This window comes from Thiococcus pfennigii (genome assembly GCF_016583835.1).
Taxonomy (GTDB): Bacteria; Pseudomonadota; Gammaproteobacteria; order Chromatiales; family Chromatiaceae; genus Thiococcus; species Thiococcus pfennigii.
On sequence record NZ_NRRW01000028.1, the window covers coordinates 1 to 50,452 of the forward strand.

Annotated in this window: 52 protein-coding genes and 1 tRNA gene; 35 read left to right on the top strand and 18 right to left on the bottom strand. The window is 67.9% G+C overall.

From position 1 onward, the window contains the following. From dnaG to rpsU, 3 genes are all read right to left on the bottom strand, one after another. The coding region (gene dnaG, locus CKO41_RS10545; protein WP_200382180.1) for a DNA primase at positions 1-1,284 on the bottom strand (1,284 nt) is incomplete at its 3' end. A 39-nt stretch (positions 1,285-1,323) separates the two neighbouring features. Continuing rightward, positions 1,324-1,767, bottom strand: coding sequence for a GatB/YqeY domain-containing protein (locus CKO41_RS10550; protein ID WP_200254016.1), 444 nt, complete (start codon positions 1,765-1,767; stop codon positions 1,324-1,326). A gap of 35 nt (positions 1,768-1,802) precedes the next feature. Further along, a complete protein-coding gene (gene rpsU / locus CKO41_RS10555; protein WP_200254014.1) occupies positions 1,803-2,018 on the bottom strand; it encodes a 30S ribosomal protein S21 in 216 nt (71 codons plus the stop codon). A 378-nt stretch (positions 2,019-2,396) separates the two neighbouring features. Between rpsU and tsaD the strand changes: the two genes are divergently transcribed. Continuing rightward, on the top strand, positions 2,397-3,422 hold the full coding sequence (gene tsaD, locus CKO41_RS10560) for a tRNA (adenosine(37)-N6)-threonylcarbamoyltransferase complex transferase subunit TsaD (RefSeq protein ID WP_200382181.1): 1,026 nt from the start codon (positions 2,397-2,399) through the stop codon (positions 3,420-3,422). 35 nt (positions 3,423-3,457) lie between these two features. On the opposite strand, the gene plsY is transcribed toward tsaD, so the two are convergent. Next, the gene (gene plsY, locus CKO41_RS10565; RefSeq protein ID WP_200254010.1) at positions 3,458-4,063 is read right to left on the bottom strand and encodes a glycerol-3-phosphate 1-O-acyltransferase PlsY; all 606 of its coding nucleotides are present in this window, start codon (positions 4,061-4,063) and stop codon (positions 3,458-3,460) included. Between the two features lie 128 nt (positions 4,064-4,191). On the opposite strand from plsY, the gene folB reads away from it, so the two are divergent. Both folB and folK read left to right on the top strand, forming a co-directional pair. After that, on the top strand, positions 4,192-4,548 hold the full coding sequence (gene folB / locus CKO41_RS10570) for a dihydroneopterin aldolase (protein ID WP_200382182.1): 357 nt from the start codon (positions 4,192-4,194) through the stop codon (positions 4,546-4,548). A gap of 15 nt (positions 4,549-4,563) precedes the next feature. Beyond that, a complete protein-coding gene (gene folK, locus CKO41_RS10575; RefSeq protein WP_200382183.1) occupies positions 4,564-5,055 on the top strand; it encodes a 2-amino-4-hydroxy-6-hydroxymethyldihydropteridine diphosphokinase in 492 nt (163 codons plus the stop codon). An 11-nt stretch (positions 5,056-5,066) separates the two neighbouring features. Here folK and CKO41_RS10580 read toward each other — a convergent pair whose 3' ends face one another. After that, complete coding sequence (locus tag CKO41_RS10580; RefSeq protein WP_200254004.1) at positions 5,067-5,567, bottom strand: DUF2452 domain-containing protein; 501 nt, start codon at positions 5,565-5,567, stop codon at positions 5,067-5,069. A 39-nt stretch (positions 5,568-5,606) separates the two neighbouring features. Beyond that, positions 5,607-6,362, bottom strand: a complete 756-nt coding sequence (locus CKO41_RS10585) for a pteridine reductase (RefSeq protein ID WP_200382184.1) — start codon at positions 6,360-6,362, stop codon at positions 5,607-5,609. Between the two features lie 141 nt (positions 6,363-6,503). On the opposite strand from CKO41_RS10585, the gene CKO41_RS10590 reads away from it, so the two are divergent. Then, positions 6,504-7,670, top strand: coding sequence for a class I SAM-dependent methyltransferase (locus tag CKO41_RS10590; protein WP_200382185.1), 1,167 nt, complete (start codon positions 6,504-6,506; stop codon positions 7,668-7,670). Between the two features lie 45 nt (positions 7,671-7,715). On the opposite strand, the gene CKO41_RS10595 is transcribed toward CKO41_RS10590, so the two are convergent. Then, the gene (locus CKO41_RS10595) at positions 7,716-8,633 is read right to left on the bottom strand and encodes a complex I NDUFA9 subunit family protein (RefSeq protein WP_200382186.1); all 918 of its coding nucleotides are present in this window, start codon (positions 8,631-8,633) and stop codon (positions 7,716-7,718) included. Between the two features lie 142 nt (positions 8,634-8,775). Here CKO41_RS10595 and CKO41_RS10600 point away from each other — a divergent pair, with 142 nt between their 5' ends. After that, a complete protein-coding gene (locus tag CKO41_RS10600) occupies positions 8,776-9,594 on the top strand; it encodes a sulfite exporter TauE/SafE family protein (RefSeq protein ID WP_338115565.1) in 819 nt (272 codons plus the stop codon). 180 nt (positions 9,595-9,774) lie between these two features. Here the strand turns inward: CKO41_RS10600 and CKO41_RS18925 are convergent, their stop codons facing one another. The 3 genes from CKO41_RS18925 to CKO41_RS10610 all read right to left on the bottom strand — a co-directional run bounded on the left by CKO41_RS18925 (position 9,775) and on the right by CKO41_RS10610 (position 12,058). After that, entirely contained in the window at positions 9,775-9,900 is a 126-nt protein-coding gene (locus CKO41_RS18925; RefSeq protein WP_276568936.1) for a hypothetical protein, read from the bottom strand. A 492-nt stretch (positions 9,901-10,392) separates the two neighbouring features. Beyond that, complete coding sequence (locus tag CKO41_RS10605) at positions 10,393-10,548, bottom strand: hypothetical protein (protein WP_200255153.1); 156 nt, start codon at positions 10,546-10,548, stop codon at positions 10,393-10,395. Between the two features lie 52 nt (positions 10,549-10,600). Then, positions 10,601-12,058, bottom strand: coding sequence for an NAD(P)/FAD-dependent oxidoreductase (locus tag CKO41_RS10610; protein WP_200382189.1), 1,458 nt, complete (start codon positions 12,056-12,058; stop codon positions 10,601-10,603). Positions 12,059-12,516: 458 nt separating this feature from the next. Between CKO41_RS10610 and ybgC the strand changes: the two genes are divergently transcribed. The 8 genes from ybgC to queE are packed head-to-tail and all read left to right on the top strand — an operon-like array spanning position 12,517 to position 18,352. After that, complete coding sequence (ybgC, locus tag CKO41_RS10615; protein WP_200382190.1) at positions 12,517-12,927, top strand: tol-pal system-associated acyl-CoA thioesterase; 411 nt, start codon at positions 12,517-12,519, stop codon at positions 12,925-12,927. Next, positions 12,924-13,613 (top strand): protein TolQ, encoded by a 690-nt coding sequence (gene tolQ / locus CKO41_RS10620; protein ID WP_200382191.1) that lies wholly within the window; start codon positions 12,924-12,926, stop codon positions 13,611-13,613. The genes ybgC and tolQ overlap by 4 nt, the downstream gene beginning before the upstream one ends. A 41-nt stretch (positions 13,614-13,654) precedes the next feature. Next, complete coding sequence (gene tolR, locus CKO41_RS10625) at positions 13,655-14,095, top strand: protein TolR (protein ID WP_200255162.1); 441 nt, start codon at positions 13,655-13,657, stop codon at positions 14,093-14,095. A 4-nt stretch (positions 14,096-14,099) separates the two neighbouring features. Continuing rightward, entirely contained in the window at positions 14,100-15,041 is a 942-nt protein-coding gene (gene tolA / locus CKO41_RS10630; RefSeq protein WP_200382192.1) for a cell envelope integrity protein TolA, read from the top strand. A gap of 8 nt (positions 15,042-15,049) precedes the next feature. Next, entirely contained in the window at positions 15,050-16,342 is a 1,293-nt protein-coding gene (tolB, locus tag CKO41_RS10635) for a Tol-Pal system beta propeller repeat protein TolB (protein ID WP_200382193.1), read from the top strand. A gap of 10 nt (positions 16,343-16,352) precedes the next feature. Then, positions 16,353-16,874, top strand: coding sequence for a peptidoglycan-associated lipoprotein Pal (pal, locus tag CKO41_RS10640; protein WP_200382194.1), 522 nt, complete (start codon positions 16,353-16,355; stop codon positions 16,872-16,874). A 1-nt stretch (position 16,875) separates the two neighbouring features. Beyond that, positions 16,876-17,679 carry a tol-pal system protein YbgF gene (gene ybgF / locus CKO41_RS10645; RefSeq protein WP_200382196.1) on the top strand — a complete coding sequence of 268 codons (804 nt, stop codon included), beginning with the start codon at positions 16,876-16,878 and terminating at the stop codon, positions 17,677-17,679. Between the two features lie 19 nt (positions 17,680-17,698). Beyond that, positions 17,699-18,352, top strand: coding sequence for a 7-carboxy-7-deazaguanine synthase QueE (gene queE, locus CKO41_RS10650; RefSeq protein WP_338115566.1), 654 nt, complete (start codon positions 17,699-17,701; stop codon positions 18,350-18,352). Between the two features lie 10 nt (positions 18,353-18,362). On the opposite strand, the gene CKO41_RS10655 is transcribed toward queE, so the two are convergent. The 3 genes from CKO41_RS10655 to CKO41_RS10665 all read right to left on the bottom strand — a co-directional run bounded on the left by CKO41_RS10655 (position 18,363) and on the right by CKO41_RS10665 (position 20,912). After that, positions 18,363-18,917, bottom strand: a complete 555-nt coding sequence (locus CKO41_RS10655; protein WP_200382200.1) for a DUF427 domain-containing protein — start codon at positions 18,915-18,917, stop codon at positions 18,363-18,365. Positions 18,918-19,324: 407 nt separating this feature from the next. After that, complete coding sequence (locus tag CKO41_RS10660; RefSeq protein WP_200382201.1) at positions 19,325-19,951, bottom strand: DUF938 domain-containing protein; 627 nt, start codon at positions 19,949-19,951, stop codon at positions 19,325-19,327. A gap of 19 nt (positions 19,952-19,970) precedes the next feature. Continuing rightward, a complete protein-coding gene (locus CKO41_RS10665) occupies positions 19,971-20,912 on the bottom strand; it encodes a fatty acid desaturase (protein WP_200382202.1) in 942 nt (313 codons plus the stop codon). A gap of 189 nt (positions 20,913-21,101) precedes the next feature. Here CKO41_RS10665 and CKO41_RS10670 point away from each other — a divergent pair, with 189 nt between their 5' ends. Beyond that, positions 21,102-22,766, top strand: a complete 1,665-nt coding sequence (locus CKO41_RS10670; RefSeq protein ID WP_200382203.1) for a KAP family P-loop NTPase fold protein — start codon at positions 21,102-21,104, stop codon at positions 22,764-22,766. Continuing rightward, a complete protein-coding gene (locus CKO41_RS10675; RefSeq protein WP_200382204.1) occupies positions 22,763-26,296 on the top strand; it encodes an NACHT domain-containing protein in 3,534 nt (1,177 codons plus the stop codon). Before CKO41_RS10670 ends, CKO41_RS10675 begins: the two co-directional genes overlap by 4 nt. Positions 26,297-26,344: 48 nt before the next feature. Here CKO41_RS10675 and smpB read toward each other — a convergent pair whose 3' ends face one another. Next, positions 26,345-26,821: an SsrA-binding protein SmpB gene (gene smpB, locus CKO41_RS10680; RefSeq protein ID WP_200254292.1), complete on the bottom strand. Its 477-nt coding sequence runs from the start codon at positions 26,819-26,821 to the stop codon at positions 26,345-26,347. A 289-nt stretch (positions 26,822-27,110) separates the two neighbouring features. Between smpB and tpiA the strand changes: the two genes are divergently transcribed. The 20 genes from tpiA to CKO41_RS10780 all read left to right on the top strand — a co-directional run bounded on the left by tpiA (position 27,111) and on the right by CKO41_RS10780 (position 46,273). Continuing rightward, entirely contained in the window at positions 27,111-27,872 is a 762-nt protein-coding gene (gene tpiA / locus CKO41_RS10685; protein ID WP_200382205.1) for a triose-phosphate isomerase, read from the top strand. Between the two features lie 4 nt (positions 27,873-27,876). Then, on the top strand, positions 27,877-28,305 hold the full coding sequence (gene secG / locus CKO41_RS10690) for a preprotein translocase subunit SecG (protein ID WP_200382206.1): 429 nt from the start codon (positions 27,877-27,879) through the stop codon (positions 28,303-28,305). Between the two features lie 33 nt (positions 28,306-28,338). Then, positions 28,339-28,423 (top strand) — tRNA-Leu (locus CKO41_RS10695). Between the two features lie 178 nt (positions 28,424-28,601). Beyond that, on the top strand, positions 28,602-28,958 hold the full coding sequence (locus CKO41_RS10700) for an NADH-quinone oxidoreductase subunit A (RefSeq protein WP_200254209.1): 357 nt from the start codon (positions 28,602-28,604) through the stop codon (positions 28,956-28,958). Continuing rightward, a complete protein-coding gene (locus CKO41_RS10705; protein WP_200254211.1) occupies positions 28,949-29,425 on the top strand; it encodes a NuoB/complex I 20 kDa subunit family protein in 477 nt (158 codons plus the stop codon). The genes CKO41_RS10700 and CKO41_RS10705 overlap by 10 nt, the downstream gene beginning before the upstream one ends. Positions 29,426-29,436: 11 nt before the next feature. After that, entirely contained in the window at positions 29,437-30,186 is a 750-nt protein-coding gene (locus CKO41_RS10710; protein ID WP_200382208.1) for an NADH-quinone oxidoreductase subunit C, read from the top strand. After that, a complete protein-coding gene (locus CKO41_RS10715) occupies positions 30,179-31,435 on the top strand; it encodes an NADH-quinone oxidoreductase subunit D (RefSeq protein WP_200382210.1) in 1,257 nt (418 codons plus the stop codon). Before CKO41_RS10710 ends, CKO41_RS10715 begins: the two co-directional genes overlap by 8 nt. Beyond that, positions 31,435-31,977, top strand: coding sequence for an NADH-quinone oxidoreductase subunit NuoE (gene nuoE, locus CKO41_RS10720; protein ID WP_200382212.1), 543 nt, complete (start codon positions 31,435-31,437; stop codon positions 31,975-31,977). Before CKO41_RS10715 ends, nuoE begins: the two co-directional genes overlap by 1 nt. Positions 31,978-31,981: 4 nt before the next feature. Then, the gene (gene nuoF, locus CKO41_RS10725) at positions 31,982-33,259 is read left to right on the top strand and encodes an NADH-quinone oxidoreductase subunit NuoF (RefSeq protein ID WP_200382214.1); all 1,278 of its coding nucleotides are present in this window, start codon (positions 31,982-31,984) and stop codon (positions 33,257-33,259) included. A 151-nt stretch (positions 33,260-33,410) separates the two neighbouring features. Continuing rightward, positions 33,411-35,819 carry an NADH-quinone oxidoreductase subunit NuoG gene (gene nuoG / locus CKO41_RS10730; protein WP_200382216.1) on the top strand — a complete coding sequence of 803 codons (2,409 nt, stop codon included), beginning with the start codon at positions 33,411-33,413 and terminating at the stop codon, positions 35,817-35,819. A 4-nt stretch (positions 35,820-35,823) separates the two neighbouring features. After that, a complete protein-coding gene (gene nuoH, locus CKO41_RS10735; protein ID WP_200382218.1) occupies positions 35,824-36,858 on the top strand; it encodes an NADH-quinone oxidoreductase subunit NuoH in 1,035 nt (344 codons plus the stop codon). Between the two features lie 14 nt (positions 36,859-36,872). Continuing rightward, positions 36,873-37,364, top strand: a complete 492-nt coding sequence (gene nuoI / locus CKO41_RS10740; RefSeq protein ID WP_420826471.1) for an NADH-quinone oxidoreductase subunit NuoI — start codon at positions 36,873-36,875, stop codon at positions 37,362-37,364. A 69-nt stretch (positions 37,365-37,433) separates the two neighbouring features. After that, entirely contained in the window at positions 37,434-38,051 is a 618-nt protein-coding gene (locus CKO41_RS10745) for an NADH-quinone oxidoreductase subunit J (RefSeq protein ID WP_200382220.1), read from the top strand. Continuing rightward, positions 38,048-38,353, top strand: a complete 306-nt coding sequence (gene nuoK, locus CKO41_RS10750; protein ID WP_200250895.1) for an NADH-quinone oxidoreductase subunit NuoK — start codon at positions 38,048-38,050, stop codon at positions 38,351-38,353. Before CKO41_RS10745 ends, nuoK begins: the two co-directional genes overlap by 4 nt. A 115-nt stretch (positions 38,354-38,468) precedes the next feature. After that, entirely contained in the window at positions 38,469-40,463 is a 1,995-nt protein-coding gene (gene nuoL, locus CKO41_RS10755; protein ID WP_200382221.1) for an NADH-quinone oxidoreductase subunit L, read from the top strand. Between the two features lie 22 nt (positions 40,464-40,485). After that, complete coding sequence (locus CKO41_RS10760; protein WP_200382222.1) at positions 40,486-42,000, top strand: NADH-quinone oxidoreductase subunit M; 1,515 nt, start codon at positions 40,486-40,488, stop codon at positions 41,998-42,000. Positions 42,001-42,030: 30 nt separating this feature from the next. Further along, positions 42,031-43,467: an NADH-quinone oxidoreductase subunit NuoN gene (gene nuoN / locus CKO41_RS10765; RefSeq protein ID WP_200382223.1), complete on the top strand. Its 1,437-nt coding sequence runs from the start codon at positions 42,031-42,033 to the stop codon at positions 43,465-43,467. A gap of 188 nt (positions 43,468-43,655) precedes the next feature. Beyond that, positions 43,656-44,648 carry a hypothetical protein gene (locus CKO41_RS10770; protein ID WP_200382224.1) on the top strand — a complete coding sequence of 331 codons (993 nt, stop codon included), beginning with the start codon at positions 43,656-43,658 and terminating at the stop codon, positions 44,646-44,648. A gap of 1,090 nt (positions 44,649-45,738) precedes the next feature. Then, positions 45,739-45,990, top strand: a complete 252-nt coding sequence (locus tag CKO41_RS10775; protein ID WP_200252409.1) for a type II toxin-antitoxin system ParD family antitoxin — start codon at positions 45,739-45,741, stop codon at positions 45,988-45,990. Next, the gene (locus CKO41_RS10780) at positions 45,983-46,273 is read left to right on the top strand and encodes a type II toxin-antitoxin system RelE/ParE family toxin (RefSeq protein WP_200382225.1); all 291 of its coding nucleotides are present in this window, start codon (positions 45,983-45,985) and stop codon (positions 46,271-46,273) included. Before CKO41_RS10775 ends, CKO41_RS10780 begins: the two co-directional genes overlap by 8 nt. Before the next feature lie 248 nt (positions 46,274-46,521). Here CKO41_RS10780 and CKO41_RS10785 read toward each other — a convergent pair whose 3' ends face one another. The 4 genes from CKO41_RS10785 to CKO41_RS10800 form a co-directional block, all read right to left on the bottom strand. Next, the gene (locus CKO41_RS10785; RefSeq protein ID WP_200382226.1) at positions 46,522-46,893 is read right to left on the bottom strand and encodes an HVO_A0114 family putative DNA-binding protein; all 372 of its coding nucleotides are present in this window, start codon (positions 46,891-46,893) and stop codon (positions 46,522-46,524) included. Beyond that, positions 46,886-47,119: a toxin-antitoxin system TumE family protein gene (locus tag CKO41_RS10790; RefSeq protein ID WP_200382231.1), complete on the bottom strand. Its 234-nt coding sequence runs from the start codon at positions 47,117-47,119 to the stop codon at positions 46,886-46,888. The genes CKO41_RS10785 and CKO41_RS10790 overlap by 8 nt, the downstream gene beginning before the upstream one ends. Positions 47,120-47,436: 317 nt before the next feature. Continuing rightward, positions 47,437-48,537: a cell division protein ZapE gene (gene zapE, locus CKO41_RS10795; RefSeq protein ID WP_200382228.1), complete on the bottom strand. Its 1,101-nt coding sequence runs from the start codon at positions 48,535-48,537 to the stop codon at positions 47,437-47,439. 641 nt (positions 48,538-49,178) lie between these two features. Beyond that, positions 49,179-50,318: an OmpP1/FadL family transporter gene (locus CKO41_RS10800; RefSeq protein ID WP_420826472.1), complete on the bottom strand. Its 1,140-nt coding sequence runs from the start codon at positions 50,316-50,318 to the stop codon at positions 49,179-49,181. Positions 50,319-50,452: the final 134 nt, after the last annotated feature.

Consider the following 50,452-nt stretch of genomic DNA (forward strand, 5'->3'; position numbering starts at 1 on the left):
GGGCTGGGCCGCGGGGAGGTAGCGGCTCGGCAGGCGCGCGAGTTCGGCGAGCCGGTCCAGCAGCAGTTGCTTGTAGAGGCTCGGTGGCAGGTCCTTCAGCAGCGGTTCGGCGAGCGCGGCGAGCCGGGCGCGGCCCTCGGCGCTCGCGAGGTCGACCTGGCGCGTCAGGTGTTCGAAGAGGACGTCGGACAAGGGTGTGGCGGCCGCGAGGCGCTGCTCGAGCCCGTCGCGGCCCTCGCGGCGCACGAGGGTGTCCGGATCTTCCCCCTCGGGCAGGAAGAGGAAGCGGATCTGTTGCTGGCCGGTCGCCTGGGGCAGGGCGGTCTGCAGGGCCTTCCAGGCCGCCTCGCGCCCGGCGCGGTCGCCGTCGAAGCAGAAGATCAGCTCCGGGGCGCTCCTCAGCAGGCGGCGCAGGTGCTCGGGGGTCGTCGCCGTGCCGAGGGTCGCGACGGCATAGGGGATCCCGAACTGGGCCAGCGCGATGACGTCCATGTAGCCTTCGACGATCAACAGGCGATCGAGGGCGCGACGCTGCTGGTGGGTCTCGTAGAGGCCGTAGAGCGCCTGACCCTTGTGGAAGAGGGCCGTCTCCGGGGAATTGAGGTACTTGGGCCTTTGATCGCCGAGCACGCGGCCGCCGAAGCCGATCACCCGCCCGCGCTGGTCGCGGATCGGGAACATGATGCGATCGCGAAAGCGGTCGTAGCGTCGTCCCTGTTCGTGCTCGGCCAAGAGGCCGGCCTGGGCGAGGCGCTCTTGGGCGTCGCGGTCATGACCGAGGCGCTCGCGGAGAAAGTCCCAGCCCTCGGGGGCATAGCCGAGGCCGAAGCGCTCGATGATCTCGTCGCTGAGGCCCCGCCGGCTCAGATAGTCGCGGGCCGCCCGGCTGCTGGGGTGCTCGCGCAGCTGGCGGCGATAGAGGTCCGCGGCACGTTGCAGCGTCTCGTAAAGGGGCGTCAGGTCGGGGCCGCGCGGGGCCTGGTCGTCGAGCGGCAGCTCGACGCCGGCCTGGTGGGCGAGTTCCTCGACGGCCTCGCGGAAGCCCAGCCGCTCGTACTCCATCAAGAAGCCGATCGCCGAGCCGTGGGCGCCGCAGCCGAAGCAGTGATAGAACTGCTTCTCGCGGCTGACCGTGAAGGAGGGGGTCTTCTCGTCGTGAAACGGGCAGCGGGCCTGGAATTCCTTGCCGGCCTTGCGCAGCTGGAGGCGACGGGAGATCACATCGACGATGTCGACCCGCGCGAGGAGGTCGTCGATGAACTCGTGGGGGATTCTGCCGGCCATACGAAGAAAGCTAGCAGAAAGGGCGGGGCGGCGCCGTCGTCAGCTCCCGAGCCGTTGCTTCACCATCGCGCTGACGGCGCCCATGTCGGCGCGTCCCTGGACCTGGGGGCGCAGCTCGGCCATCACCTTGCCCATGTCCTTCATCGATTCGGCGCCGGTGGCGGTGATCGCCGCGGCGACGAGATCGGCCAATGCCTGCTCGTCGAGCGCCTCGGGGAGATATTGCTGGCAGACCTCGATCTCGTAGCGCTCGACCTCGGCGAGATCCTCGCGCCCCGCCTGCTCGTACTGGGTGACCGAGTCGCGGCGCTGCTTGACCATCTTGTCGAGGACGGCGAGGGTCTGGCTGTCGTCGAGTTCGACGCGCTCATCGACCTCGCGCTGCTTGATCGCCGCGAGGATGAGCCGGATGACGCCCAGGCGACGCTTGTCGCCGGCCTTCATCGCGGCCTTCATGTCGTCTTGGATGCGCTGCTTGAGCATGACGCGGGGCTGGGCGCTCGACGATGAGGCGGCGCTCAGTAGGCGCGCTCCCAGCGGCGGGCCTCGCGCTGGAGCTTCTTGTGATGACGCTTGACGGCCGCGGCCTTCTTGCGCTTGCGCTCGGAGGTGGGCTTTTCATAGAACTCGCGGCGACGGACCTCGGCGAGCACGCCGGCCTTTTCGCAGGAGCGCTTGAAACGGCGCATGGCGACTTCGAAGGGTTCGTTCTCTTTCACGCGGACGCTAGGCATAGATTGTCCTACTTGGGGTTTTCCTGGGCCGTCTTCGGGTCGAAAAAAGAACTGGAATTCTACACAAGGACGAAAGGAATGCAAAGTGGCCAACGCGGTGGGCGCTACAGGCGGTTGGCCCGCGGGGGCACTGCCGCTAGTCTAGTCCGATTCGCCCGCGCGGTCGCCTGATGGGGACCTTGAAAAATTGCCATCCGGGCGATTTTTCAAGACGCGAACCGAAAATGCGATTTTCGCTTCGCTTCATGTTCAGTCGCTTAGGCGACTGAACATGGCGGGGGCATCCTTGCCCCGCGCGGGCACCTTGAATTTTTCAAGGTGCCCTGATGCCTGCGGGGCCCCATCTCAATCCTCATAACAGTCGGATCGGTCCAACCTATGCGAGTCCTCGGCATCGAAACCTCCTGCGACGAGACGGGGGTCGCCGTCTACGACGGCGAGCGCGGCCTGGTGGCCAACGCCGTCTACAGCCAGGTCGAGATCCACGCCGAATACGGCGGCGTGGTCCCGGAGCTCGCCTCGCGCGACCATGTGCGCAAGACCCTGCCGCTCGTGCGCCAGGTGCTCGCCGAGGCGGGGCTCGCCGCCGGCGATATCGACGGCATCGCCTACACGGCTGGCCCGGGCCTGATCGGCGCCCTGTTGGTCGGCGCCGCGCTCGGGCGCAGCCTCGCCTGGGCCTGGGGGGTGCCGGCGCTCGGCGTCCACCACATGGAGGGGCACCTGCTCGCGCCGCTCCTCGAAGAGCCGGCCCCGGCCTTCCCCTTCGTCGCGCTGCTCGTCTCCGGCGGTCACACGCAGCTCGTCGACGTCGCCGGGGTCGGGCGCTACCGGATCCTCGGCGAGTCGCTCGACGATGCGGCCGGCGAGGCCTTCGACAAGACGGCCAAGATCCTCGAGCTGCCCTATCCGGGCGGGCCGAACCTCGCCCGGCTCGCCGAGCGGGGCGATCCGCGACGCTACCGGTTCCCGCGACCGATGACCGACCGCCCGGGGCTTGACTTCAGCTTCAGCGGCCTGAAGACCTTCACGCTGCAGACGCTCAACGAAGAACTGCCGCGTGCGGCGGATCGCGCGCAGACCCGTGCCGACATCGCCCGGGCCTTCGAGGAGGCGGTCGTCGACACCCTCGTCATCAAGTGCCGGCGGGCCGTGCGCGAAGGCGGCCGGCGGCGCCTGATCCTGGCCGGCGGGGTCAGCGCCAATCGGCGGCTGCGCGAGCGGATGGGGCAGATGATGGCCGAGGAGGGCGGTGAGGTCTTCTATCCGCGCCTCGGGCTCTGCACCGACAACGGGGCGATGATCGCCTTCGCCGGCTGGCAGCGGCTGCGCACCGGGCAGTGCGAGCCGCTGGCCTTCAGCCCGCGGGCGCGCTGGCCGATGACCAGCCTGCCGCCGGTGTGAGTCGCCCTGAAGCGGCTTGACAGCCGAGGGGGTGGTCAGTCCTCGGGCTCGGCATCGAGCTGGATGCGGCCCTCGGCGCCGTTCAGCAGGTTGCGGATATTGGTGCGGTGGCGCCAGAAGAGGAGCAGGCTGATCAGGAACTGGCCGCCGACCAGGGCCGGCTCGGGCCAGAAGATCCAGACGATCAGCGGCGCCAGGGCCATCGAGATCAGGGCCGAGAGCGAGGAGATCTTCAGGACCTTGGCGACGAACAGCCAGATGGCGGCGACGCTGAGGCCGATCGGCCAGTAGAGACCCAGCTGCACGCCGAGGGCCGTGGCGACGCCCTTGCCCCCCTGGAAGCCGAAGAAGACCGGGTAGAGGTGGCCGAGGAAGGCCGCCAGGCCGACGGCCGCGAGGCCCGTCGGCCCGAGCCCGAGCAGGTGCCCGGCGAGCATCGGCAGCAGGCCCTTGAGGCTGTCGCCGAGCAGCGTGATGGCCGCGGCCCGCTTGCCGCCGAAGCGCAGGACGTTGGTCGCCCCTGGGTTGTTCGAGCCCTGGGTGCGCGGATCCGGCAGCCCCATCAGGCGGCAGACGACGATGGCGCTCGAGACCGAACCGAGCAGATAGGCGGCGCCGACGAGCAGGATGGCAGTGATCATGGCGCACATTGGAATCGCAAACCCGGGGCCGGTCAAGCGAGCCGCAAGCCGCACCGCCTGCCGGGCTTGCAATATGGCGGGCGTCCCACACCTTGGCGAAGGTTTTCCCTGACGACCGGAGGCACGGCATGGATCTGGTTTTTCTGCGCGGACTGCGCATCGAGACCGTCATCGGCATCTACGACTGGGAGAAGGCGATCCGGCAGTCGGTCGTCCTGGATCTGGAGATGGGTGCCGACGTGGCCCGGGCCGCGGCGACCGACCACATCGCCGATGCCCTCGACTACAAGGCCGTCGCCAAGCGCCTCAAGCAGTTCGTCGGCGAGGGGCGCTTCGAGCTGGTCGAGACGCTGGCCGAGCGCTGTGCCGAGATCGTCCGTGAGGAGTTCGGCGTACCCTGGGTGCGACTCACCGTCAACAAGGCGGGTGCCGTCACCGACGCCGAGGGTGTCGGCGTGATCATCGAGCGCGGCGTGCGCCCCTGAGCCGGCCGCGCGCCCGTGCCTTGGGTCTGGGTCAGCCTCGGCAGCAACCTCGATCGCGACGCGAGTCTGCGCGGGGCCGTGCGCCGCCTGCGCGCGGTGGCCGGCGATCCGGTCCTGTCGTCGGTCTACGAGAGCGCCGCCGTCGGCGCCGCCGGGCCACCCTTCTACAACCTGGTGGCCGGCTTCGAGACCGATCTCGGGGTCGCGGCCATCAACGATTGGCTGCGCGCCATCGAGACCGCCTTCGGCCGTGAGCGGGGCGCCGACAAGAACGCCCCGCGCACGCTCGACCTGGATCTGCTGACCTACGGCGAGCGGGTCGGCGTGATCGACGGCTATGCCCTGCCGCGCGCCGACATCCTGCAATACGCCTTCGTCCTGGCCCCGCTCGCCGAGGTCGCGCCGCACGAACGGCATCCGTTCGACGGCCGCACCTATGCCGAGCTCTGGGCCGTCTTCCCCCAGGCCGAACAGCCGCTCGAGCGCGTCGCGTTCTCGTTCGATTGAGGGCGCGCCCGTCAGTCGCCGCCCGCGAGGCCGCCGATGCGCAGCAACTGCCCGATCATCGCGCCCGTGTCGTCGTCGTCGGCGAGGCGTTCGGCCGGGGTCCAGCTGTAGTCGTTCTCCAGGCGATAGGAACCGACGAATGCGTGCGGCGGGGTCTCGCCCCAGTCGGTCGGTGAGAGCATCGAGAAGAAGGTGCGCCCGTCGGCGCGTCGGTACAGGTGGTAGACCTGGCCCGGGCGGCGCTTGAAGTGACACTCGGCGTGGGTCAGCGCCTGTTCCTCGCGGGCCTCGTCGAGCACCTTGCGGGCCTCGGCCTGGAGCGCCTTGATCTGATCGGCGATCACGCGCAGCTTGGCGCCGGTGCGGGCGCCGAGCAGGCCCTCGGCGCGGGCGATCTCGGCGGCGAGCTCCGGGGCCTGGAAGGCCGGGGCGAGGCGGCTCGTCGGGTAGGGTGCGCTGTGCTCCGGGCCGACGTGCGGCACGGCTTGGTTGGTCTCGTCGTGGGTCGTCATGGCGGGCTCCTCAGAGGTCCGGGGGGCGATCCGGGGCGCCTATTGCTGGATCGTGCGGCCCCCGTCGACGGCCAGGATCTGGCCGGTCACATAGTCGGCGTCGCGCACCAGATAGAGGATGGCGCGGGCGATGTCGCGCGGGTCGCCGGCGCGGCGCAGGGCGGTGCGGGCGAGGATCTCGTCGCGGGCCGCCTCGTCGAGCCCCTGCTCGGGCCATAGGATGGCCCCGGGGGCGACCCCGTTGACGCGCACCTCGGGGCCGAGCGCACGGGCCAAAGCCTTGACCATCATCGCATTGCCGGCCTTGGCCATCGAGTAGATCGGGTGGTCGGCGAGCGGGCGCTCGGCGTGGATGTCGACCAGGTTGACGATGCAGCCGCCGGCCTCGCGCAGGAGCGGCGCGGCCTGCTGGGCGAGGAAGAAGGGCGCCTTCATGTTGATGTCGACGAGCTCGTCCCACTGCGCCTCGCCGGCCGCGGCGAGCGGTGTCGGGTAGAAGGCCGAGGCGTTGTTGACCAGCAGGTCGAGCCGGCCGCGGAAGGCGCGGATCTGGCGGAACAGGTCGGGGAACGCGGCGCAGCGGCGCAGGTCGGCCTGCACCAAGAGGACCGAACTCGGCCGCATCCGGTCGAGGTCGCGGGCGAGCGCCTCGGCGGCGTCGCGCGACTGGCCGTAGTGCAGGACGATGTCCATCCCCTCCTCGTGGAGCTGGCGTGCCACGGCGGCGCCGATGCGTCGCGCCGCGCCCGTGATGAAGGCGACCTTGTTGGCGAGGGGCGACGGGGTTGGCGCCAAGGGTGACCTCCGGGTGTAATGCACGATGGATCGCAGGGGCTCGGTCGGGACGCTCGCAAGGCCGCCCCTCGGGGTCCCCTGAAGGATGCCCCGATTCTAACGCAGGGGCGATCGGCAACCCACCCGAGAGGAGCCTTCGAGATGCTGCGCACCCCGCCCGACGACCTGGACGAGGTCGCCCGAGCCCACAGCGAGGCGCTGGCCGAGCGGATCCGCGCGGAGGCGGCCGCGGCCGGCGGGGCGCTGGCCTTCGACCGCTTCATGGAGTTGGCCCTCTATGCCCCGGGGCTCGGCTACTACATGGCCGGGGCTCGCAAGCTGGGTGCCGCTGGGGACTTCGTCACCGCCCCCGAGCTCTCGCCGCTGTTCGCCCGCTGCTTGGCGCGCCAGTGCCTCGAGGCGCTGGCGGCGCTCGGGGGCGGCGATGTCCTCGAGTTCGGCGCCGGCAGCGGCGCCCTGGCTGCCGAGCTGCTGGCCCAACTCGAGCGCGACGGTGCGTTGCCGGGGCGCTATCTGATCCTGGAGCTCAGCCCCGATCTGCAACGGCGCCAGGCCGAGCGGATCGCCGCCCGGGTGCCGCACCTGGTGGGGCGTGTGACCTGGCTCGCGACCCTGCCGAGCGGCCTGCGCGGGGTCGTCTTGGCCAACGAGGTCCTCGATGCGATGCCGGTCCATCGCTTCGCGATTCGTGCCGACGGCACGCCCGGTGAGATCCTGGTGCGCCCCGCGGGCGCGGACTTCGAGGGGCTGGTCGAGGCACCCCGCTCGCCGGGCCTCGCGGCCGCCGTGCAGGCCCTTCAGGCCGAGGGGCTGGCCCGCGCCCCCGGCTACCGCGGTGAGCTCAACCTGCGCCTCGCGCCCTGGCTCGCGGCCCTCGCGGCGGCCATCGAGCAGGCCCTGGTGCTGCTGATCGACTACGGCTACCCGCGCCGCGAGCTCTACAGCGTCGAGCGCCCGATGGGGACCCTGCTCTGTCACTATCGCCACGGCATCGAGGCCGACCCCTATCGACGCATCGGCCTCCAGGACATCACCGCCCACGTCGACTTCACGGCCGTCGCCGAGGGTGGCGCCGCGGCCGGTCTGGCGCTCGCCGGCTACGCTACCCAGGCGCACTTCCTGATCGGCTGTGGGCTCGACCGGCTGATCGCCGAGGCGAGCGAGGACCCGCTCGACCTGGCGGCCGGCGCCAAGCAGCTGGTGCTGCCCTCGGCGATGGGCGAGCGGTTCCAGGTCATGGGGCTGACCAAGGGACTGGCCGGGGATTGGTGCGGCTTCGCGTTGCGCGACCTGCGCGGGCGGTTGTAGCGGATCGCCCGCGCAGGTCGGCCCGCCCTGGTCGGCCCGGACCGCTCAGGTCCGCCGCCAGGCGAGGTACTCGGGCACGACGGCCGTGATGTCGGTGGCCTGCACGCCCAGGGCCGCCAGTCCGTCCTCGGCGCAGACGCTCGGCGTCTGCAGGGACAGGTAGTTGTCGAGCGTGAAGGGTTTGCCGGGCAGGTGCTCGAAGAGCTGTGCCTGGAGGCGCGAGAGCCGCTCGTCGAGGCCGATCACCCGGGTGCGGCGGCCGATCGTCGCGGCGGTATACTCGACGAGCTCCTGCAGCGTGAAGGCACGCGGCCCGCAGAGCGGATAGCGCCGCCCGTGGGTCGCTGGGTCGTCGAGGGCGCCCGTCATCGCCGCGACCAGGTCGCCGACGTAGAGGGGGGCGAAGCGGGCCTGCGGGCAGGCGAGCGGGAAGAGGCCGGGCGAGACCCGCAGCAGCGACGCGAAGCGATTGAAGAAGTGATCTCCGCGGCCGAAGATCACCGACGGTTGGAAGCTCGTGACGGCCATCGTGCGACCGCCCTCGGCGTGGGCGAGGTCCTCGCCGGCGCCCTTGCTGCGCAGATAGCGGCTGGCCCCGCCGGTCGCATCGGCATTCAGCGCGCTCATCTGCAGGAAGCGTCCGACGCCGGCCGCCTGGGCGGCCGCGATCAGGCGTGCGACGAGTTCGACATGGACGCGTTCGAAGGTGTCCGCCCCGGTCTCATTGAGGATGCCGACCAGGTTGACGAGGGTGCCGCAGCCGGCCAGGTGGCCGGCGAGGGCGTCCGGGTCGAATGGGTCGACGCCGCGCACATCGAGGCCGGGGATCAGGCGCAGGTCCCGGTGGCGCTCGGGCCGGCGGACCAGGAGGCGGCACGGGTGGCCGTCGCGGGCGAGCCGATGGATCAGGTGCCGACCGACGAAGCCGGTAGCGCCGATGAGGCAAATGGGGGTCTCTTTCATTGTTCAGCTTGGCGTTCGTGACGAGGTCGAGGGGGAGCGTCGCTGCGTCCGGTCCTGCGGGCGGGCGCTGGCCGGTCCATTATCGCCCGACGGGTCCTGTCCCGGGCAAGGCCGATCGGCCGCGGTGCGGCGGGGGGGCGGCGTGAGCGGGGGCGATCTGGTCGGCCAGTCGGCCCTCTACCTGGCGGCCTACCTGGTCACGGGGCTGGTCGCCGGGGTCATGGCCGGGCTGCTCGGCGTCGGTGGCGGGGTCGTCATCGTGCCGGTGCTGATCTTCCTCTTCGCCTACCAGGGGTTTCCGCCCGAATGGATCCCGCACCTGGCGGTCGGCACCTCGCTCGCGACCATCATCGGCACAGGCGCCGCCTCGGTGCATGCCCATCACCGTCGGGGCGCGGTGCGCTGGGACCTGGTGCGTGCCCTCGCCCCCGGCATCGTCGTCGGGGCCTGGCTCGGGGCGGCCATCGCCGGGCTCCTGCCCGAGGTCTGGCTGAAGCGGGTCTTCGCCCTGTTCCTGCTCTTCGTCGGCCTGCGGATGCTCGCTCGTCGCACCGCCGCGGCGGCGGGGCGGCTGCCAGGCGGCGCCCGGCTCTTCGCGGCCGGTACCGGCATCGGCACCCTGTCGGCGCTGGTCGGGATCGGCGGGGGCACCCTGACGGTGCCCTTGCTTGGGCGCGGCGGCGTCGATCTGCGCCAGGCCGTCGCGACCTCGAGCGCCTGCGGCGTGCCGCTGGCGCTGGCCGGGGCGCTCGGCTTCATCGTCGTCGGCTGGGCGCGCGCCGGGCTGCCGCCGGCGACTACCGGCTTCGTCTACTGGCCGGCGGTCGTCGCGATACTCCTCGCGAGCGTCCCGGCGGCCCCGCTCGGGGCGCACCTGGCCCATACGCTGCCGGTCGCGCTGATCCGGCGCCTCTTCGGCGCCCTGCTGTTGCTGGTCGGGCTGCGGTTGCTGCTCGGATGAGGCGGGCGCGCGCGCTCGTCTGGGCGGCGCGGTGGCGAGGGGCCGGCCGGCTCGGTGGCCGGCCGACGGCGGGACGGCATCGCGCGACGGTCGGATTGGCCCTCGGCGGCCGCGAGCCGCGGAGGCGGAGTTCCGTCCCTCGGCCGATCGGCGGGGTGCCGCCCGGGTGTGATCGGGCGGTTATTCGGCCTGGGCGGCGGGTGGCGTCGGGTGCGACGGGACCCAGTCCTGCGATGGGCCACTGAACATGGCCACGGCAAGGATGAGCCAGGCGGCCATCATGACGATCAGCAGGTCTTTACTCATTACCTCAAGCTCCTTCATCGATACAGAATGATGTCGGGGTAAGTCGTCGCTCGTTCGCCGAGCGTGCGGCGGTGCCGAACGGCGGGGGTCGCCGTGCGGCCCTGAAGGGCACCTCGAAAGATACAAGCTGCCCGCGCGGGGCAAGGATGCCCCGCCATCTTCAGTCGCCTAAGCGACTGAAAATGAAGCGAGGCGGAAGTCGCATTTTCGCGTCGCGTCTTGAAACATTGCCCGGATGGCAATTCTTCAAGGTCCCCTGAAGAGACGGGAGAAGATCACGCGTCGGTGGACCCGGTCGCCTCGCTCGTGGGCGCCGTGCGCCTGGATCTGCCGGCGCGAGATCGGGATCCTGTTGGCCGTTGCCGCCTCGCCATCGGCGAAAGCGGCGGCGATGCTACGCTCGACGCGGTGCGATTTCAATGCGCGGGCAGGGTTTTCCGGCGCACGGCGGTGGGGCCTCCCTGCCCCGCCCGGGCCTCGCGTCGCCCGCCGTCATTCGGCCGAACGCATCAGGCGCAGGAACTTCAGGTTGATGACGATGAAGCGCCAGAATTGCCAGAAGAGGGAGGTGCGCATGTATCGGGTGAATCGGGTCGGTACCGGCGCATAGGAGGCCTTCTGATAGGGTTCGCGGTTCTTCGCTGCCATGATGCTGTCTCGCTGTGGGTGGGGCGAATCGCCCGGTTCTCCGGATGGCGGCTCAATCGGGGAGGATCGACCAGCCCGGCCGGAGCTTGGCCTGGTAGATGAACACGTGGTGCAGGATGTACTTCATCCAGTGTCCCGCGAGGCCGACCTCGCCGAAGGTGAGATTCATGTCGCGACCGTATTCGGGGTAGGTCTCATAGTCCGGCACGACCGGGAAGACGGTCATGGTCGCGGCCGTGCCCTTGACGATGTCCGAGCCGGTCGAGGCGAGGCAGGCGGCGCCGATCTCGGCCATCGAGGCCGTGTGCGTCGGTGCCGAGGCGCCCTTGAGCATGTCGCGGATGCTCGCCGCGACGGCCTTGCCCATGTTGGCCGAGGGCATCCCGGTGCGCGGCGGGGTCGGGCTGATCGGGGTGCCGTTGACGCTCTTCATCGGCTTGCTGATCGGGTGCGGCGGCGCGAAGGCGATGCCGACGGCGAAGATGTGCTTGTACTTCGGCGTCTGGTAGGTGCGCGGCCAGTCCGTCTTGCTCCACTCCTCGAAGGGCTTGGGCGTGTAGTCGGCATCGACCTTCATGAAGCCGTTCGGTGCGAAGACCTCGCCCGTGATGTCCTCGCCGGCCTTGTCGAAGGCCTTCAGGCCGACGCCGGCGAACGGCGGGATGAGCATCGCGAAGTCGAAGTCGAGCTCGCCCGTCGTGCCGTCGAGCAGTTCGTAGTGGATCTTGCCGGGCTCGATGCGTTGGACGTGGGCACGCGTGATCCAGCCGATGCCGCGCTCGACCATCAGCGACTCGGCGAAGATCTTGCCGCTCTGGACGTAGCCGCCGCGCTTGATGTACACGCCGCCCATGCCGAAGTCGCCGAGCTCGTACTCGTTGCTGATCCAGGTGAGGCGTGCCTTGTCACGCACCCCGGCGGCACGCAGTTCGTGGTCGATGTTGTAGATGTACTCGAAGGCGGCACCTTGGCATGTGCACATTCCGTGACCGGTGCCGACGACGATGTTGCGCTCATGGCCGGCCTTCATGTCGGCGATCATCGCCTGGAGGCGCTCGTTGGCCTCGACGGCGTGGTTCGGCAGGCATACCGAGACCGTGTAGCCGTCGTCGGGTCCGAGTCCCGGCGTGGCGCCGAAGTTCAGCTTGGGGCCGGTCGCGTTGACCAGGTAGTCGAAGTCGATGCGGGCGGTCTGCCCAGCCCGCTGCGGATCCGTGTACTCGACCATCACGTAGGGCGACTCGCTCTCCGCGCCCCCTTCGGGGTGGATCGAGACGGCCCGCGCGAGGTGGAACTCGACGCCGATCCGTTCGTAGATCGGGGCCAGGTCGAACGTCACCTGCTCCTCCTTCATCTCGCCGACCCCGACCCAGATGTTCGACGGGACCCAGTTCCACTGTGGTCTGGGGGAGACGACCACGACCTGATGCTTTTTCCCGATCCATTTGTTCAGGTATCGCGCCACTGTGTGGCCCGAGATGCCTGCGCCGAGGATGACGATGCGTGCCATAAGGGGACTCCAAGGTGATGTCGCGATTGATCGAAGTGCCCATCACGTGTCAAGTCTGATCGCTTGGGCAGGTCAGAGGGTGGTTTCCGCCATCGTGCTGGCCGTTGCCCCTCGTGGTCGAGCCGCGCAAGCCGCACGGGGCGTCCGTCCAGGGTCGTCCGCGTGGCCGATTGAAGCGCGTCTTTCTTGTGTGTTCCGCTGCTGTCTAGCGCCGTCCTGCGGGCATCGCCCGGCGGGTCGTGAAGTGGGGTGCCGACGGGACCCGTGCAACGACCGGGATCGAGAACGCCTGCGCGGCTGGACTAGCTGCGATGCTAGGCGATGCCGCCGGCCCGTCAAGGGCACCGTGGAAAATTCATGATTCTTCCCCCTCTTGGGTGCCGAGCCCGCCGTGTTCCAGTATCATCGTGTCCCTTTACTTGGAATGCCGACCTGGCAGTCGCGACGTGGCCCAAACGATGCCCTCGGCGACCTTCCGCTGGCCGATCCGTGTCTACTACGAGGATACGGATGCCGGCGGCGTCGTCTACTATGCAAACTACCTCAAATTCTTCGAGCGTGCCCGCACCGAGTGGCTGCGGGCGTTGGGTTTCGAGCAGGATGCCCTGCGCAAGCATCATGGGTTGGTTTTTGCGGTGCGCAAGGCCGCGATCGCCTATCTGACCCCGGCCCTGTTCAACGACCAACTGACGGTCACTGCGGCGATCGCCCGCTGTGGGCGGGCCGGCCTGGATTTCGAGCAAGAGATCCTGCGCGACGCAAATGGCCGTTGCTGCGCCCGGGCCGAGGTGAGCATCGCCTGTGTGCGCTTGGACGATTGGCGTCCGGCACGGATACCCGACGAGCTGTTGGAGAAGATCGCCCAATGAGCACCGAGCTTTCCTACATCGATCTGCTGCTGCATGCGAGCCTGGTGGTGCAGCTGGTCCTGCTGCTGCTGATCGGCGCCTCGGTGCTCTCCTGGGTCGTCATCTTCGATCGCGGCCGCGTGTTGCGTCAGGCACGCCGCGCCGCCGATGCCTTCGAGCGGCGCTTCTGGTCGGGCGGCGACCTCGCGGCCCTCTACCGCGATCTCGGTCAGGAGACGCAGGGCAGCCTCGGGCTCGCCGGTATCTTCCGCGCCGGTTTCAAGGAGTACGTGCGCCTGCGCAAGCTCGCCGACAGCGACCACATGGCCGTGCTGCTCGGCGCCGAGCGCTCGATGCGGGTGGCCCTGAGCCGCGATCTCGACCGGCTCGAGACCAGCCTCCCGTTCCTCGCGACGGTCGGCTCGATCAGCCCCTACGTCGGCCTGTTCGGCACCGTCTGGGGCATCATCCATGCCTTCCATTCGCTCGGCAACGTCGAGCAGGCGACTCTCGCCCTGGTCGCCCCGGGGATCTCCGAAGCCTTGGTCGCCACGGCCATCGGCCTGTTCGCGGCCATCCCGGCGGTCATCGCCTACAATCGCTACTCCAACCAGGTGGAACGGCTGAACAACCGCTACGAGGAGTTCATGGAGGAGTTTTCGACCCTGCTCCAGCGCCAGGGGCGGGCGGAGCGCGTGTCCTCCTGAGCGGCGTGCCCGCGTCATGCTGTCCACGGAGCCTTGACCCGATGCCGCTCAAACACGCCCGCAATCGCCGCCGCCTGATGGCCGAGATCAATGTCGTGCCCTATATCGACGTGATGCTCGTGCTGCTGGTGATCTTCATGGTGACCGCCCCGCTCATCACGCAGGGGGTCAAGGTCGACCTGCCCGAGGCGCGCGCCCGAATCATCGCGGGCGAGACGAGCCGGCCGGCGCTGATCACCGTCGATCAGTTCGGCGATCTCTATCTCGATGCCGGCGATCGGGGCAGCGAGCCGGTCGACGAGCGCCAACTCTTCAGCCGGCTGCGCGCGATCCTCGACGAGCGCCCCGGTACGCCCGTGATGGTCAGCGGCGACAACCAGGTCGACTACGGGCGGGTCGTCGCGGCCATGGTCGTGGCCCAGGCCGCCGGGGCGCCGCAGGTCGGCCTCATCACGCGCGCGCCGGAGCCCGGCGAACGCTGACCCGATGCGGGCCCTCTATCGCCGCTATCGGGCCGCCCTCTGGCAATCGGTCGGCCTGCATCTCGCGTTGCTCGTGTTGCTGCTGGTCGGCAACGACTGGCTGTTGCGGCCCCAGCCGACGCAGTCGGGGCCGAGGGTCGTCGACGCGACCCTCGTCGGCGACGAGGTCATGGCGGCACGGATCGCCGAGTGGCAGGCCGTGGCCGGTGTGAGCGAGCCCGAGTCGCAGCCTGAGCCTGAGCCCGAGCCCCAGCCTGAGCCCGAGCCCCAGCCTGAGCCCGAATCCGTTCTCGGGCCCCAAGAGGCGCCGGCCGAGCAGGCCATCGACGAGGCGGCCGAGCAGGCGCGGCGCGCGACCGAGGAGGCCGCCCGGCGTGAGGCCGAGGCGGTGCGGCTCGCGGCGGAGCGTGCGGCGGTCGAACGGGCACGACGTCAGGCCGAAGAAGACGCGCAACGGCGTGAAGCGGAACGTCAGGCCGCGGAGCAGACTCGGCGCGAGGCCGAGCGTCTGGCCGCAGAACGGGAGGCGGCCGAGCGCGAGGCGCGCCGCCAGGCCGAGCTCGACCGGCAGGCCCGCGACGAGGCGGCCTTGCTGCAGGCCCTCGCGGCGGAGGAGGCGGTCGTCGAGGAGAGCCGCGCGCCGCGCGGGGGCAGTGGCACGACGACGGACCTCTCGCCCTATGTCGCCGCGATCCAGGACCACGTCCGGCGGGTTTGGATCCGGCCGCCCGGCAACGCGGGTGACCCCGCATGCCTGATCGGCGTGCAGCTGGCCCCCGGCGGCGAGGTGGTTGGCGTCGATCTGGTCGAGAGCAGCGGCGACGCGGCCTATGATCGATCGGTCGTCGCCGCGATCTACAAGGCGTCGCCGCTGCCGGTGCCGTCGGGGGCGGACTTCGAGTCCTTCCGCAGATTCCGCTTCCTGTTCACACCGAAACCAAGGTAGAGCACGCCATGTATCGATCCCTGTTGCTCCTGCTCGCGCTCGCGCTCGGCGGGCTGTCTTCGGTCCGTGCCGAGCTGACCATCGAGGTCACCGGCGGTGTCGAGGGTGCCCAGCCGATCGCGGTGGTTCCGTTCGGCGCGGCCCAGGGGCTCGCCCCGCCCGTCGATGTCGCCGCCGTCATCGCTGCCGACCTGGCGCGCACCGGCCGCTTTCGGGCAATGCCGACGCGGGAGATGCTGACCACGCCGCACCGTCCCGAGCAGGTCGACCTGCGCGAGTGGCGTCTGCTCGGCATCAACAGCCTGGTCATCGGCGAGGTCGTGCCCGGCTCGCTCGCGGGCTTTCAGATCAACAGCGTCCTCTTCGACGTCTTCAGCGGCGACCAACTCGCCGCCCTGTCGATGCCGGCCAGTGCGGCCGGGATGCGCCTCGCCGCCCACCGCCTCGCCGATGCGATCTACGAGGAGTTGACTGGCCAGCAGGGCGTCTTCTCGACCCGCATCGCCTATGTCACGGTCGAGGCGGAGGGCGACGGGCGGCGCACGACGCTGCGCGTCGCCGATGCCGATGGTCACAATCCGCAGACCACCGTCTCCTCGCGCGAGCCGATCATGTCGCCGGCCTGGACCCCGGATGGGCGACGTCTCGCCTATGTCTCGTTCGAGAACGGGCGTTCCAACATCTATCTCCAGGAGCTCGCGAGCGGGCGTCGGGAGCTCCTTGCGAGCTATCGCGGCATCAACGGGTCGCCTGCGTTCTCGCCCGACGGCAACCGCCTGGCGATGACGCTGTCGAAGGATGGCAACGCCGAGATCTATGTCCTCGATCTGATCACCCGCGAGCTGCGCCGCCTTACCGACCACTATGCGATCGACACCGAGCCGGCCTTCTCGCCCGACGGCAACACGATCGTCTTCACCTCCGATCGCGGCGGCCAGCCGCAGATCTACCGGGTCTCCTCGGCCGGCGGCACGGCTGAGCGGGTGACCTTTCGTAACGACTACAACGCCCGCGCGAGCTTCGCCCCGGACGGGCGTTCGTTGGCGTTGGTTACCCGGGTGGACGGCCGCTTCCGGATCGCACGCCTCGACCTGGTACGCAACGATCTGCAACTGTTGAGCGGCGGTCCGCTCGACGAGTCGCCGAGTTTCGCGCCCAACGGCAGCATGATAATTTATGCCACTCGGCACAATGGGCGCGGCGTCCTGGCCGCCACCTCCGTCGATGGCAGCGTCACCCAGCGGCTCTCCCAGGAGGCGAGCGAGGTGCGCGAACCCGCCTGGTCCCCGTTCGTCGAGTGAGGAGAGCCCTGTGGACAGATCCGTTCGCACCGTCCTGTCGATCGCGTTGATCGCCCTGGTCCTGGGCGGCTGCGGGACCACGCCCAAGCCCCCCAAGGCCCCGGAGACCTCGTCGCCGGCCCACGGCGCAATGACCGCCGGTATCGACAGCGACCAGGCCCTCCAGCCCGCCCCCTGGGAGAATCCGACGAGCCCCATCTACCGTCGAGTCATCTATTTCGGCTACGACCGCAGCGACATACCGTCCGAGTACGTGCCGCTGTTGCGCACCCACGCCGATTGGCTTGCGAGACACCCGGACAACCGGGTCACGATCGAGGGCCATACCGACGAGCGCGGCACCCGCGAGTACAACCTCGCGCTCGGCGATCAGCGGGCCAACGCCGTGCGCCGGTTCCTGATCGCCGAGGGGGTGCGGGAGGCGCAGCTCGACACCCTGAGCTATGGCGAGGAGAAGCCCTCCAGCCCGGGCCAAGGCGAGTCGTCCTGGTCGAGAAACCGGCGCGCGGAACTGGACTACCAAGGAGGCTGAAATGCGCCCGATCCAAGGTCTCGCCCTCGTCACGCTGGTCTCCGGCGGTCTGTCGATCGTGCCGGCCGGTGCCGAGGCCCAGCTGGAGGCGCGCGTCGCGCGCCTGGAGCGGATCCTCGACAACCAGGCGCCGTCCGAGCTGTTGCTCGAGGTGCAGCGGTTGCGCCAGGAGGTCCAGGACCTGCGCGGCCAGGTCGAGACCCAGCAGCATGTCCTCGACCTCCTCCAGCGCCAACCAGCCGGCCAGCCGGAGGGTGCCGCGGCACCGTCGGACGGCCGGGGCCTGGCCGATCTCGACCTGTCGCCGCCGGGCGGCGAGCGCTGGGGTGCTGCTGAGGCGAACCGGACCGATGGCGAGGCGCTCGGCGCGGGCGCGGCCGGTGGGGTCCCGCTCCTGCCCCTGCCTGAGACCTCGGTCGGCAGCGAGCGTGAGGCCTATCAGGCCGCCTTTGGCCTCCTCAAGGAACGGCGCTACGAGGACGCCATCGCCGCCTTCGAGGCGCTGTTGCGCGACTACCCGCAGGGGCAGTACGCGGACGATGCCCTGTTCTGGCTCGGCGAGACCTACTATGTCACCCGCGACTACGCCGATGCGATCGCCCAGTACGACCGGCTGATCGCGGCCCATCCGCAGAGCGCCCGCCTACCCGGCGCCATGCTCAAGGTCGGCTATATCCATGCCGAACAGGGCCGCCCCGAGGATGCCCGCGCCGTCTTCGAGGCGATCACCGCGCGCTATCCGAACAGCAACGAGGCGCGCCAGGCGTCGGACCGGCTGGCGCGCATGGGCGACGAGGGCCGTTGAGGGTCCGCCGGTCTCCACCGTGAACGAGGCTGCCGCGCGCCTGCGCGTCACCGAGATCTTCCATTCGCTGCAAGGGGAGGGGCTCGCGGTCGGCGAGCGCACCGCCTTCGTGCGCCTGACCGGTTGCCCGCTGCGCTGTCGCTACTGCGACAGCGCCTATGCCTTCAGCGGCGGCACGCGGCTGTCCATCCCGGCCATCCTCGAACAGGTCGCCGCCTACCAGGTTCATCACGTCTGCGTCACCGGCGGCGAGCCGCTCGCCCAACCCGCCTGTCGCGCGCTCCTCACGGCCCTCTGCGATGCCGGCCACCTCGTCTCGCTCGAGACCGCCGGGGCGCTCGACCTGACCGGCGTCGACCCGCGCGTCGTCAAGGTCATGGACTTGAAGACCCCGGGCTCCGGCGAGGTGCACCGCAACCGCTACGAGAACCTGGCCCTGCTGACCCCTCAGGACCAGATCAAGATCGTCCTCTGCGATGAGGCCGACTACCGCTGGGCCGTTGCCCAGGTGCACGCCCGCGGACTCGATCGCTACGGCACCGTGCTCTTCTCGGCCGCGGCCGGCGAGCTGGCCCCGGCCCAACTCGCCGACTGGATCCTGCGCGATCGCCTGCCGGTGCGCCTCCAGGTCCAGCTCCACAAGCTCCTCTGGGGCGACGCCCCGGGGCGCTGAGCCGGCGTGCTCACCAGTGCCCGGTGCCGGGCTCGCCCTTGAACGGGCCGACGATCTCGTCGGTGATCCAGCCGCCGTAATAACCGCCGGCCTGCGGGCGTGCGCGCTGGCCGGCGACGAGGCAGCGCAGCAGTGCCGGGTAGGCGGAGAACCAGCCGGCGATCGCGGCGGCCGCATCGGTGGCACGAGGATAGCGCCACAGGGCGTTGTCGATGCGGCCCTCGTCGCCGAGGACGTGGAAATACTCCGCCTCGCCCTTCCACTCGCAGAAGGTGCGCCGCTCGGCGGCGACGAGCCGATCCCGGTCGAGCGCCTCGGGCGGGAGATAAAAGGTCGGCGGACTGCCGGTCTCCAACGCGCGGATCGCCCGCTCGGTGCGGGCGATGCAGATGTCGCCGGCGTACAGCTCGACGGTTCGGGTATCAGGGACGTAGGTCGGCGGGCGCGGATAGTCCCAGACCGATTCCTGGCCGGGTCCGGGGAGGACGGCGAACGCCGGTCGGGCCTGGCCGCGGTAGGCCCAGGCCCGGCGGGCTCGCTCGAGGTCGTTCTGGGTGGGGCTCATCGGCAGATCCTCCGCGTAGGATGGTTGATCCTAGAAAGGGCCGCCAGCGACCAGCGACCAGCTGCTTCCAGTCGTCTTGCCGCGCTTTTCGATGCCTGATGGCTTCACCCGCCAGGCGAGCTCCGAACATCTTCACTTGTGTCTCGCTTCAGAAATACCGAGGCCGCTCTTTCATGTCACCCTAAGGATCCGAGCACCGTAGGAGCCCGCTTGCGGGCGAGCAGCTCGCGCGGCGGCGAAGATCGCCCGCAAGCGGGCTCCTACCACGCCAGGGTTGCAGGCCGCCGCGTGCGGTCTCGGGAATTGCGCAGTCTTGCACTAGATCTTCGCTCGATGTCTAAGTGGCTGATTGTGAATGGCTGATAGCTGGAGGCTGGAGGCTGGAGGCTGGAGGCTGGGAGCTCTTCTCAGGTCGATGGTGCGTATTGGGGCGAGTCCCCTTTGCGCCGGCGCTGCCAGACCAGGGTGCGGTTATTGACCGGCATCGCGATGTCTTCGGCCAACCCCAGGCCGGCGCTCGCGGCGAAGCGCTCCAGGTCGTCCAGGTCGCGCACGCCGCTGGCCGGGTCGCGGCGGCGCAGCCAGGCGTCGAAGGCGACGTTGCTCTCGCTCTGGTGTCGCCCGCCGCGGCAGAAGGGGCCGTAGAGCAGGAAGAGGCCGCCCGGCGGGAGCAGCCGGCCGACGCCAGCGAACATCCGTGCGACTTGGGCGAGCGATAGGATGTGCGCAGTATTGGCGCTGAAGACGGCATCGAACGGCCCGTCCGGCCAGGTGCTGTCGACGTCGAGGGCGATCGGCGGCGGCAGGTTCGCGAGCCGCGCCTCGGTGACCCAGAGTCCGATCCCGGCGAGTTGCTCCGGGACGTCGCTGCACTGCCAGATCAGGTGCGGCAGGGCCGTCGCGAAGTGCACCGCGTGCTGGCCGGTGCCGCTGCCGATCTCGAGCAGGCGTCGCGCGGTACCCAGCCGCGGGGCGATGACGGCGAGGATCGGCGCCTTGTTCTCGTCGCTGGAGGGGTAGAAGGGCTTGTCCATGGGGGCTGCTCCGATCGTACTAGGCTGTCGGCCGTGCGAGTTGCTCCCAGGCGATCGCGGCGAACGGCCGCCGCGGCATGTCCGGATACCGCGCGCCCGCGAGCGGCAGGCCGGACCAGGGGATGTCGGGCCGGCGGTGGTGCACGGCGTGCAGGTTCGCGTGGAGGATCGCGCCCGAGGCCCAGCCCGGCAAGGTCAGGTCCATCGTGCGCCGCGGGTCGCCGGCCGGGCTGTGGTGGTAGATGTTGTCCATGAAGGAGACGAGCGCCCCGCGCCCGGCCACCGCCGCGAGCAGCATCCAGACCTGCGCGCCGTAGAGCAGGAGCCCGGTGCCGTAGAGGACGACGATCAGCAGGGCGTCGACGCGCAGCCGTGTCAGGATCGGCGTTGTCAGCAGCCCGCGTTCGGTCTGGTCGAGCAGCGCCCGCTCGCCGAGCGGGTGGCGGCGCGCTGCCTGCCGGGCGATCCAGCGCAGCGTTGGGCGCGGCAACAGCGCGAGGACGATGGCGGCGACCTCGAGCAGGTACAGGCCGCCGGCGAGGCGCAGGTAGTGCAGTGGGACCGCGAGGATCCGGGGCCGGGCGCGGGCCGGCTGCGCCTCGTCTGGCAGCCCGTAGACCCGATGATGGACCAGATGGCCGAGGCGCAGGATCGCGAGCGGCGAGCCAAACAGGATGCCGAGCGCCCGCCCGAGGCCGTCGTTCCAGCGCCGCACCGGGTGCAGCGAACCGTGGATCGCCTCGTGGATCAGTGCCCACAGCGTGGGGGTCACGATCACGAAGGGTATCCAGAGGAGCCCCCAGACCGGCTGGCGATCGGCGAGGGCCGGCAGCAGCAGGATCAGCGCGACGCCGCTCGCCAGGAAGCCCCCCGAGAGCGCCAGGTTCAGGTCGGTCCGGATCTCGGTTACCTGGCGCCGGGAGGCCGGCGCCGCGCCGGCTGCATCATCGCTCGTGGACATCGCGGATACCCTCCGGTCGCTCTCGCTCGCGGGATGCCGTCGTTGGCCCGCAGATGGGGTTGCGGGTCCGGCGGGACAAGCGGGGTGATTCGCTCTGGCCGGCCAGGACCGCGCCCTTGGCAGCCGCAACCCGTTGCAGTAGCTTCTCGGGTCGACCGCCGATGGATAACCAAGGAGCCGCAGCGGACCATGACGGACGCCAGCCCCCACTACCGCAATGATGTCTGGACCCTCGATGACGGTTTCGGCCTCGGCCGCGCCGGGGATCAGGTCGCGCGGATGGCCCTCGAGGTCGAGCCACCCTTCACGATTGGCGTCACCGGCAAGTGGGGTTCGGGCAAGACGAGCGTCATGCGCCGCGCCTTCGTCACCCTCGGTGGCAGGCCCATTCAGCAGGCGCTGATGTTCTCGGACGTGCCGAGCCAGGAAGAGGACGAGCAGGCTTGGGAGGCTTGGCTGTGCACTAACGAGCAGCGGCGGACTACCCTCGACTGGCCGCCTTTGACCGGAAGAGCGGTGGAGCAAACGCTCTGCGTCTGGTACTCGCCGTGGCAGCACCAGAGCGAGGGCAATCCGCTGGTGCCGCTGATTCGCGAGATCCAGGCCCAGTTCACGACCTGGCTCAAGGTCAAGGAGGGTGCCAAGAAGCTCAACCGCCAGGGGGGGTTGGCGGTCGCGAAGATTCTGGAACATCTGGCCGATGCCGCCTTGAGTCTGTATCTCGGAAAGCCCGCGCAGGTCGCGCGCGGGTTCACGGATGCGGTTGGCCAAGGCTGGCAGGCCGGCGACGAGGGCCTGACCAAGTTGAGCGACGGCCAACGCTTCCATCTGCTGTTCGAGGATGCCGTCGAGCAGGTCCTCAAAGCGAGGTTTGCGGATCCTAATAGAGAGCTGGAGCAGGGGGCGCGGCTTCTGATCTTCGTCGACGACCTGGACCGCTGCGAGGGCGAGGTCATCGTGCGGCTGCTGGAGACGATCAAGCTCTATCTCGGCACGCGCCGCTGCGTCTTCATCCTCGGGCTCGACGACGGTGCTGTCCTCGATGCGCTGCGCAAGCACCGCAGCGACTCCGACGAGGGCAATCGCGAGTATCTGGAGAAGCTTTTTCAGGCGATGCTCGCCATCCCGCTGCCCACCGAGACCGGCGTCCGCTCTGGCATCGAGGCGCAATTGCGCGCCCATGGGATCCCGCGCCCGGTGGCGCCCACGGCGTCAAGCGAGGCGCTCGGCCTGATCGAGACGGCACGGAGCAAGCTGGCCGCCGACGTCGAGCGTCTTCTGGAGCCCAACCCGCGCAAGATCAAGAACTTCGTCAATAGTCTCTGTGCGGCCTGGGCGATGCACGGCTGCCGGGACTGGATTGGCGCAAGCGACGACTTCGAGGGCGAGGCCCGCCGCTTCGCGCTGTTGCATTATCTCCGCCACTATCACAGACCCGTGTGGCGCCTGCTGGAGCGCCAGCCTGAAGCACTTCAGGCGCTCTTCGGGGTCTTATGCGGGGCCGAGGGGTTCGAGCCGATTTCCGCCGGGGATGAACAGGGGCTGCTTCGGGAGATCTTCTTTCGCGCCTTCAGCCACGTCCTCCAGACGAAGAATCCCGACCTGACCGATAGGCACGGCAACGAGTCGCTGGACGAGGTCGTCAAGCGCTTCCACGAGCGCCGGGACCGCAAACGTTCCGACGACAACTTCCGCGCGCTGTTCCGGGAATTATTCGATCAGGCTCGGAGGATCGATCCACGCCACATCTACCTCGTAACCGCCTCCGAACCGCAGGCGAGAGGCCCGTCGGATGAGGCGGCTGCACCGAGCAGCGGTCCCGAATCCGATCCGGATACGGGTCCGAACGCATGAACAAGTTGCACACGACGGCCGAGAAGAACGCCCGCGTCAGCGCCCGTGGGGAGTACGCGCGCTGGCTCGCGCGCCGCTTCGGCGATCTGGACCTGCTCCTGACCAAGGAGGGCGAGGATCGGGTCCACCTGCGCGATGTCTATGTCCCGCTGCGGCTCGACAGCGAGGATCGGGGCGATGAGCAGATGGGCGATGCGGCGGGCCTGAAGGCCGAGTCGCCGCCTGGGCGTGATGCCCGCGAGCTGATCGCCGAGCGCCCCCTGGTCCTGATCTCTGGTCGGCCCGGTAGCGGCAAGACGACGCTGGTCCAGGCCCTGATCGGCGAGCTGGCCAGCGACCGGGGGAGCGAGTTCCGCCGTCGGCTGGTCGGGCAGCGGGGCATCCTGCCGGTGCCGCTGATCCTGCGCGACTTCCAGGACGATCTGCCAGTCGTCAAGGACCTCGATGCCCTGCTCGACTGCTGGTGGCGCAACGCCGAGCGGGAGGCTGGCGACAAGGGCTATCGGCTCGATGTCGAGCGGCTGCGGCAGAGCTATGCGCCGGACGGCGACCGGCTCCGGCTGTTTCTGCTGTTCGATGGCATCGACGAGGTCGGCGGCATCGAGCCGCGCCGGAAGCTGCTCGATTTCGCGGTCGAGGCCGCGGAGTCGGGCCACCGGGTCGTCGTCACCGGGCGCCCGACCGGGTTTCGGGATCTGCCGATGGAGTCGGTGGACGCGGGTATTGCACTGGGTGCGGCTGGAATGGAGAGCAACGTCGGGATCGATGTCGCGGAGGAAGGTGCCAAATCGCCTGCGGGGCGGCGGTCAGCGCGAGGGGTGGGCTCATCACCGGCCATGGGTGTGGCAGGTTCTCGGTCGCCCGCGGAAGGGGCTCCTACCGGGGGGGCGGGCGTGAACTCGGCGTTGGTCGGCAACGAGTTCGTCCTCGATTTCGTCGCTCCGGCGCGGGTTTTTACAGCAACGCTGAAAACGAGCTCTAAGGTTCTCTTGCACTATGTCCAGCCCTTTGCCTGGTCGCAGATCCACGCCTTCATCGAGCGCTTCTTCATGATCCGCGACGAGTGGCGGGTCGAGCGCGAGCGCTTCCTCGCCGACTTCGAGGCGGCCCTGTCGGATCCGCAGCGTGGCTATCTGCTAAACCTGGCGCGGCGGCCGATCTTCCTGACGCTGATGGCCCTGGTCCATGCCAATGACCGGCGCATGCCCCATGGCCGGGCCGACCTCTATCGGCGGATCATCGACCTCTACCTGGTCCGACAGAACCAGCAACGGCGGCTGCGCTGGACCAACAAAGGCGCTGAGATGCCGCACTGGGACGAGCGCGAGGTGCGCCGCGCGCTCGGCTATCTGGCCTGGCGCAGCCAGCACCGCGGGGCCGAGGCCGAGGGGGCCGCGGAGCAGCGCGACCGGCGCCAGGTGATTTGGACCCATGCCGAGCTGCTCGCCGAGCTCAGGGGCCTGCTCGATCCGGCCGGCGCGGTCGGCGGTGGCTTCCGCGAGCTGCGGCCTGAGCATGCCGAGGAGCTGCTCGCCTACTTCCTGCACCCGACCGGCCTCCTCGTCGATCCTGCCGAGGGTCGCTACCAGTTCGCGCATCTGAGCTTCCAGGAATACCTCTGCGCCGAGTACATCCACGGCCAGGCGCTCGCCCGTGGCAGCCGGCGCTTTTTGGATGAGATCCGGAGATTGCTCTACCAGAACCTCGGCCTGCCCGGCTGGGACGAGGTTGGCCTGCTACTCCTCTGCATCCATGTCGGGCAGGGCGCTCAGGCCGAGCGCACCGCACACCTGGAACTGCTCGCCGAACTGGACCCGGCCGAGCGCTTTCAGGCGCGGCTCCTGGTCGCCGCGCTGACCGGACGGGAGCTCGACTTCACCGATGCCGAGCGCCTCCGCTGGCTGCCGGTCGTCGCGGCGACGGCATTGGTGCATCCAGACGATGCGCTGGCCGAGGCGTTCGCCCGCGTGCCGGTCTGGCGCGGACCGGGGCTCGCGCTGCTGCGGCAGCTCTTCGTCGCCGAGGACCCGTTCAGCCGGCTGCAGGACCAGGCGCGGGCCGACCCGCCGGGCGGTCTCGCGGCCGAGGACTGGGCTAGGCATAGCCTGAATGGCGCGATGCGCCAACGTTGGGATGCACCTCCTGCGGACGACGACGGCTGGTCGGTGGAATTCGGGCCGGACGAGGCCCGCGCTTACGCGCTGCTCGCCTTGACGAGCGACAGCGTCTGGGTCCCGGCTGTGCCCGGGCAGGGAACGGAACGGCCCATCGACGACCCGGCGCTGGAGTCGGCAATCGCTGGCTGGCTGACCGATAGGGTGTCTATGACCCCTGATCTTCTCTACCGGCGCGAGTCATACGAGAGGAGTGTGACGCTACCGTGCGCCACCCGTGCATCGTTCGAACTGGATCGGTTGGTGCCCGCGTCCGGGCCGCTCTGGTGCGCGCTGCTGTCCCGTATTCCGGCGGATGCTTGGCTGGTCCAAGGCGAACTCGCCGACCCTGATTTCTTTTTGATATTTTCCCAGGCGGCCGTGTTGGTTGGCCTGTATCCGTGCGGGGACGAGCGGCCGCCACCGGCGACCCGTGTTGTGTTGACCCTCTATCAGGTCGTTCAGATTGCGGACGCCATGGCCGGAGGCGAACGTTTTACGGAGTTCTCTCTGTCGCGGTCGCTGTCGCTGTCGCTGTCGCGGTCGCGGTCGCTGTCGCTGTCGCTGTCGCGGTTGCGGTCGCGGTCGCGGTCGCGGTCGCGGTCGCGGTCGCGGTCGCGGTCGCGGTCGCTGTCGCGGTCGCGGTCGCTGTCGCTGTCGCGGTCGCGGTCGCGGTCGCGGTCGCAGTCGCTGTCGCTGTCGCTGTCGCGGTCGCGGTCGCAGTCGCTGTCGCTGTCGCGGTCGCGGTCGCAGTCGCGGTCGCAGTCGCTGTCGCTGTCGCTGTCGCTGTCGCAGTCGCTGTCCGAGCAGGAAGGCCTCTCCTCTCCCGTACGGACGCTGCTGAGGCGCGCGTCGCAGCGTGCCGATTCCCTGAAGGATAAGCAACTCGATAAGCTGGCGGCGGCGCTCGAGACCTTCGGCTACCGCTTCGCCGCCCTCGATTGGTTTGGCGAGCAGGCGGGGGATCCCGACTTGATGCGCCGCCGCGGCCTGCGGCCCGGCGAGCCGTTGCCGCGCGAGCTGGGCCTCTGCGACGCGGAGGGTCGGATCAGGGAGCGGTTGTCACGAGACGCCGTTGTCCGGTTGCGCGAGTGGCTCGCCGACGACGACAGTGTCCTGCGGTGGGTCTTCCCGGAAGGCATGTCAGAGGCCGACGAGCGGGACCTGCGCGAGCAGCTCCACATCCTGCACCACTACGAGCGCCCGCAGGGCGCCCGCGGGCAGCCCTGGTCGCCGATCGCGGCGATCGATGTCGTCCTCGCCGACTGGTCCGCGACCGAGCCCGACCGCGAGGTCACCCTGGCCGCCGCCGAGCGCGACCTGATCGCCGTCCTGGAGCGGCTCTTTCCGGATGCCGCGGGGCGGGATGCTTCGTAGCTGAGAGGAGACAGAGCCGGCCTCTGCGCCAGCCGGCGGCCCTGCCGGTCAATGCTGCTTGAAGAGGCGCTCCTTCTCGCGCGCCCAGTCCTTGTCCTTCTCGCTCGCGCGCTTGTCGTGGAGCTTCTTGCCCTTGGCGAGGCCGATCTCGAGCTTGGCGCGGCCGCGCTTCCAGTACATGGCCGTCGGCACGAGCGTGTAGCCGGCACGCTCGGTCAGGCCGATCAGGCGGTTGAGCTCGGTGCGCTGGAGCAGGAGCTTGCGCGAGCGGGTCGGGTCCGGGTTGACGTGGGTCGAGGCCGTCGGCAGGGCCGAGATGTGGGCGCCGATCAGGAAGGCCTCGGCCTGGATGATCTTGACGTAGCCCTCCTTGAGCTGGACGCGCCCGGCGCGCAGGCTCTTGACCTCCCAGCCCTCGAGGACGAGGCCGGCCTCGAAGCGTTGCTCGATGTGGTAGTCGTGTGTCGCCTTCTTGTTGAGCGCGATGGTGGCGCTGCCGTCGGTCTTCTTCTTGCCCTTCGCCATGGTCCGAGTGTCGAGAGTTCTGTTGCTGGTGATTGCCGTCGATCGACGCCTGCATGATCGGGGCAAACGGGTTGTCGGTGCAAAGCCTTTCCCATGTCGGTCCCTCGCGGGTCGCCCGCAAGCATGCCCGATCCGGCCCGCCCGGCACCCGCGCAGCCCGCCGGCACGCCCCGTCGGCATCCCAGCATCGATCGGACCCGATCCGTCGCCTGATCGCCCCGGCCGCGGGGGTTGATTTTCTGTCGGTCAGCGGCTAAAGTCCCGTGCTCATTTGCGAGGAGAGCACCCCATGCGCAAGCCTCTGGTCGCCGGCAATTGGAAGATGAACGGCAGCCGTGCCAGCGTGGCCGAGTTGCTGGGCGGGATTCGGGCCGGGATCGGCGCCATCGCGAAGGCGGAGGTGGCCGTCTGTCCGCCCTTCCCGTTCCTTCAGATGACCGAGGAGGCGTTGCGCGGATCGTCGATCGCCTGGGGCGCCCAGAACCTCTGTACCGAGTCGGCGGGTGCCTTCACGGGCGAGGTCGCCGGCTCGATGATTCGCGAGTTCGGTTGCACCTACGTGATCGTCGGGCACTCGGAGCGGCGCGAATACTACGGCGAGGACAATCAGGTCGTCGCCCGCAAGGAGGCGATGGCGCGCGAGCAGGGGCTGGTGCCGATCCTCTGCGTCGGCGAGACCTTGGCGCAGCGCGAGGCCGGGATCACCTCGGAGGTGATCGCCGACCAGCTCGATGCGGTGCTCGAACTCAGCGGCGTGGCCGCCTTCGGTGCGGCGGTGATCGCCTACGAGCCGGTCTGGGCGATCGGTACCGGGCTGACGGCGACGCCGGCGCAGGCCCAGGAGGTGCATGCCTTCATCCGGGCGCGGATCGCCGAGCAGAGTTCGGACATCGCGACCAAGGTGCGGATCCTGTATGGGGGCAGCATGAAACCGGATAACGCGGCCGACCTGATGGGCCAGCCGGATATCGACGGCGGGCTGATCGGTGGGGCCTCTCTGAAGGCGAGCGATTTTCTCGCGATTTGCGCGGCGGCGGACGCCAGTTGTTGATGCCATGCAGACGATCTTGACCATCTTTCATGTCCTGCTGTCGATCGGCCTGATCACGCTGGTCCTGCTCCAGCACGGCAAGGGCGCCGATGCCGGCGCGGCCTTCGGCGGTGGCGCCTCGGCGACCGTTTTTGGCGCCCAGGGCGCGGGCAATTTCCTGTCGCGCACGACCGCGATCCTGGCGACGCTATTCTTCATTACGAGCATCGGTTTGGCGTACTATGCGACCCAGGCCGGCAAGCAGCGTAGCCTGATGGACGCGCCGGTCGAGACGGTCACCGTCCCGGCTGCCCCGCGGGAGTCCTCGGATGTGCCGGTGACGCCGATCGAGGCGCAGGTCCCGACGCCGACCGATGTGCCGGCGGCGCAGGGCGAGGCCGGCAGTGACGTGCCCGCGCTGGACGATGTTCCAGTGCCGCCGTCCAGCAATTGATTGGATTGGTTCATTGTCATCGCTCTTTAATTAGCCGACGTGGTGGAATTGGTAGACACGCTATCTTGAGGGGGTAGTGGCGCAAGCCGTGACGGTTCGAGTCCGTCCGTCGGCACCATTTCACAACGGCATGTCGGCTCGCCGACATGCCGTTTTCTTTGCCCGAAACATCGGGTAAGTGTTTGAAATAAAAACGAACCCGACCGATCTACGGGTTGACATTTGGGCGCTCGCTAAACTATTATCGAACGCCTATGCCGTAGATTGAGAAAATCTATAAATAGCCGGGGGGACAAGTGCTCGACAATTATCTGCCCGTCCTGATCTTCATCCTCATCGGGATTCTGGTGGGTGTCGGCCCGCTCGTGCTGGGTTATTTCCTCGGTCCCCGCCGCCCCGATCGGGAGAAGGACTCGCCATACGAGTGCGGTTTCGAGGCGTTCGAGAGCGCCCGCATGAAGTTCGACGTCCGCTATTACCTGGTCGCGATCCTGTTCATCATCTTCGATCTCGAAATCGCCTTTCTGTTTCCGTGGGCCGTCGCCCTGGAGGGCCTGGGCATGGTGGGCTTCGTCGCCATGACGCTGTTCCTCGGCATCCTCGTCGTCGGCTTCATCTACGAATGGCGAAAGGGGGCGCTCGAATGGGAATAGAAGGTCTGCTCGAGGAAGGCTACGTCACGACGACGGCCGACCGACTGATCAACTGGGCCCGCACCGGCTCCATGTGGCCGATGACCTTCGGTCTCGCCTGCTGCGCGATCGAGATGATGCACGCCGGGGCCGCGCGCTATGACATGGATCGCTTCGGCATGATCTTCCGGCCGAGCCCGCGCCAGTCCGACGTGATGATCGTCGCCGGCACCTTGGTCAATAAGATGGCCCCGGCCCTGCGCAAGGTCTACGACCAGATGGCCGAGCCGCGGTGGGTCATCTCGATGGGCTCGTGCGCCAACGGCGGTGGCTACTACCACTATTCCTATTCGGTGGTGCGCGGCTGCGACCGCATCGTGCCGGTCGACGTCTACGTGCCCGGTTGCCCGCCGACGGCGGAGGCCCTGCTGTACGGCATCCTCCAGCTGCAGAACAAGATCCGCCGCACCAACACCATCGCCCGCTGAGCAGCAATCCCATGGCAAACGAGGAACCGAACACCGGCGATGCCAGGCTCGACCCCCTTGTGTCCGCACTGGCGTCGCACTTTGGCGAATTGGGCTGCGAGACCCTCTGCGATCGCGGCGAGGTGACCCTCGTCGTGCCGGCCGCCGAGCTCCTGCGCGTCGGCCAGACGCTGAGGGACGACCCGGACCTGCGCTTCGAACAGCTGATCGATCTGTGCGGCGTCGACTATGTCGCCTACGGTCGCGACGAGTGGGAGACGGTCGATGCGTCGACGAGCGGCTTCGGTCGCGGCGTCGAACCGATCGCCGACCTGGCCCTCGACGACCCGCGGCGGTTCGCCGTCGTCTACCACCTGCTGTCGCTCGGGCACAACCGGCGCCTGCGCCTGCGGGTCTACGCCGGCGGGGCCGAGCCGATGGTCGACTCGGTGCACGGCCTCTGGCCGGCCGCCGACTGGTTCGAGCGCGAGGCCTTCGACCTCTACGGCATCCTCTTCCGCGGTCACCCGGACCTGCGCCGCATCCTGACCGACTACGGGTTCCTCGGCCATCCGTTCCGCAAGGACTTCCCGCTCAGTGGCGAGGTCGAGATGCGCTACGACCCCGAGCAGCAGCGGGTCGTCTATCGGCCGGTCGAGATCGAGCCGCGCATCCTGGTGCCGAAGGTCATCCGCGCCGACAGTCGCTACCTGAAGGATGGCGCGCCAACCGCGACGCCAGCTGGGACCCCAGCTGGGACCAAGGGTGCCGCCAATGCCTGAGATCCGTAATTACACGCTGAACTTCGGTCCCCAGCACCCCTCCGCCCACGGCGTGCTGCGCCTGGTGTTGGAGATGGACGGCGAGGTGATCGAGCGGGCCGACCCGCACATCGGTCTGCTGCATCGCGGCACCGAGAAGCTCGCCGAGTCCAAGCCGTTCAATCAGAGCATCGGCTACATGGACCGGCTCGACTATGTGTCGATGATGTGCAACGAGCACGGCTATGTGCGGGCGATCGAGAAGCTCCTCGGGGTCGAGGCGCCGATCCGCGCCCAGTACATCCGCACGATGTTCGATGAGATCACGCGGATCCTGAACCACCTGATGTGGCTCGGCGCCCATGGTCTCGACATCGGCGCGATGTCGATCTTCATCTACTGCTTTCGCGAGCGCGAGGACCTGCTCGACTGCTACGAGGCGGTCTCCGGCGCCCGGCTGCATGCGACCTATTACCGCCCCGGCGGCGTCTACCGCGACCTGCCCGAGCGGATGCCGCGCTACCAGGGCGGCTCCAAGTGGCACAGCGACAAGGAGATCGCCGAGCGCAACGCGACGCGCGAGGGGTCGTTGCTCGATTTCATCGAGGCCTTCACCGAGCGCTTCCCCGGTTGCGTCGACGAGTACGAGACCCTGCTCACCGACAACCGCATCTGGAAGCAGCGCACCGTCGGCATCGGCGTCGTCTCGCCGGAGCGCGCCGTCGCGCTCGGCTTCACCGGCCCGATGCTGCGCGGTTCCGGCGTTGCCTGGGACCTGCGCAAGAAGCAGCCCTACGCAGCCTACGATGCGGTCGACTTCGACATCCCGGTCGGCGTCAACGGCGATTGCTACGACCGCTACCTGGTGCGCATCGAGGAGATGCGCCAGTCCAACCGCATCATCCGGCAATGCGTCGACTGGCTGCGGGCCAACCCGGGTCCGGTGATGGTCGAGGACCACAAGGTCGCCCCGCCGAGCCGCGAGGCGATGAAGGCCGACATGGAAGCCCTGATCCACCACTTCAAACTCTTCACCGAGGGATACTGTCCGCCCCCGGGCGAGGTCTACGCGGCGGTCGAGGCGCCCAAGGGCGAGTTCGGCTGCTACATCATCAGCGACGGTGCCAACAAGCCGTATCGGCTCAAGGTGCGGGCCCCGGGGTTCCCCCATCTGGCGGCGATGGACGAGATGGCCCGCGGCCACATGCTGGCCGACGTGGTGGCCATCATCGGCACCATGGACATCGTGTTTGGGGAGATCGACCGCTAATGGGCTTCAGAGACACACCGGCGGGGGCGGCGCCGTCGCCAGCAGACCCGCAGCGAGACAAGGGGCAACTCTTCACCCCGGAGATCCGCGCCGCGATCGACCGCGCCATCGCCCAGTATCCGCCCGAGTGGCGCCAGTCGGCGGTGATGCCGGCCCTGACCCTGGTCCAGGAGCACAACGGCGGCTGGCTGAGCCGCGAGCTGATGGACGACGTGGCGGCCTATCTCGACATGCCGGCGATCGCCGTCTACGAGGTCGCGAGCTTCTACTCGATGTACGACCTCGAGCCCGTCGGGCGCCACAAGGTCTGCGTCTGCAACAGCGTCTCCTGCATGCTCAACGGCTCCGAGGACCTCATCGGACACGTGACCGACAAGTACGGCGTGCGTCCCGGCGAGACGACCCCCGACGGGCGTTTCACCCTCAAGGAGGTCGAGTGCCTCGGGGCCTGCCGGCACGCCCCGGCCGTGCTGGTCGGCAAGACCTACCACGAATGTCTGACGCCGCAGGCGCTGGACCGGCTGATCGAGGATCTGGAGTAGCTCAATGGTCCAGAATCAGAACACCGTCTGCTTCCGCACGCTGCACCTGGAGCGACCCTGGGCGCTCGAGACCTATCGCCAGGTCGGCGGCTATGTCCAGTGGGAGCGAATCCTCGCCGAGAAGACCGACCCGGATGCCCTGATCGCCGAGGTCAAGGACTCGGTCCTGCGCGGGCGCGGCGGGGCCGGCTTCCCGACCGGCCTCAAGTGGAGCTTCATGCCGCGTCAGGCACCGGGCCAGAAGTACATCGTCTGCAACTCCGACGAGGGCGAGCCGGGCACCTGCAAGGACCGCGACATCCTGCGCTACAACCCGCACCAGCTGATCGAGGGCATGGCCATCGCCGGCTACTGCATCGGCGCGACGGTCGGCTACAACTACATCCGCGGCGAGTTCTACGAGCCCGGCGCCCGCTTCGAGGCGGCCGTCGCCGAGGCCTATGCGGCCGGCCTGCTCGGCAAGGACATCGGCGGCTCGGGCATCGACTTCGACATCTACACCCATTACGGCGCTGGCGCCTACATCTGCGGCGAGGAGACGGCCCTGCTCGAGTCGATCGAGGGCAAGAAGGGGCAGCCCCGCTTCAAGCCGCCGTTCCCGGCCCAGGTCGGCCTCTTTGGTCGACCGACGACGATCAACAACACCGAGTCGCTCGCCTCGGTGCCCGTGATCCTGGAGAAGGGCGGCCAGTGGTTCCTCGAGCAGGGCCGGCCGAACAACGGCGGTCCGAAGCTCTTCTCGGTCAGCGGCCACGTCGAGCGGCCCGGCAACTTCGAGGTGCCGCTCGGCACGCCGTTCAAGGACCTGCTGGCGCTGGCCGGCGGGGTCAAGGGCGGCAAGCGGCTCAAGGCCGTGATCCCGGGCGGCTCGTCGGTGCCCGTGGTGCCGGGCGAGACGATGATGAAGGTCGACATGGACTACGACTCGCTCGCCAAGGTCGGCTCCATGCTCGGCTCGGGCGCGGTCATCGTCATCGCCGAGGGGACCTGCATGGTCAAGGTGCTGAGCAACCTCGCGCACTTCTACGCCCACGAGTCCTGCGGCCAGTGCACGCCGTGCCGCGAGGGGACCGGGTGGCTCGCGCGGGTCCTGCATCGCATCGAGCACGGCCAGGGGCGACCCGAGGACCTGGCGCTCCTCGACAGCGTCGCCGGGCGCATCGGCGGGCGCACCATCTGCGCCCTCGGCGATGCCGCCGCGATGCCGGTACAGAGCTTCCTGAAGCACTACCGGCACGAATTCGAGCACCTGATCGTGCACGGTACACCGCTGGCGGCCTGACGCCGGTGGAGCGCAGCGTCGCGCACGCCTGCGGAGCCACTGACGGCGGAGCGCCGCCCGCGCGGCGGCGTCGGCCTGTCATCGACATCGCCAATTGCCGGAACGCGTCGCCCTCGGCGGCCGCGCCCGGGCTGTTCATCGCGAGATATCCATGACGGACAAGGTCACCATCGAAATCGACGGCCGCACCTGCGAGGCCCAGCCCGGTGAGATGATCATCGCGGCCGCCGATCGGGAGGGCATCGTCATCCCGCGCTTCTGCTACCACAAGAAGCTCTCGATCGCGGCCAACTGCCGCATGTGTCTGGTCGAGGTGGAGCAGAACGGCCGGCCCTTTCCGAAGCCGCTGCCGGCCTGCGCGACGCCGATCGCCGCCGGCATGCGGGTGCAGACCCGCTCGGCGAAGGCCCTGGAGGCGCAACGCGGGACGATGGAGTTCCTGCTGATCAATCACCCCCTCGATTGCCCGATCTGCGATCAGGGCGGGGAGTGCGAACTGCAGGACGTCGCGATGGGCTACGGCGACGACCTCTCGCGCTACAGCGAGGGCAAGCGCGTCGTCTTGGACGAGGACCTGGGGCCGCTGATCGCGACCGACATGACGCGCTGCATCCACTGCACGCGCTGCGTGCGCTTCGGCGCCGAGATCGCCGGCGTGCGCGAACTGGGCGCGACCGGCCGCGGCGAGGATATGCGCATCGGCACCTACGTCGGCCACACGGTCGCCCACGAACTCTCGGGCAATGTCATCGACCTCTGTCCGGTCGGTGCCCTGACGGCCAAGCCGTCGCGCTTCCAGGCCCGCGCCTGGGAGTTGCGGACCGTCCCCGGCGTCGCCCCGCACGACGCGCTCGGCGCCAACATCGAGCTGCATGTGCGCCGCGGGCGGGTCATTCGCATCCATCCGCGCGACAACGAGGCGGTCAACGAGACCTGGCTCGCCGACCGCGACCGCTTCAGCTATGCCGGCCTGTACAGCGACGACCGCCTGTGTGAGCCCATGGTCAAGCGCGACGGCGAATGGCACCCGCTGCCCTGGGCCGATGCCCTGCGGCTTGCGGCGACTGGCCTCGCGGCCCGCGCCCAGTCGGATGCGGCGGCCGTCGGTCTGCTGATGTCGCCGAGCGCGACGCTGGAGGAGATGTATCTCGCGCAGAAGCTGATGCGCGCCCTCGGGGTCGCTAACCTGGATCACCGGCTGCGCCAGCAGGACTGCCGCAGCGACGCGGCCGACCCGGCCCTGCCTTGGCTGGGCGTGCCGATCGCCGAGGTCGAGCGCCAGGCCGCGCTGCTCCTGATCGGCACGGACCTGCGTCAGGAGCAGCCGCTGCTCGCCCACCGGGTGCGCAAGGCGGCGCTGGCCGGCGCCTCGGTGACCCTGGTCAACCCCTACCGGCTGGACCTCACCTTCGCGAACCGCCAGTTCGTCGCCGATCCGGCCGCGATGCTCTTGGAGCTGGCCGCGATCGCCAAGGCCCTGGGTGGCGCGGCGAAGGAGGCCGGGGGGGCGGTCGCCGACCTGATCGGCATGGCCAAGGCCAACGCTGGCCACAAGGAGACGGCCAAGCAGCTGCGCGCCGCCGGCAAGCAGGGCGCCGGGTTGATCCTGCTCGGCGCGCTGGCCGCGGCGCACCCGGACTACAGTCTGCTCAAGGCCCTGGCCTACCGAATCGCCACCGCGAGTGGCGCCCGGGTCGGTTTCCTCCCGGCCGGGGCCAACGGCGTCGGTGCCCATCTGGCCGGCCTCGTCCCGCATCGCGGGCCGGGCGGTGCGCCGCTCGCGGCGCCGGGCCTCGCGGCCGCGGCCATGCTCGCCGCGCCGCGCCGCGCCTACCTCCTCTGGGGGCTGGAGCCCGATCGCGACCTCGCCGATCCGGCCCAGGCGCAGCGCGCGCTGGCCGGCGCCGAGCTGGTCGTCGCCGCCACGAGCTTCCGTACCCCGGCGCTGGAGGCCCTCGCCGACATCCTGCTGCCGATCGCCGCCTTCGCCGAGACCTCGGGGACCTTCGTCAACGCCGCCGGGACCTGGCAGGGCTTCGCCGGCGCCGTGGTCCCGCCCGGTGAGGCCCGCCCGGGCTGGAAGGTGCTGCGCGTCCTCGGCAACGAACTCGGGCTCGCCGGCTTCGAACAGACGAGTTCGGCCGAGGTCCTCGCCGAGTTGCGCGCCGCGGGCGGCGAGGCGACGCCCGACAATGCGCCGGCCGGCGACCCCGAGGCCATCGCCCCGGTGCCGGCCCCGGTATCGGCCGAGCGGCCCGACCTGTGGCGGATCGGGAACCTGCCGATCTACGCGATCGATCCGCTCGTGCGCCGCGCCCCAGCCTTGCGACACACGCCGCTCGGCGAGGGGCTCGCGGTGCGCCTGCACCCGGAGGAGGCCGCCGCCCGCGGGCTCGCCGACGGCGATGCCGTCCTCGTCGCCCAGGGCGAGGCCCGGGCGACGAGCCGGGTCGTCCTCGATGCGGCCGTCGCCCGCGGCTGCGCGCGCATCCCGAGCGGGGTGCCCGGCAGCGAATCGCTCGGTGCGTCGATCGCGCCCGTAACGCTGGAGAAGGTGTGAGGCCATGATGGAGCTCTGGACGTCGTTGCCGGTGATCGTGCGCATCCTGCTCGGGATCGTCGCCATCCTGTTGCCGTTGCTCGGGTTGGTCGCCTACTACACCCTCGCCGAGCGCAAGATCATCGGCTACATCCAGGTGCGGATCGGCCCGAACCGGGTCGGCTTCCGCGGGCTGCTTCAGCCGATCGCCGACGCGGTCAAGCTGATGTTCAAGGAGATCGTGATCCCGACGCGGGCGGACAAGGGCCTCTTCCTGCTCGCCCCGATGATCGCGATCGCCCCGGCGCTCGCGGCCTGGGCGGTGATCCCGTTCGATGCCGGGCTGGTGCTCTCTGACATCAACGCCGGCCTCCTCTACATCCTGGCCCTGACCTCGCTCGGGGTCTACGGCATCATCATCGCCGGCTGGGCATCGAACTCGAAGTATGCGCTGCTCGGTGCGATGCGCTCGGCCGCGCAGATCGTCTCCTACGAGATCGCGATGGGCTTCGCGCTGGTCGGCGTCCTGGTCGCCGCCGGCAGCCTCAATCTCGGGGCCATCGTCGGCGCCCAGAGCGGCAGCGCCCTGACCTGGTTCTGGCTGCCGCTGCTGCCGCTGTTCGGCGTCTACCTGGTGTCGGGGGTCGCCGAGACGAACCGCGCGCCCTTCGATGTGGCCGAGGGCGAGTCGGAGATCGTCGCCGGCTTCCACGTCGAGTACTCGGGGATGGCCTTCGCGGTCTTCTTCCTCGCCGAGTACGCGAACATGATCCTGATCGCGACCCTGACCGCGCTCTTGTTCTTCGGCGGCTGGCTCTCGCCCTTCCCGCAGGCCTGGGTCGATGGCGTCTTCCTGCTCGATGACGGCTTCCACTGGCTGCTCGTGAAGGTCTTCTTCTTCATGTTCGTCTTCCTCTGGCTGCGCGCGACCTTCCCGCGCTACCGCTACGACCAGATCATGCGGCTCGGCTGGAAGGTGTTCATCCCCATCACCATCGCCTGGATCCTGGTCGTCGGCCTGGCGGTGGTCTACAAGCTGCCCCCCTGGTGGGCGGTCTGAGCGGAGGCGCCGAGATGCTGCAAGCGGTACGCAACTACATCCAGAGCCTGCTGCTGATCGAGCTGTTCCAGGGGCTGCGCCTGACCGGGGGCTACCTGTTCAAGCGCAAGTTCACGGTCCAGTATCCGGAGGAGAAGGCGCCGATCTCGCCGCGCTTTCGCGGGCTGCACGCACTGCGCCGCTATCCGAACGGCGAGGAGCGCTGCATTGCCTGCAAGCTCTGCGAGGCGACCTGTCCGGCGCTGGCGATCACGATCGAGGCCGAGCCGCGCGCCGACGGCTCGCGGCGCACGACGCGCTACGACATCGATCTGTTCAAGTGCATCTACTGCGGCTTCTGCGAAGAGTCCTGCCCGGTCGACTCGATCGTCGAGACCGGGATCTACGAGTACCACTTCGAGCGGCGCGGCGAGAACATCATGACCAAGGAGAAGCTGCTCGCGATCGGGGACAAGTACGAAGAGCAGATCGCCGCCGCGCGCGCCGCCGACGCGCCGTATCGCTGAGCGCGGCGCCGGCCCGCCCGGCCGGCGCACGAGGGGCAATGGGGTTCAACACAGCGACCGGATGAGACTATGGGCTTCGAGAAGTTTCTCTTTTACTGCTTTGCGGCCATCACGGTGGTCGCCGCCGGCATGGTCGTCACCCGCCGCAATCCGGTGCACGCGGTCCTCTATCTGGTGCTGGCCTTCGTCAGCAGCGCCGTGCTCTGGCTCCTCATCGAGGCGGAGTTCCTCGGCATCGTCCTGGTGCTGGTCTATGTCGGCGCCGTCATGGTGCTGTTCCTGTTCGTCGTCATGATGCTGGACGTCGACCTCGCGGCCCTGCGCGCCGGTTTCGTGCGCTTCCTGCCGATCGGGGGGCTGGTCGCGGCGGCGATGGCCGTGCAGATCTTCCTCGTCGTCGGGCCGGCGAACTTCGGCCTGGAGGCCTTTCCGAAGCCGCCGGCCGCGCCGGCCGAGTACAGCAACACCGAGGCGCTCGGCCTGGCGCTCTACACCGAGCACCTCTATCCGTTCGAGATCGCGGCCGTGATCCTGCTCGTCGCGATCGTCGCGGCGATCCGCCTGACGCTGCGCCGCCGTCCCGATACCAAGTACATCGACCCGAGCGCCCAGGTCCAGGTCAAAAAGGGGCCAGACCGTGTCCGTCTGGTCAAGATGCCGGCCGAGGGCAAGGTGGAGACGCCATGATCACACTCGCCGACTATCTGATCCTGGGCGGCATCCTGTTCGCGATCGCCGTCGCCGGCATCTTCCTCAACCGGAAGAACGTCATCCTGCTGTTGATGTGCATCGAGTTGATGCTGCTCGCGGTGAACATGAACTTCGTCGCCTTCTCGCACTTCCTCCAGGACATGGCGGGGCAGGTCTTCGTCTTCTTCATCCTCACGGTCGCGGCGGCCGAGGCGGCCATCGGCCTGGCGATCCTGGTCGTGCTGTTCCGCAACCGCCGCACGATCGACGTCGAGGACATGGATCTGCTCAAGGGGTGAGGCAGCGGCGCCGGGGGGGCGCCGGTCGATAGAAGACTTGGGGTAATCCGGTATTACGAGGGCCGGCGCGGCGTGCGTCGCGGGTGGCCTCGGCTCAACCAAGCACAGGCATGTCATGGAAAATCTCTACCTGACCATCGTGCTCGCGCCGCTCGTCGGCTCCATCGTTGCCGGCTTCTTCGGTGCCCGCATTGGGCGTGCCGGTGCGCATTGGGTCTGCATCCTCGGCGTGGGCCTCTCGGCGGCGCTGTCGCTGTCCGTCGTCGCGGGCTTCCTCTGGGGCGACCTGGAGCCCTTCAACGAGGCCGTCTACACCTGGGCGGTCAGCGACGGGGTTCGCTTCGAGATCGGCTTCCTCGTCGATCGGCTCACGGCCTCGATGATGGCGGTCGTGACCTTCGTCTCGCTGATGGTCCACATCTACACGATCGGCTACATGGCCGACGACGACCACAATTGGCCGCACGAGTCCCTGGCCGGGCGCCACAGCTACCAGCGCTTCTTCAGCTACATCTCGCTGTTCACCTTCTCGATGCTGATGCTGGTGATGTCGAACAACTTCCTCCAGCTCTTCTTCGGCTGGGAGGCGGTGGGTCTCGTCTCCTACCTGCTGATCGGCTTCTGGTCGACGCGCGAGTCGGCGATCTTCGCCAACATGAAGGCCTTCATCGTCAACCGCGTCGGCGACTTCGGCTTCATCCTCGGCATCGCCGCGATCGCCGCCTACTTCGGTTCGCTCGACTACGCGGAGGTCTTCGCCGCGGCCCCAGGGCTGGCCGATGTCGAGGTCGCGCTGTTCGGCGGGGTCTCGCTGCTGACGCTGATCGGCGTCCTGCTGTTCATCGGCGCGATGGGCAAGTCCGCGCAGATGCCGCTGCACGTCTGGCTGCCGGACTCGATGGAGGGTCCCACGCCGATCTCGGCGCTGATCCACGCCGCGACCATGGTCACGGCCGGTATCTTCATGGTCGCGCGGATGTCGCCGCTCTACGAACTCTCGGAGACGGCCCTGTCCTTCATCCTGATCGTCGGCGCGACGACGGCCTTCCTGATGGGGCTGATCGGCCTGGTGCAGAACGACATCAAGCGCGTCGTCGCCTACTCGACGTTGTCGCAGCTCGGCTACATGGTCGCCGCGCTCGGCGCCTCGGCCTACGCCGCCGGCATCTTCCACCTGATGACCCACGCCTTCTTCAAGGCCCTGCTGTTCCTCGCCGCCGGCTCGGTCATCATCGCGCTGCACCACAACCAGGACATCCGCACGATGGGCGGGATCCGCCGCTACATGCCCATCACCTGGCTGACCGCGCTGATCGGCTCGCTTGCGCTGATCGGTTTCCCGGGCTTCTCGGGCTTCTTCTCGAAGGACGCGATCATCGAGGCGGTTGGCGCCTCGCACGTCTTCGGCGCGACCTACGCCTGGGTCTTGCTGACGGTCGGCGTCTTCGTCACGGCCCTCTACAGCTTCCGGATGTACTTCCTCGTCTTCCACGGCCAGCCGCGGATGGACGAGCACGCCCGCGCCCACCTGCACGAGTCGCCCTGGGTCGTCACGGTGCCGTTGATCCTGCTCGCGATCCCGTCGATCTTCATCGGCTGGTACGCGGTCGAACCGATGCTCTTCGGCGACTGGCTCGCCGGGGCGATCCATGTCGCCCACGAGCACGACACGCTGGCGCACATGGCCGAGCACTACCATGGGCAGTGGGCCTTCATCCTCCACGGCATGACCATGCCACCGTTCTTCCTCGCGATGGGCGGGCTGGCGGTCGCGGCCTGGGTCTACTGGTGGTTGCAGCGGCGCAATCCGGACATCGACGCCGAGCTGCAACGCCGCGCCGGTCCGCTGGCGGCGATCCTCGAGAACAAGTACGGCTTCGACGACTTCAATCAGCGCGTCTTCGCCGGCGGCAGCCGCGGCATCGGCCAGGTCCTGTGGCAGACGGGCGATCGTCGCCTCATCGACGACGGGCTGGTCAACGGCTCGGCGCGGACCGTCGGCCAATTGGCGGCACGGGTGCGTCACATCCAGACCGGCTTCCTCTATCACTACGCCATCGCCATGATCGTCGGCCTGATCGTCCTGCTGACGGTCTTCGTGACGCTCTGACGCCTAAGGGAGACGGACTGGCATGCAATTCGATGTTCCCCTTCTGACCCTGGTCATCTGGCTGCCGATCCTCGGCGGCGTCGCGGTGCTGGCCAGCGGCGATCAGGCGGCCGAGCTCTCGAAGCGGCTGGCGCTGGCGGTCGCCGTGGCGGCCTTCGCGCTCAGCCTGCCGTTGTGGCTCGCCTTCGACAGCTCGACGGCGCAGATGCAGTTCGTCGAGCGGGCGCCCTGGATCCCGGGCTTCGGCGTCGAGTACCACCTGGGCGTCGACGGCATCTCGATGCCGCTGATCCTCTTGACGACCTTCACGACCATCTTCGTCATCCTGGCCGGCTGGGAGGTCATCAAGCAGCGGCCGTCGCACTACATGGCCGCCTTCCTGATCATGGAGGGGCTGATGATCGGCGTCTTCTCGGCGCTCGATGCGGTCCTCTTCTACGTCTTCTGGGAGGCGATGCTGATCCCGATGTTCATCATCATCGGGGTCTGGGGCGGGCCGAACCGGATCTACGCGACGATCAAGTTCTTCCTCTACACCTTCTTCGGCTCGGTCTTCATGCTGATCGCGCTGATCTACATGGGCTTCAAGGCCGACTCGTTCAGCATCCTCGCCTTCCATACGCTGCCGCTGGGGATGACCGAGCAGATCCTGATCTTCATCGCCTTCCTGCTCGCCTTCGCCGTCAAGGTGCCCATGTGGCCGGTCCACACCTGGTTGCCCGACGCCCATGTCGAGGCCCCGACCGGCGGCTCGGTGATCCTGGCAGCCATCATGCTGAAGATCGGCGGCTACGGATTCCTGCGTTTCTCGCTGCCGATCACCCCCGACGCGAGCAGCCAGCTCGACTGGCTGATCATCGCGATGTCGCTGATCGCGGTCGTCTACATCGCCTTCGTCGCCCTGGTTCAGCAGGACATGAAGAAGCTCATCGCCTACTCGTCGATCGCCCACATGGGCTTCGTCACGCTCGGCTTCTTCATCGCCTTCGCGATCATCCAGCGCGCCGATTTCGACAGCGGGGCCGTCATGGGCATCCAGGGCGGCATGGTCCAGATGATCTCGCACGGCTTCATCTCGGGCGCCCTGTTCCTCTGCGTCGGCGTCCTCTACGACCGGCTGCACTCGCGCCAGATCGCCGACTACGGCGGCGTCGTCAACACCATGCCCGTCTTCGGCGCCCTGATGGTCTTCTTCGCGATGGCCAACGCCGGCCTGCCCGGCACCTCCGGCTTCGTCGGCGAGTTCCTCGTCATCCTGGCGAGCTTCAAGGCCGACTTCTGGTTCGCCTTCCTGGCCGCGACGACGCTGATCCTCGGCGCCGCCTACACCCTCTGGCTGGTCAAGCGGGTCGTCTTCGGTCCGGTCGGCAACGAAGGGGTCGCAGGGCTCACGGACATCAATCTGCGCGAGCGTATCGTCCTCGGCGGGCTGGCCGCCGCGGTGCTGATCGTCGGCCTCTGGCCGGCGCCGCTGCTGGAGGTCATGGACGCCACGGTGCAGGGCCTGGTGCAGCACATCGCGATGTCGAAGCTGTAGGCAAGAACGGATAGCGAGCGGAAAGAGCCAATGACATTCGATACCGTGAATCTGATCCCGGTCTTGCCCGAGATCCTGATCCTGATCCTGGCGAGCGCCGTGCTGCTGGTCGATCTCTACGTCAAGGAGGCCGAGAAGGGCACCCTGCATACGCTGGCGCTGATCGGCGTGGCCCTGGCGCTCGCGGCGACCCTGCTGGTCGGCGGGGGCGAGCGGCAGGTCGTCCTCGAGGGCCACTATGTCCGCGACGCGCTGAGCGATGCCCTCAAGGCGATGATCCTGATCGTCGGCCTGCTCGTCTTCGTCTACTCGCGTGACTACCTGCGCGACCGCGGGCTCGCGACCGGCGAGTACTATGCGCTCGCGCTGTTCGCGCTGCTCGGCATGATGGTCATGGTCTCGGCCAACAGCTTCCTCGCGATCTATCTCGGCCTGGAGCTGCTGGCCCTGTGCCTGTACGCCCTGGTCGCCTTCGATCGCGACTCCCAGCGCGGCGCCGAGGCGGCGATGAAGTACTTCGTCCTCGGCGCCCTGGGCTCCGGCATGCTGCTCTACGGCATCTCGATGATCTACGGTGCGACCGGCTCGCTGGCCCTCGACGAGGTCGCCGCGGTCGTCGCCGAGCAGGGCCTGGAGAACCTGGTCCTGGTCTTCGGGCTGGCCTTCCTGGTCGTCGGCATCGGCTTCAAGTTCGGCGCCGTGCCCTTCCACATGTGGGTGCCGGACATCTACGAGGGCGCCCCGACGCCGGTCGTCCTGCTGCTCGGCAGCGCGCCCAAGATCGCCGCGCTGGCGCTCGCGGTGCGGCTCCTGATCGACGGCCTCGGCGGGCTCCAGTCCGACTGGCAGGGGATGCTGGTGATCCTCTCGGTCCTGTCGATGGGCCTCGGCAACCTGCTCGCCATCGCCCAGACCAACATCAAGCGGATGCTCGCCTACTCGACGATCAGCCACGTCGGCTTCATCTTCCTCGGGCTCCTGGCCGGCACCGCCGACGGCTTCGCCGCGGCCATGTTCTACGCCATCGTCTACGCCATGATGGCGGCCGGCGCCTTCGGCATCCTGCTGATCCTGAGCCGGCGCGGCTTCGACGCCGAGCACCTCGACGACCTGAAGGGCCTCAACGACCGCGACACCTGGTACGCCGCCGTGATGGCCCTGATGATGTTCTCGATGGCCGGCGTGCCGCCCTTCGTCGGCTTCATGGCCAAGCTCTTCGTCCTCAAGGCGGTCGTCGACATCGGCATGACCTGGCTCGCGATCGTCGCCGTCTTCTTCTCGATCATCGGCGCCTTCTACTACCTGCGCATCGTCTGGCTCATCTACTTCGACAAGCCGACGACCGACGCGCCGCTGACCGACTCGGGCGGGGTGCGCGTCGCGATGTCGCTCAACGGGCTCGCCGTGCTCGGCCTCGGCCTCTTCCCGGCGACCCTGCTCGCCATCTGTCAGGCCGCCTTCCTCTGAAGCCAGCGCGGCCCGCGGCCCTTGCCGGTCGCGGGCAACGCTGGCGGTCTGCCCGTTGCATCCCCAGGGCGGTTGTCACTTCGCGCGCCGCCCATGCCCAAGCTCGGGTAGCTGAAAAGTTACGATAGGATTCTGATATAGATAACATATTGCGGAAAGCTTAACGCTAAGAGCGAAGGAGATGAACGATGGATTTTCATATTTCGCTTACGTCCGCTCTCAGATTTCTGCGCGCTCTCAAACCAAGCGCTATCCACGCCTCAAGTGAAGAAGTAACGAGCCATCTGCGTCGAAGCTTCTGCGATTTCCAGCGAGAGTATGTGAACTACTCGTTTCAGTGTGCGAGGCTACATCGTCATTTCAAGCATGAGTTTAAAACCAACTCATCTGGCACTGAGGGTGCCTACCGAGATCTCGTGAAGTTCGTTGACGCAGGGTTCCAGACACTGTGTGGCGACCACGCTACCTGCATTCGGGCCTATTTTTTGCTTGCACATCGCCCAAAGGTTGCGCCAAGTGTGGGTATACACATAATGGGGGATTACGATGAGATCGTTAATGTTGCGATGATCTCTGGGAGCGGACAGAAGGGGGAAGATAGGCAGGTTAAGGATTACACTGTCTTCGAGAGGATTGTTAACACAGGGCTGCCTTACTTGGACAATAATATACCGAAGACAGTAAAAGGGGATCTTGAGTACAAGCATGGAAGTTTGCACTTGGATCGGGTTAAAGCGGAGTATCGACAGCCCATAACGGATTCATGGTTGATTTCTCGCTTCCGAGGGAACATCCTTCGTTCGGTGGCGAAGGATAAGCGTTGGCCCCAGTTCTGGAAAGGGGAACAGCACTCTTCCGGACACAAGTCGAACCTTGCGGTTCCAATCACGTTCAGGCAACACGCTGAACGGAACCGGCTCATGGGCGATTTAGTGGAGGTCTTGAATCTGCCAGACGATGGCCGTTCGATCTTGGGTTTCTTGTTGATCGACCATCCGGCCACCTACTATTTCGACGATGCTCCGGCCGATTCCTTCGAAAATCTTGATGTCAACATTTTGTATTTATACGCCGACACGTTGTCGTTGCCTATAGTGACCTATCTTACGTACACGAAGGGGTCTGACACAGTGCGTGACTACGAGGCGAGAAATGGTGGGGGAGACAAATGCCAACATTAGCGAAAAAAACCGGAGTTAAACAACCGCGCGTGGAGCCCAGCAGAAACAAGCGCATGGAGCCAACTAGCACGAATAATTTCGCCCGGTTCTGTAGTTCTGGTTTGCGGCGAATGCATCAAACCTCTACAGAAGATGCGCGCGAAACGTACGAGAAGATGCTTGGATTGCAGGACCGTAACGTGCCGTGATCTCGGACGTCCGTTTTGACTGAGGCGCGGTAAACCGGCGCAATCTCGAAAGGCGCCATTCACGGTGCGTGGGGTGGGGCCCGGGTCAGGGCTCGCTCTGGCACCCTTTGTCGCGAGCGCTAGGGGTCAGAGCTTGCATTGTTGCACCGAGCGGGGAGCCGCGGCGTCCATCCGGCAGGGGAGGAGGGTGTCAGGCTAAGCCATGTCTTACGGCTCGTCCTCTCAGACGCGAACTTCCCGTCGCTCTGCAACACATTACGTCGAGCGGAGAGGCGCGCGAGCACATCGTTTACATCAGCCTGTACTCCAGACGGGACCAGGCCACTGGAGCCGCGTATTTGCGTAATTTCGTCATGCCCCCGCACCTCAATGGTCGTCGACGCTACGCGGCGGCCGCGCCGCCGAGCGTGACCCGGATCTGGATCTCCTCCCAGGGCACCAGCACCTTGCCCGCCGCGTTCTTCTCGGGGGTACGGGGTCAAGTCTTGCAATCGCGCAATGCGCGATTGCAAGACTTGACCCCGTCTCGCGTCTGACCCCGTCTCGCGTCTCGCTGTGACCCCGTCTCGCTGACCCCGTCTCGCACGACCCCGTCTCGCACGAAGGCAGCGGCGGGTACACTCTCGAAGCGGGGACCATTTTGATCTCCATGACGCACGGATCAGCCGTATCGTTCGCGCAGCGGAAGTGGCAAAACGCAAGACCCTACTTCCTTGGAGGAAGTTCGGGTGGTCGCGCACGAGAAGATCGGGCCGCAGGGCCCGGACGATTGCGCGAGGTCCTGCCTTCGCCTTTCGGCGGAGTTCGGCGCTCCCTGCACACCCGACCTTCGGACACGGTGTGGCTTGCGGCCTTTTACCATATGTTGGTATTCTTTGGTACACGACAGGAGGTTCGGCACCATGGCCAAGAACACCAGCATCTCTCTGGGCGCGCATTTCGAGGGCTTCATCGCGCAGCAGATTCAGAGCGGGCGCTACGGTTCCGCGAGCGAGGTCGTCCGCGCGAGCCTGCGGCTTCTTGAGGAGCGCGAACAGAAACTCGAAGCCCTGCGCCAGGCCCTGATCGAAGGCGAGGAAAGCGGCGGGGACTCGCTGCTCGATATGGAAGACATCCGCCGCGAAGCGCGGCGGGAAGCGGGGCTGGATGCTTGAGATCGTCACGCGCCCGCGCGCGAGGCAGGACCTGAAAGACATCTGGCGCTACAGCTTCGAGGAATGGGGTGAGGCCCAGGCTGACAAATATCTGCGCGAGATCGATACGGGGATCGCGCGGCTCCGCGCGAACCCCAAGATCGGCAAGCCGCGTGATGACCTGCGGCCCGGCTACCGGTCCCTGCGCGTAAACGAGCACATGGTCTATTACATGCTCACGCCCTCGGCGATCCGTATCGTGCGGGTACTGCATGCGCGGATGGACCCGGACCGCCACCTGTAGAGCGGCGGGCCATCATCGGCCTCGAAGGGAGGCAGGTGTCTTGTCTTTTGCCCGTTTCGGGCTAAGCCATGTCTTACGGCTCGTCCTCTCAGACCCGAACTTCCCGTCGCCCTGCAACACATTACGTCGCGCGGAGATGCGCGCGAGCACATCGTTTACATCAGCCTGTACTCCAGACGGGACCAGGCCACTGCAGCCGCGTATTTGCGTAATCTCGTCATGCCCCCACACCTCAATGGTCGTCGACGCTACGCGGCTGCCGCGCCGCCGAGCGTGACCCGGATCTGGATCTCCTCCCAGGGCACCAGCACCTTGCCCGCGGCGTTCTTCTCGACCAGTCCGAGCTCCAGGAGCTTGGTCGTGTCCGCATGCACATTGCTGTAGTTGCGCCCGAGCTGCGCGGCCAGCGCCTTGATCGACAGCGGACCGCTGCTCTTGAGCCGCTCCAGGAGAGCCAGGCGCGCCGGCGTCAGGTCGCCGAAGAGCTGAGCCGCGTTGGCGAAGCCCAAATGGTAGTCAACCGCCGGTAGCGGCTCGCCCGCGTCGGCCCGGCGGGCCAGTTCCAGCGCCTTGTCGAAATACTCGCCGCGCCGCGAGACCTCTACGATCGCCTTAGGCATAGTCACCCCCAGCCAAGCACCGGACGTCGGCGCGAAAATCTTCGATGAGCCCGACCAGAGAACGGAAGACATAAGGCTCCTCCTGGTCGCCGAGATGGCGATGATCGCCCTTGCCGCGCTCGTTGTCATAACGCACCAGACAACGCCCGGCACGCCCGCAATAGAGCCGGTACTTCAGCCCGTGCGGGGGTTCCGCCGTGGAGCGCGGCAAGCGCCACACCGCCATCTGCAACACCGCTCTGCACCACACTGTCTCGCGCGGAGATGCACGCGAGGACATCCATTACATCAGCCTGTACTCCGATCGAGACCAGGCCATTGCAGCAGCCTAGTCCAGCGGCGGGTACACTGCTGCAAAGCAGTCGGGAACCATTTTGGCCTGCCTTGCGCACGGGGGCAGCCGTATCGTTGGCGCAGCCGAAGAGGCAAAAGGCGAGTGCTGACACCGTCGTTTGCGTTCCGTCGATGTGATGTGTCTCGACATGACAAAACAACAGTCGACCAGCGGCCGGAGCGCGCGCCGATGAACGGCTCGCCGCTCGATCAGCGCCGCCGCGGTTCGCCTGCGCAGGCGGCCATGTAGGCTGCCGACTGCATCTCGGTCAGGCGGCTGAGGAGCCGCTCGTGGGGGAAGTGTTCGAGGTCTCCGCCGTAGAGCTCGGCGAGCGGCGCCGCGGCGGACAGAATCAGCTTGATGCGCCGGTCGTAGAGTTCATCGACCAGGTGCACGAAGCGTCGCGCGGCGGCCTCGTGGCGCGCCGTCAGCACCGGCACGTCCGAGAGCAGTAGGGTGTTGAACTCCCGGGCCAGCTCGATGTAGTCCGCGGTCGCCCGCGCCGAGCCGCAGAGGGCGGCGAAGTCGAGCCAGACCACGTCGGCGCCGACCCCGCGCACCGGTATCTTGCGGCCGTTGACCGTCAGTGTCGTGTCTGGCGATCGATGTTGGCCCGTGAGCTGCGCGAAGCAGCGCTCCAGCTCGGTATTCGCCGCGCCGTCGGCCCCGACGAAGTAGACACCGGCCGCGGTCAAGGTGCGCAGCCGGTAATCCGTCGTCCCGGTCAGCTCGACCACGCGGGTATGCCGCTCCAGCAGCTCGATGGCCGGCAGGAAGCGCTGTCGCTGGAGGCCGTTGCGGTAGAGTTCGCGTGGCGGGGTGTTGGCCGTCGTCACCAGGGTCAGGCCGCGGGCGAACAGGGCGCGCAGCAGGCCGTAGAGGATCATGGCATCGGCGATGTCGTTGACGAGGAACTCGTCGAGGCACAGGACCCGCACCTCGCGCCGTAGCTGTTCGGCGACCACCTCCAGCGGATCCGGCTGCTTGGGCAGCCCGGCGAGCGAGGCGTGGATGTCGCGCATGAAGTGATGGAAATGCAGCCGCCGCTTGCCGGGTAGCGGCAGCGCCTCGACGAACCAGTCCATGAGGTAGGTCTTGCCCCGTCCGACCGGACCCCAGAGGTAGAGCCCCGGCACTGGTGTTGCGTCCGCGGGGCTCCGCCAGCGGCCGAGCAGACCTCGACCGGGCGGGCCGGACGGCCGAGCCGGGGTGGCGGCGAGGGCCGCGTGCAGCGCCGCCAGCTGCTCGGCGACGGCGCGCTGGGACGGATCGAAGGGGGTGAAGTCGGCCGGCAGCGGCGTTCGGATCACAGTAGGCGTTTGGCGGGTTGGCGAGCCGCCACTCTACGCAGGCGAGACCGACCCGTCCACCTGACGCCAGGCCGTCGCGTCCGGCTCGCTGTCGCGAGCGGTGATCGGCTATCTCGCCCGCCCCGAGCTGGGGAGGGTGTCTCAGGTCTCGTCTCTCGCTCGTTTCGGGCTAGGTCTGATCGATGGCTCGCCCACTCAGGATCGAATTTCCCTGCGCTCTGTTCCACATTACTTCCCGCGGAGATGCGCGCGAGGTATCAATCACGTGAGCCTGTATCCCGATCGAGTCCAGGTCCTTGAAGCAGCCTACGCCAGCGGCGGGTACATTCTCGAAACAGTCGGCGGCCATTTTGGCCTGCATTACGAGACACTATCTTCTTGATCGCATGACACATGCGGAGCCCGCTGTTGCAGGGAGCGGCTTCAGCTTCCTGCGGTCGCTGGCCAGGGACTGCCGGTATACCGGCGCCCGGTCCCTATGGCCGTAATCGACTGGGCCGTCCGAGAAGCGGACGAGCCAGGCGCACCCGGGGTCGAGCCGATCGATCCATCGCTGTGCGCAGGTCGCTGATGCCTGCCTGGTCAGATCGGGAAGATGCCACGATTCGAGACCTGGCCCCGCCGTTTGGACCCGCCGTTACTCAGAAGCGGTGACTGTAGCTCAGATTGACCGAGTCCTGACTCATCGAACTGGTCAAGCCGATGAGGGGATTCGTGTTGGTCTCCTCGGCCTCGAAGGCGTGTACATAGGCGAGGTCGAACTGCCCTCGCTTTCCCACCCGAACACCGGCGCCGAGCATGAGGTGCTTTTCGGTGATCGCCTCGGCAAGGTGCTGTAGATAGTTCTCCGGCACCGGATCCTTGCCGTAGTTGAATCCGGCGCGCAGCCTGACCCGAGGTGTCAGCCGGTACTCGCCCCCGATCGAGAAGACCGTTTGGTCATCCCATTCCTGGTACATTTCGATGTTGATCGTGCCCCCCGTGTCCGGCTCGAAGCGGATCTTCAGGGAATCCAATACATCAGACCACCGGTAATGCTTGATGTCGGCGACGAGCAGCAACCGCTCCGTCGCTTGCCAGGCTGCCCCAACCTTGATCGTGGCCGGCCACTGGAAGTCCTCGATCGCTGCAGAACCGGGGATGCCAACGAAATTGCTGCCCCGGCCGGCGTGAATCGAGGCGTCATCCGCCTCCAAGTCCTCTAGGTGCGTCTCGAACTGGTAACTCGCGCCGAAGGCCAGGGTGTCGCTCGCCCGGAAGACCAAGCCGACCTGACCACCGACACCCCAGCCGTCGAGTTTGTCCAAGTCGAAGTGTGCGTAGTTCGCCCCTGCCAGTCGCAGTGCGGTCGGACCCAATCCAACGATGGCGGCGAGGTCGAAGGTCGCCACGCCAAGGGTCTGTCGTCCCGGCAGGACCATGTCGAAGAGCCCCTGCCTCGAGACGAGTTGTTTCATCGTCATCCGACCGTAGACCGCGTCGAAACTCGCCCCGATGCTCAGGCGGTCATTGACCACGAGTGCCCACGGAAGGATCAAACGGCCGATCATCACCTCGCTCTCGTCCGGCAGGCCCGTCGGCTCCCCCGAGACGGGGTCCGCCGAGAGGAAGCTCTTCTTGCCATAGTTCGCGCCCATGCCCCCTTGCGAGAAGACGCCCAGTCCGTAAGAGACGCGCCCGCTCTTGACGATATAGCTGATGCTCGGCATGGCGAACCACTCGGCCTCGGAACTGGCGCTCCCGACCCCGGACATCCAAGTCTCGGCATCGACATGCATCATGTTCACGCAACGGTGTCCGGTCCCAAAAGCCAGGACCTGTTGAATGAGGTCCCCTCTCGGGGACCTGGCACGCCGTAGGCGAGCGCGGCACGTCTCCGGGTGGTTTTTCGACCCGCAGTGGATTGAGAGCCTCT

Bases quoted from the DNA above. Each gene is read 5' to 3' on its own strand.
- plsY (WP_200254010.1), bottom strand. From the start codon at position 4,063: ATGATCACTGCCATCCTGCTCGTCGGCGCCGCCTATCTGCTCGGTTCG.
- smpB (WP_200254292.1), bottom strand. From the start codon at position 26,821: ATGGCGAAGGGCAAGAAGAAGACCGACGGCAGCGCCACCATCGCGCTC.
- tolQ (WP_200382191.1), top strand. From the start codon at position 12,924: ATGAGCACCGAGCTTTCCTACATCGATCTGCTGCTGCATGCGAGCCTG.
- CKO41_RS10715 (WP_200382210.1), top strand. From the start codon at position 30,179: ATGCCTGAGATCCGTAATTACACGCTGAACTTCGGTCCCCAGCACCCC.
- nuoL (WP_200382221.1), top strand. From the start codon at position 38,469: ATGGAAAATCTCTACCTGACCATCGTGCTCGCGCCGCTCGTCGGCTCC.
- CKO41_RS10745 (WP_200382220.1), top strand. From the start codon at position 37,434: ATGGGCTTCGAGAAGTTTCTCTTTTACTGCTTTGCGGCCATCACGGTG.
- CKO41_RS10790 (WP_200382231.1), bottom strand. From the start codon at position 47,119: ATGGCGGTGTGGCGCTTGCCGCGCTCCACGGCGGAACCCCCGCACGGG.
- CKO41_RS10775 (WP_200252409.1), top strand. From the start codon at position 45,739: ATGGCCAAGAACACCAGCATCTCTCTGGGCGCGCATTTCGAGGGCTTC.
- tolR (WP_200255162.1), top strand. From the start codon at position 13,655: ATGCCGCTCAAACACGCCCGCAATCGCCGCCGCCTGATGGCCGAGATC.
- CKO41_RS10710 (WP_200382208.1), top strand. From the start codon at position 29,437: ATGGCAAACGAGGAACCGAACACCGGCGATGCCAGGCTCGACCCCCTT.
- CKO41_RS10780 (WP_200382225.1), top strand. From the start codon at position 45,983: ATGCTTGAGATCGTCACGCGCCCGCGCGCGAGGCAGGACCTGAAAGAC.
- nuoE (WP_200382212.1), top strand. From the start codon at position 31,435: ATGGGCTTCAGAGACACACCGGCGGGGGCGGCGCCGTCGCCAGCAGAC.
- CKO41_RS18925 (WP_276568936.1), bottom strand. From the start codon at position 9,900: ATGAGTAAAGACCTGCTGATCGTCATGATGGCCGCCTGGCTCATCCTT.
- ybgF (WP_200382196.1), top strand. From the start codon at position 16,876: ATGCGCCCGATCCAAGGTCTCGCCCTCGTCACGCTGGTCTCCGGCGGT.
- tpiA (WP_200382205.1), top strand. From the start codon at position 27,111: ATGCGCAAGCCTCTGGTCGCCGGCAATTGGAAGATGAACGGCAGCCGT.
- CKO41_RS10660 (WP_200382201.1), bottom strand. From the start codon at position 19,951: ATGGACAAGCCCTTCTACCCCTCCAGCGACGAGAACAAGGCGCCGATC.
- nuoK (WP_200250895.1), top strand. From the start codon at position 38,048: ATGATCACACTCGCCGACTATCTGATCCTGGGCGGCATCCTGTTCGCG.
- CKO41_RS10580 (WP_200254004.1), bottom strand. From the start codon at position 5,567: ATGACGACCCACGACGAGACCAACCAAGCCGTGCCGCACGTCGGCCCG.
- tsaD (WP_200382181.1), top strand. From the start codon at position 2,397: ATGCGAGTCCTCGGCATCGAAACCTCCTGCGACGAGACGGGGGTCGCC.
- folB (WP_200382182.1), top strand. From the start codon at position 4,192: ATGGATCTGGTTTTTCTGCGCGGACTGCGCATCGAGACCGTCATCGGC.
- nuoH (WP_200382218.1), top strand. From the start codon at position 35,824: ATGATGGAGCTCTGGACGTCGTTGCCGGTGATCGTGCGCATCCTGCTC.
- CKO41_RS10705 (WP_200254211.1), top strand. From the start codon at position 28,949: ATGGGAATAGAAGGTCTGCTCGAGGAAGGCTACGTCACGACGACGGCC.
- tolA (WP_200382192.1), top strand. From the start codon at position 14,100: ATGCGGGCCCTCTATCGCCGCTATCGGGCCGCCCTCTGGCAATCGGTC.
- CKO41_RS10665 (WP_200382202.1), bottom strand. From the start codon at position 20,912: ATGTCCACGAGCGATGATGCAGCCGGCGCGGCGCCGGCCTCCCGGCGC.
- secG (WP_200382206.1), top strand. From the start codon at position 27,877: ATGCAGACGATCTTGACCATCTTTCATGTCCTGCTGTCGATCGGCCTG.
- CKO41_RS10670 (WP_200382203.1), top strand. From the start codon at position 21,102: ATGACGGACGCCAGCCCCCACTACCGCAATGATGTCTGGACCCTCGAT.
- CKO41_RS10610 (WP_200382189.1), bottom strand. From the start codon at position 12,058: ATGGCACGCATCGTCATCCTCGGCGCAGGCATCTCGGGCCACACAGTG.
- CKO41_RS10785 (WP_200382226.1), bottom strand. From the start codon at position 46,893: ATGCCTAAGGCGATCGTAGAGGTCTCGCGGCGCGGCGAGTATTTCGAC.
- nuoI (WP_420826471.1), top strand. From the start codon at position 36,873: ATGCTGCAAGCGGTACGCAACTACATCCAGAGCCTGCTGCTGATCGAG.
- ybgC (WP_200382190.1), top strand. From the start codon at position 12,517: ATGCCCTCGGCGACCTTCCGCTGGCCGATCCGTGTCTACTACGAGGAT.
- CKO41_RS10655 (WP_200382200.1), bottom strand. From the start codon at position 18,917: ATGAGCCCCACCCAGAACGACCTCGAGCGAGCCCGCCGGGCCTGGGCC.
- CKO41_RS10770 (WP_200382224.1), top strand. From the start codon at position 43,656: ATGGATTTTCATATTTCGCTTACGTCCGCTCTCAGATTTCTGCGCGCT.
- nuoG (WP_200382216.1), top strand. From the start codon at position 33,411: ATGACGGACAAGGTCACCATCGAAATCGACGGCCGCACCTGCGAGGCC.
- CKO41_RS10760 (WP_200382222.1), top strand. From the start codon at position 40,486: ATGCAATTCGATGTTCCCCTTCTGACCCTGGTCATCTGGCTGCCGATC.
- CKO41_RS10605 (WP_200255153.1), bottom strand. From the start codon at position 10,548: ATGGCAGCGAAGAACCGCGAACCCTATCAGAAGGCCTCCTATGCGCCG.
- nuoF (WP_200382214.1), top strand. From the start codon at position 31,982: ATGGTCCAGAATCAGAACACCGTCTGCTTCCGCACGCTGCACCTGGAG.
- nuoN (WP_200382223.1), top strand. From the start codon at position 42,031: ATGACATTCGATACCGTGAATCTGATCCCGGTCTTGCCCGAGATCCTG.
- CKO41_RS10590 (WP_200382185.1), top strand. From the start codon at position 6,504: ATGCTGCGCACCCCGCCCGACGACCTGGACGAGGTCGCCCGAGCCCAC.
- CKO41_RS10595 (WP_200382186.1), bottom strand. From the start codon at position 8,633: ATGAAAGAGACCCCCATTTGCCTCATCGGCGCTACCGGCTTCGTCGGT.
- CKO41_RS10800 (WP_420826472.1), bottom strand. From the start codon at position 50,318: ATGATGCATGTCGATGCCGAGACTTGGATGTCCGGGGTCGGGAGCGCC.
- CKO41_RS10550 (WP_200254016.1), bottom strand. From the start codon at position 1,767: ATGCTCAAGCAGCGCATCCAAGACGACATGAAGGCCGCGATGAAGGCC.
- tolB (WP_200382193.1), top strand. From the start codon at position 15,050: ATGTATCGATCCCTGTTGCTCCTGCTCGCGCTCGCGCTCGGCGGGCTG.
- rpsU (WP_200254014.1), bottom strand. From the start codon at position 2,018: ATGCCTAGCGTCCGCGTGAAAGAGAACGAACCCTTCGAAGTCGCCATG.
- CKO41_RS10675 (WP_200382204.1), top strand. From the start codon at position 22,763: ATGAACAAGTTGCACACGACGGCCGAGAAGAACGCCCGCGTCAGCGCC.